Origin of the sequence: Streptomyces sp. NPDC048185 (assembly GCF_043202495.1) — a bacterium.
GTDB lineage: Bacteria > Actinomycetota > Actinomycetes > Streptomycetales > Streptomycetaceae > Streptomyces.
The window spans coordinates 224,826-280,510 of record NZ_JBIDAN010000005.1; the positions used below are offsets into that span (position 1 = coordinate 224,826).

Annotated in this window: 53 protein-coding genes (2 of these 53 cut by a window edge); 24 read left to right on the forward strand and 29 right to left on the reverse strand. The window is 73.4% G+C overall.

What is annotated here, in order from left to right:
* On the reverse strand, positions 1–697 hold the 5' portion of the coding sequence (locus ACGF3H_RS17095) for an SAM-dependent methyltransferase (protein ID WP_362498046.1). 116 nt of this gene lie to the left of the window's left edge; 697 of the gene's 813 nt are visible here — the first part of the coding sequence; its start codon is at positions 695–697; its stop codon lies off the left edge, out of view.
* 220 nt (positions 698–917) lie between these two features.
* Between ACGF3H_RS17095 and ACGF3H_RS17100 the strand changes: the two genes are divergently transcribed.
* Genes ACGF3H_RS17100 through ACGF3H_RS17110 form a run of 3 tightly spaced genes read left to right on the forward strand, consistent with a single transcriptional unit; the run spans position 918 to position 2,745 of the window.
* On the forward strand, positions 918–1,499 hold the full coding sequence (locus ACGF3H_RS17100; RefSeq protein WP_362498049.1) for a sugar O-acetyltransferase: 582 nt from the start codon (positions 918–920) through the stop codon (positions 1,497–1,499).
* A gap of 12 nt (positions 1,500–1,511) precedes the next feature.
* Positions 1,512–2,087 carry a TetR family transcriptional regulator gene (locus ACGF3H_RS17105; RefSeq protein ID WP_362498052.1) on the forward strand — a complete coding sequence of 192 codons (576 nt, stop codon included), beginning with the start codon at positions 1,512–1,514 and terminating at the stop codon, positions 2,085–2,087.
* Between the two features lie 52 nt (positions 2,088–2,139).
* Positions 2,140–2,745 carry a DUF998 domain-containing protein gene (locus ACGF3H_RS17110; RefSeq protein WP_362498055.1) on the forward strand — a complete coding sequence of 202 codons (606 nt, stop codon included), beginning with the start codon at positions 2,140–2,142 and terminating at the stop codon, positions 2,743–2,745.
* Here the strand turns inward: ACGF3H_RS17110 and ACGF3H_RS17115 are convergent.
* Positions 2,733–3,410 carry a CBS domain-containing protein gene (locus ACGF3H_RS17115; RefSeq protein ID WP_362498057.1) on the reverse strand — a complete coding sequence of 226 codons (678 nt, stop codon included), beginning with the start codon at positions 3,408–3,410 and terminating at the stop codon, positions 2,733–2,735. The two genes, ACGF3H_RS17110 and ACGF3H_RS17115, sit on opposite strands and share 13 nt — an antisense overlap.
* 178 nt (positions 3,411–3,588) lie before the next feature.
* On the opposite strand from ACGF3H_RS17115, the gene ACGF3H_RS17120 reads away from it, so the two are divergent.
* Positions 3,589–4,251 carry a glyoxalase gene (locus ACGF3H_RS17120; protein ID WP_362498059.1) on the forward strand — a complete coding sequence of 221 codons (663 nt, stop codon included), beginning with the start codon at positions 3,589–3,591 and terminating at the stop codon, positions 4,249–4,251.
* Between the two features lie 78 nt (positions 4,252–4,329).
* Here ACGF3H_RS17120 and ACGF3H_RS17125 read toward each other — a convergent pair whose 3' ends face one another.
* Complete coding sequence (locus tag ACGF3H_RS17125) at positions 4,330–5,541, reverse strand: helix-turn-helix domain-containing protein (RefSeq protein WP_362498062.1); 1,212 nt, start codon at positions 5,539–5,541, stop codon at positions 4,330–4,332.
* 124 nt (positions 5,542–5,665) lie between these two features.
* Here ACGF3H_RS17125 and ACGF3H_RS17130 point away from each other — a divergent pair, with 124 nt between their 5' ends.
* The 6 genes from ACGF3H_RS17130 to ACGF3H_RS17155 are packed head-to-tail and all read left to right on the forward strand — an operon-like array spanning position 5,666 to position 14,102.
* Positions 5,666–6,262 carry an urease subunit gamma gene (locus ACGF3H_RS17130; RefSeq protein WP_362498065.1) on the forward strand — a complete coding sequence of 199 codons (597 nt, stop codon included), beginning with the start codon at positions 5,666–5,668 and terminating at the stop codon, positions 6,260–6,262.
* Complete coding sequence (locus tag ACGF3H_RS17135) at positions 6,259–7,944, forward strand: urease subunit alpha (protein ID WP_362498068.1); 1,686 nt, start codon at positions 6,259–6,261, stop codon at positions 7,942–7,944. The genes ACGF3H_RS17130 and ACGF3H_RS17135 overlap by 4 nt, the downstream gene beginning before the upstream one ends.
* A 15-nt stretch (positions 7,945–7,959) precedes the next feature.
* Positions 7,960–9,678 (forward strand): amidohydrolase, encoded by a 1,719-nt coding sequence (locus ACGF3H_RS17140; RefSeq protein WP_362498070.1) that lies wholly within the window; start codon positions 7,960–7,962, stop codon positions 9,676–9,678.
* A complete protein-coding gene (locus tag ACGF3H_RS17145) occupies positions 9,675–11,006 on the forward strand; it encodes an MFS transporter (protein WP_362498073.1) in 1,332 nt (443 codons plus the stop codon). Before ACGF3H_RS17140 ends, ACGF3H_RS17145 begins: the two co-directional genes overlap by 4 nt.
* Positions 11,003–12,679, forward strand: a complete 1,677-nt coding sequence (locus ACGF3H_RS17150; RefSeq protein ID WP_362498076.1) for a thiamine pyrophosphate-dependent enzyme — start codon at positions 11,003–11,005, stop codon at positions 12,677–12,679. The genes ACGF3H_RS17145 and ACGF3H_RS17150 overlap by 4 nt, the downstream gene beginning before the upstream one ends.
* Positions 12,672–14,102 (forward strand): aminobutyraldehyde dehydrogenase, encoded by a 1,431-nt coding sequence (locus tag ACGF3H_RS17155; protein WP_362498078.1) that lies wholly within the window; start codon positions 12,672–12,674, stop codon positions 14,100–14,102. Before ACGF3H_RS17150 ends, ACGF3H_RS17155 begins: the two co-directional genes overlap by 8 nt.
* A 45-nt stretch (positions 14,103–14,147) precedes the next feature.
* Here the strand turns inward: ACGF3H_RS17155 and ACGF3H_RS17160 are convergent, their stop codons facing one another.
* Positions 14,148–16,229 (reverse strand): SpoIIE family protein phosphatase, encoded by a 2,082-nt coding sequence (locus ACGF3H_RS17160; protein ID WP_362498080.1) that lies wholly within the window; start codon positions 16,227–16,229, stop codon positions 14,148–14,150.
* Between the two features lie 210 nt (positions 16,230–16,439).
* On the reverse strand, positions 16,440–16,940 hold the full coding sequence (locus ACGF3H_RS17165) for an SLC13 family permease (RefSeq protein ID WP_362498083.1): 501 nt from the start codon (positions 16,938–16,940) through the stop codon (positions 16,440–16,442).
* Between the two features lie 90 nt (positions 16,941–17,030).
* Here ACGF3H_RS17165 and ACGF3H_RS17170 point away from each other — a divergent pair, with 90 nt between their 5' ends.
* The 5 genes from ACGF3H_RS17170 to ACGF3H_RS17190 all read left to right on the forward strand — a co-directional run bounded on the left by ACGF3H_RS17170 (position 17,031) and on the right by ACGF3H_RS17190 (position 22,546).
* Positions 17,031–17,225, forward strand: coding sequence for a hypothetical protein (locus ACGF3H_RS17170; protein WP_362498085.1), 195 nt, complete (start codon positions 17,031–17,033; stop codon positions 17,223–17,225).
* 232 nt (positions 17,226–17,457) lie between these two features.
* Positions 17,458–18,666, forward strand: coding sequence for a Cmx/CmrA family chloramphenicol efflux MFS transporter (locus tag ACGF3H_RS17175; RefSeq protein WP_362498200.1), 1,209 nt, complete (start codon positions 17,458–17,460; stop codon positions 18,664–18,666).
* Between the two features lie 432 nt (positions 18,667–19,098).
* A complete protein-coding gene (locus tag ACGF3H_RS17180) occupies positions 19,099–20,427 on the forward strand; it encodes a solute carrier family 23 protein (protein ID WP_362498203.1) in 1,329 nt (442 codons plus the stop codon).
* Entirely contained in the window at positions 20,424–21,839 is a 1,416-nt protein-coding gene (locus ACGF3H_RS17185) for an amidohydrolase family protein (RefSeq protein WP_362498087.1), read from the forward strand. The genes ACGF3H_RS17180 and ACGF3H_RS17185 overlap by 4 nt, the downstream gene beginning before the upstream one ends.
* A complete protein-coding gene (locus tag ACGF3H_RS17190) occupies positions 21,836–22,546 on the forward strand; it encodes a sulfite exporter TauE/SafE family protein (protein ID WP_362498090.1) in 711 nt (236 codons plus the stop codon). The genes ACGF3H_RS17185 and ACGF3H_RS17190 overlap by 4 nt, the downstream gene beginning before the upstream one ends.
* 330 nt (positions 22,547–22,876) lie before the next feature.
* Here ACGF3H_RS17190 and ACGF3H_RS17195 read toward each other — a convergent pair whose 3' ends face one another.
* From ACGF3H_RS17195 to ACGF3H_RS17215, 5 genes are all read right to left on the reverse strand, one after another.
* On the reverse strand, positions 22,877–23,917 hold the full coding sequence (locus tag ACGF3H_RS17195; RefSeq protein WP_362498093.1) for a substrate-binding domain-containing protein: 1,041 nt from the start codon (positions 23,915–23,917) through the stop codon (positions 22,877–22,879).
* Positions 23,918–24,013: 96 nt separating this feature from the next.
* A complete protein-coding gene (locus tag ACGF3H_RS17200; protein ID WP_362498096.1) occupies positions 24,014–25,222 on the reverse strand; it encodes a bifunctional class I SAM-dependent methyltransferase/NUDIX hydrolase in 1,209 nt (402 codons plus the stop codon).
* A 38-nt stretch (positions 25,223–25,260) separates the two neighbouring features.
* A complete protein-coding gene (locus ACGF3H_RS17205; RefSeq protein WP_362498098.1) occupies positions 25,261–25,731 on the reverse strand; it encodes a class I SAM-dependent methyltransferase in 471 nt (156 codons plus the stop codon).
* 291 nt (positions 25,732–26,022) lie between these two features.
* Positions 26,023–27,216, reverse strand: coding sequence for a GDSL-type esterase/lipase family protein (locus ACGF3H_RS17210; protein ID WP_362498101.1), 1,194 nt, complete (start codon positions 27,214–27,216; stop codon positions 26,023–26,025).
* Positions 27,213–27,785 carry a TetR/AcrR family transcriptional regulator gene (locus ACGF3H_RS17215; RefSeq protein ID WP_362498102.1) on the reverse strand — a complete coding sequence of 191 codons (573 nt, stop codon included), beginning with the start codon at positions 27,783–27,785 and terminating at the stop codon, positions 27,213–27,215. The genes ACGF3H_RS17210 and ACGF3H_RS17215 overlap by 4 nt, the downstream gene beginning before the upstream one ends.
* A gap of 186 nt (positions 27,786–27,971) precedes the next feature.
* On the opposite strand from ACGF3H_RS17215, the gene ACGF3H_RS17220 reads away from it, so the two are divergent.
* Both ACGF3H_RS17220 and ACGF3H_RS17225 read left to right on the forward strand, forming a co-directional pair.
* Positions 27,972–28,625 carry a TetR/AcrR family transcriptional regulator gene (locus ACGF3H_RS17220; protein WP_362498105.1) on the forward strand — a complete coding sequence of 218 codons (654 nt, stop codon included), beginning with the start codon at positions 27,972–27,974 and terminating at the stop codon, positions 28,623–28,625.
* An 89-nt stretch (positions 28,626–28,714) separates the two neighbouring features.
* Positions 28,715–29,272 (forward strand): pyridoxamine 5'-phosphate oxidase family protein, encoded by a 558-nt coding sequence (locus ACGF3H_RS17225; protein ID WP_362498107.1) that lies wholly within the window; start codon positions 28,715–28,717, stop codon positions 29,270–29,272.
* Between the two features lie 24 nt (positions 29,273–29,296).
* Here the strand turns inward: ACGF3H_RS17225 and ACGF3H_RS17230 are convergent, their stop codons facing one another.
* The 8 genes from ACGF3H_RS17230 to ACGF3H_RS17265 form a co-directional block, all read right to left on the reverse strand.
* Complete coding sequence (locus ACGF3H_RS17230) at positions 29,297–29,701, reverse strand: PGPGW domain-containing protein (protein WP_362498109.1); 405 nt, start codon at positions 29,699–29,701, stop codon at positions 29,297–29,299.
* A 363-nt stretch (positions 29,702–30,064) separates the two neighbouring features.
* Entirely contained in the window at positions 30,065–30,826 is a 762-nt protein-coding gene (locus tag ACGF3H_RS17235; RefSeq protein WP_362498112.1) for a ZIP family zinc transporter, read from the reverse strand.
* A 75-nt stretch (positions 30,827–30,901) separates the two neighbouring features.
* Positions 30,902–31,693 carry an alpha/beta hydrolase gene (locus ACGF3H_RS17240; RefSeq protein ID WP_362498114.1) on the reverse strand — a complete coding sequence of 264 codons (792 nt, stop codon included), beginning with the start codon at positions 31,691–31,693 and terminating at the stop codon, positions 30,902–30,904.
* A gap of 91 nt (positions 31,694–31,784) precedes the next feature.
* Positions 31,785–32,177, reverse strand: a complete 393-nt coding sequence (locus ACGF3H_RS17245) for a VOC family protein (RefSeq protein ID WP_362498117.1) — start codon at positions 32,175–32,177, stop codon at positions 31,785–31,787.
* Positions 32,178–32,323: 146 nt separating this feature from the next.
* Positions 32,324–33,634, reverse strand: coding sequence for a VWA-like domain-containing protein (locus tag ACGF3H_RS17250; protein ID WP_362498119.1), 1,311 nt, complete (start codon positions 33,632–33,634; stop codon positions 32,324–32,326).
* 65 nt (positions 33,635–33,699) lie between these two features.
* Positions 33,700–34,968 carry a MoxR family ATPase gene (locus ACGF3H_RS17255; RefSeq protein ID WP_362498121.1) on the reverse strand — a complete coding sequence of 423 codons (1,269 nt, stop codon included), beginning with the start codon at positions 34,966–34,968 and terminating at the stop codon, positions 33,700–33,702.
* 118 nt (positions 34,969–35,086) lie between these two features.
* Positions 35,087–36,529, reverse strand: a complete 1,443-nt coding sequence (locus ACGF3H_RS17260; RefSeq protein ID WP_362498123.1) for a hypothetical protein — start codon at positions 36,527–36,529, stop codon at positions 35,087–35,089.
* A 116-nt stretch (positions 36,530–36,645) separates the two neighbouring features.
* A complete protein-coding gene (locus ACGF3H_RS17265; RefSeq protein ID WP_362498126.1) occupies positions 36,646–37,035 on the reverse strand; it encodes a VOC family protein in 390 nt (129 codons plus the stop codon).
* Between the two features lie 150 nt (positions 37,036–37,185).
* On the opposite strand from ACGF3H_RS17265, the gene ACGF3H_RS17270 reads away from it, so the two are divergent.
* The gene (locus tag ACGF3H_RS17270) at positions 37,186–38,073 is read left to right on the forward strand and encodes a LysR family transcriptional regulator (RefSeq protein WP_362498128.1); all 888 of its coding nucleotides are present in this window, start codon (positions 37,186–37,188) and stop codon (positions 38,071–38,073) included.
* Between the two features lie 25 nt (positions 38,074–38,098).
* On the opposite strand, the gene ACGF3H_RS17275 is transcribed toward ACGF3H_RS17270, so the two are convergent.
* From ACGF3H_RS17275 to ACGF3H_RS17295, 5 genes are all read right to left on the reverse strand, one after another.
* Positions 38,099–38,647, reverse strand: a complete 549-nt coding sequence (locus ACGF3H_RS17275; protein ID WP_362498131.1) for a YciI family protein — start codon at positions 38,645–38,647, stop codon at positions 38,099–38,101.
* 69 nt (positions 38,648–38,716) lie between these two features.
* Entirely contained in the window at positions 38,717–39,676 is a 960-nt protein-coding gene (locus tag ACGF3H_RS17280) for a C45 family peptidase (RefSeq protein WP_362498134.1), read from the reverse strand.
* Positions 39,677–39,775: 99 nt separating this feature from the next.
* Positions 39,776–40,213, reverse strand: a complete 438-nt coding sequence (locus ACGF3H_RS17285; protein WP_362498136.1) for a hypothetical protein — start codon at positions 40,211–40,213, stop codon at positions 39,776–39,778.
* 155 nt (positions 40,214–40,368) lie between these two features.
* On the reverse strand, positions 40,369–41,589 hold the full coding sequence (locus tag ACGF3H_RS17290; protein ID WP_362498139.1) for an amidohydrolase: 1,221 nt from the start codon (positions 41,587–41,589) through the stop codon (positions 40,369–40,371).
* Positions 41,586–43,004, reverse strand: a complete 1,419-nt coding sequence (locus tag ACGF3H_RS17295; protein ID WP_362498141.1) for an MFS transporter — start codon at positions 43,002–43,004, stop codon at positions 41,586–41,588. Before ACGF3H_RS17295 ends, ACGF3H_RS17290 begins: the two co-directional genes overlap by 4 nt.
* 106 nt (positions 43,005–43,110) lie before the next feature.
* Here ACGF3H_RS17295 and ACGF3H_RS17300 point away from each other — a divergent pair, with 106 nt between their 5' ends.
* Positions 43,111–44,133 (forward strand): Lrp/AsnC family transcriptional regulator, encoded by a 1,023-nt coding sequence (locus tag ACGF3H_RS17300; protein ID WP_362498144.1) that lies wholly within the window; start codon positions 43,111–43,113, stop codon positions 44,131–44,133.
* 268 nt (positions 44,134–44,401) lie between these two features.
* Here the strand turns inward: ACGF3H_RS17300 and ACGF3H_RS17305 are convergent, their stop codons facing one another.
* The gene (locus ACGF3H_RS17305; protein ID WP_362498146.1) at positions 44,402–45,067 is read right to left on the reverse strand and encodes a hypothetical protein; all 666 of its coding nucleotides are present in this window, start codon (positions 45,065–45,067) and stop codon (positions 44,402–44,404) included.
* Positions 45,068–45,520: 453 nt separating this feature from the next.
* Here ACGF3H_RS17305 and ACGF3H_RS17310 point away from each other — a divergent pair, with 453 nt between their 5' ends.
* A complete protein-coding gene (locus tag ACGF3H_RS17310; protein WP_362498148.1) occupies positions 45,521–45,802 on the forward strand; it encodes a hypothetical protein in 282 nt (93 codons plus the stop codon).
* A 127-nt stretch (positions 45,803–45,929) separates the two neighbouring features.
* Here ACGF3H_RS17310 and ACGF3H_RS17315 read toward each other — a convergent pair whose 3' ends face one another.
* Positions 45,930–46,961: an MBL fold metallo-hydrolase gene (locus tag ACGF3H_RS17315; RefSeq protein ID WP_362498151.1), complete on the reverse strand. Its 1,032-nt coding sequence runs from the start codon at positions 46,959–46,961 to the stop codon at positions 45,930–45,932.
* Between the two features lie 275 nt (positions 46,962–47,236).
* A complete protein-coding gene (locus tag ACGF3H_RS17320) occupies positions 47,237–47,524 on the reverse strand; it encodes a hypothetical protein (protein WP_362498153.1) in 288 nt (95 codons plus the stop codon).
* A gap of 139 nt (positions 47,525–47,663) precedes the next feature.
* On the opposite strand from ACGF3H_RS17320, the gene ACGF3H_RS17325 reads away from it, so the two are divergent.
* From ACGF3H_RS17325 to ACGF3H_RS17340, 4 genes are read left to right on the forward strand one after another with little or no spacing between them, the layout of a single operon-like run.
* Positions 47,664–48,929, forward strand: a complete 1,266-nt coding sequence (locus ACGF3H_RS17325; RefSeq protein WP_362498156.1) for a nitrate/nitrite transporter — start codon at positions 47,664–47,666, stop codon at positions 48,927–48,929.
* Positions 48,926–51,010, forward strand: a complete 2,085-nt coding sequence (locus tag ACGF3H_RS17330; protein ID WP_362498159.1) for a molybdopterin oxidoreductase family protein — start codon at positions 48,926–48,928, stop codon at positions 51,008–51,010. The genes ACGF3H_RS17325 and ACGF3H_RS17330 overlap by 4 nt, the downstream gene beginning before the upstream one ends.
* A 2-nt stretch (positions 51,011–51,012) precedes the next feature.
* Positions 51,013–52,482 carry an FAD-dependent oxidoreductase gene (locus ACGF3H_RS17335; RefSeq protein ID WP_362498161.1) on the forward strand — a complete coding sequence of 490 codons (1,470 nt, stop codon included), beginning with the start codon at positions 51,013–51,015 and terminating at the stop codon, positions 52,480–52,482.
* Complete coding sequence (locus tag ACGF3H_RS17340) at positions 52,479–53,687, forward strand: FAD-dependent oxidoreductase (protein WP_362498164.1); 1,209 nt, start codon at positions 52,479–52,481, stop codon at positions 53,685–53,687. The genes ACGF3H_RS17335 and ACGF3H_RS17340 overlap by 4 nt, the downstream gene beginning before the upstream one ends.
* Before the next feature lie 53 nt (positions 53,688–53,740).
* Here the strand turns inward: ACGF3H_RS17340 and ACGF3H_RS17345 are convergent, their stop codons facing one another.
* The 3 genes in view from ACGF3H_RS17345 to ACGF3H_RS17355 are tightly spaced (at most 56 nt apart) and all read right to left on the reverse strand, a layout consistent with a single transcriptional unit that may run on beyond the window.
* Positions 53,741–54,352, reverse strand: a complete 612-nt coding sequence (locus ACGF3H_RS17345) for a GNAT family N-acetyltransferase (RefSeq protein ID WP_362498166.1) — start codon at positions 54,350–54,352, stop codon at positions 53,741–53,743.
* The gene (locus ACGF3H_RS17350) at positions 54,349–55,611 is read right to left on the reverse strand and encodes an ATP-grasp domain-containing protein (protein WP_362498169.1); all 1,263 of its coding nucleotides are present in this window, start codon (positions 55,609–55,611) and stop codon (positions 54,349–54,351) included. Before ACGF3H_RS17350 ends, ACGF3H_RS17345 begins: the two co-directional genes overlap by 4 nt.
* Before the next feature lie 56 nt (positions 55,612–55,667).
* On the reverse strand, positions 55,668–55,685 hold the 3' end of the coding sequence (locus tag ACGF3H_RS17355) for a hypothetical protein (RefSeq protein WP_362498171.1). 1,317 nt of this gene lie beyond the right edge of the window; the window shows 18 of its 1,335 coding nt (coding positions 1,318–1,335); its start codon lies beyond the right edge, outside the window; the stop codon is at positions 55,668–55,670.

Consider the following 55,685-nt stretch of genomic DNA (forward strand, 5'->3'; position numbering starts at 1 on the left):
CGAAGAACGCCGTGATCTCCTCCACGGTGCGCAGCACGTACGGTGCGGCCCCGCTCTCGTTGTAGGCGTCCTGTGCCTGCTCGAAGTCCGGGTCGACGCCCCGCGAACCGTCGTTGACGGACAGGTAGCTGCCCGGCGGCAGTGCGTCCATCAGCCGCCGGACGACGGAGCGCGCGACGGCGTGGTCGGGGACGTGGCCCAGGATGTTGCTCAGGACGAGTGCGACGGGACGGTCGAGGTCGAGCGTGCCGGCGGCCGCCGACACGATGCGGTCCGGGTCGAGCACGTCCGCGTCGATGTAGGACGTCGCGCCCTCGGGGGTGGAGGTGAGCAGCGCGCGGGCGTGCGCCAGGACCATCGGGTCGTTGTCCACGTAGACGATGCGGGTCTCCGGGGCGATCCGCTGTGCGACCTCGTGGGTGTTGTCCGCGGTGGGAAGGCCGGTACCGACGTCCAGGAACTGGCGGATGCCGGCCTCGGCGACCAGGTGGGTGATGCTGCGGCGCAGGAAGGCGCGGCTGCTGCGGGCGATGGTGACGATGCCGGGGAAGACGGCGGTGTAGGCGTCGCCGGCCTGCTCGTCGACGGGGTAGTTGTCCTTGCCGCCGAGCCAGTAGTTCCATATCCGGGCCGAATGCGGCACCGAGGCGTCGGTCCTCTGGTGCGCGGGTCCGGGCGTCGTCACAGGGTCGCTCATGAGGAAGGTCCGTCTCTCGGCCGAGGCGTGCACTGTCCCGCCTCAACCTATGTCCTGACGTGCCTTCTCCGCGCGGGAGTTCACGCATCGCACCGCGGTGGGACCGGCCGGGGGCTCCGGACGGTCTCGCCTTTCCGCCGTCCCCCGCCGCGTCGACCGTGCTCCTCACCCCCCGGCGAGGTGCCGGACGCCCGCGGGGGCGAGGTGTACGATCGTACGCATGCCGACGGACCACTTCGCCCAGGACCCCCGCACCAACCTCGAACGCATGCTGGCGGGCGACCTCTACATCGCCGACGACCCCGAGATCGCGCGCCGGCAGCAACGGGCCGTGCGGCTGGCCGCCCGCTACCAGGCCGCCTACGCCGAGGACGTCGACGCCGCCCGGACGGTCCTCGCCGAACTGCTCGGTTCCGTGGGCGAGGAGGCGCACGTCAGGCCGCCGCTGTACGTCGACTACGGAAGCAACATCACCATCGGGGCCCGTACCTTCGTCAACTACAACCTGACCGCGCTCGACGTCGCGGCGATCACCATCGGCGAGGACTGCCAGATCGGCCCCGGCGTACAACTGCTCACGCCGACCCACCCGCTGGAGCCTCAGCCCCGGCGCGACAAGCTGGAGGCCGCCCGTCCCATCACCATCGGGGACAACGTCTGGCTCGGTGGCGGCGCCGTCGTCCTGCCCGGCGTCACCATCGGTGACAACTCCGTCATCGGCGCCGGCGCGGTCGTCACCAAGGACGTCCCCGCCGGTGTCGTCGCCGTCGGCAACCCCGCGCGTCCGGTCCGCGACCTCTGAGCGCCCTCAGCCATGGCCACCGGACACCCCGACCCCCGGCGCCGCGAACGCATTCTCGACGCGGCCCTGGACCTCATCGCCGAGGAGGGCCTCGCCCAGGTCTCCCACCGGAAGATCGCCACGCGCGCCGGCGTCCCCCTGGGGTCGATGACCTACCACTTCAGCGGCATGGACCAGGTGCTCCGCGAAGCGTTCGCCCGCTTCACCGACCACATCGTCGCGGTGTTCGACGCCCACCTCGCCGTGCCGGCCGACCGCGACCAGGCCCGGCGGGCGGTGACCGACCTGGTGCACGCCCTCTCCGAGGGAAGCCCCCGCGACCTCGTGCTCACACAGGAGCTCTACACCCTCGCGGCGCGCCGGCCCGCCTACCGGGAACTCACCCAGGAATGGATGCGGCGCAGCCGCACCCACCTGGAGAAGCACTTCGACCCGGCAACGGCCCGCCAGCTCGACGCCCTGATCGAGGGCCTGACGCTCCATCGCGCCCTGGCCCGCGAACCGCACGACCGCGCCCTGACCCTCGAAGCGGTCACCCGCATCACCACCACCGGCCGGCCCGCCGACGGCGCCGCACGGCCGGACTGACCCGCGACCGGGGTGCGAAGGCGCCGGGAAGTGACCGCTTTATGGTGTTCCGATGCGAACCGTTCCCAGGTGGGTGTTGTTCACGTCGGGGTGCGCGCCCGTCCTGCTGATCGGAGGGTGGGCGATCGCGGCGCTGCTGACCGGGCCCGCCTACGACCCCTTCACCCAGACGATCAGCGTTCTGGGATCCTACGGAGCCTCGGGGTTCTGGGTGATGAACGGGGCCTTCCTCGCGCTCGGACTCTGCCATCTGCTGACCGCGTGGGGACTGCGCGCCGCCTCGGCCGCCGGAAGGGTGGCGCTCGGCGGGGGAGGACTGGCCGCGTTCGCGGTGGTGCTGCTGCCCGCGCCGAGCAGCGGGGGCTCCCTGCGCCACGGCGCGGTGGCCGTGGTCGGATTCACGCTGCTCGCCCTGTGGCCGGTCCTGGCCATCGACGGCGACGGTGGCGCCCCCTGGGCCCTCAGGCCCGCGCCGTCGTGCGCGGCGACCGTCCTGATGGCCGTCGGCGGCGCGTGGTTCCTGTTCGAGATGACGCGGCACGGCGCGGCCGGCGTCGCCGAACGGGTGGTGACGTTCGCGCAGTCCCTGTGGCCCTTCGTGGTGGTCAGGTCCTGTCTGGCGCACTCCGGGGCAGGCGGGGCCGGTCAGGTTCCGTGACCCGCCGGCGGAGCGCCTTCGCCGTCGGCCTCTCCCGTCATCCGGAACTCCACGGCGACGACGCCGTCGACACGCCGGCAGAGTTCCTCCAGGGCCGAGACGGGCACGTGCCCGGGGAGCCGGCCGCTGAGGACGACGTGCCCGTGCGTGACGTCCACCTGCACGGAGGACGGCGGCAGACGCAGGGTCTGCACCAGCGCCTCCTCGATGATCTCGGTCCGGATCGCCCGGTCCTTGCGCAGGAAGACCCGCAGCAGGTCGCTCCTGCTGACCACCCCGATCAGCCGCCCGCCCTCGTCGACCACCAGGAGCCGCTTGATGCCCTGCCGCGCCATCACGCGGGCGGCCTCGACGACGCTCCAGTCCTCGCGCGCGCAGACGGCGGGCGACGTCATCAGCCCCGCCGCGTCGGTGGCGGAGGCCTTCCCCCGGCCGGGTGCGCTCTCCGTCCCGCGCCCGGCGGAGCCGTCCGGCTCCCCGCCCCACATCTTCTGCAGGAGGTCCGCCTCCGACACCACGCCCACGGGCCGGTCCGCCGCGTCCACCACGGGCACCGCGGTGATGTCGTAGTCCTGCAGCAGGTGGGCGATCTCCTTGAACGGCGTCCCGCGCTGCACACGGACCACGGCGTCGCTCATCACATCGCCCACCCTCTGGTGCTTCATCGCACGACTTCCTCTCCGCTGCCGGGCCTCGGTCGACCGGCATCCGACCTTCTCACCACCTGAAACGTCCCGCGAGCCGCGAGCGTGCCCCTGTCCGCCGACAGCGCACCCGGGCGCCGGCCGGGCCGGTCAGTTTTCGAGAAGCGCGCAGGACCCCGCCGCCCCTACCGTCGAAGACATGACCTCCATCGATTCCGTCACCCTCGAAGTGGCCGACACCGCGGCCGCCGCCCGCTTCTACGACGCCGCCTTCGGCCTGGACCCGTCACAGGTGCGGCTGCGCGCATCCGAAGCCCCCACGACCGGCTTCCGCGGCTTCACCCTGTCGCTCGTGGTGTCCCAGCCGGGCAACGTCGACGCGCTCCTCGCCGCCGCGCGCGACGCCGGCGCCACCGTCCTCAAGCCCGCCGCGAAGTCGCTGTGGGGCTACGGCGGTGTCGTCCAGGCGCCGGACGGCACCATCTGGCAGCTCGCGACATCGGCGAAGAAGGACACCGGCCCGGTCACCCGGGACGTCGACGAGATCGTGCTCCTGCTGGGTGTCGAGGACGTGAAGGCCTGCAAGCAGTTCTACGCCGGTCAGGGCTTCGCCGTGGGCAAGAGCTTCGGAGGCAAGTACGTCGAGTTCTCCACCGGGCCGGGCACCGTGAAGCTGTCCCTTTACAAGCGCCGCGCGCTGGCCAAGGTCGCGGGCGTCCCCGCCGACGGCACGGGATCGCACCGGCTCGTGCTCTCCTGCGCCACCGGCCCGTTCACCGACCCGGACGGCTTCGTCTGGGAGGCCACCGCACCGCTGACCACCACCGGCCCGGCGGCCTCGGACGGCCCCGCGGCGGGCTGACGGCGGGCCCCGGCCGGTCCCGGGGTCACCCCTTCCCCGACGGGAGCCCCCGCCGGGCGCCGGCCCCGGCCCCCGCCCTCAGGGACGCGCCTCCGTCTGCGTGTGCCGCCGGGCCGCGCGCAGCGCCACCGCCACCAGTGCGGCGTCGTCCGGTCTGCGCACGTCGCGGCCGGTCAGTTCGTGGAAACGGGCGAAGCGGTGCTGGACCGTGTTGCGGTGGCAGAAGAGCGCCTCCGCCGTCTCCGCGACGGAGCCGCTGCCCGACAGATGCGTGCGCACCGTCTCCAGCAGGCGGTCCGCCTCCGCGCGCGAGACACCGGGACGGTCCAGCCCGCCCAGGACGTCGGTCGCCAGGTCCCCGGCGAAGTCGCCGGCCCGGTGCGCCAGGACGTCCAGCCAGCTGTCCTCCAGCAGATGCGGCGCCGCGGCGTCCCGCGGCAGCACCTGTGCCGTCGCCACCGCGAGGACCACGGCGCGCGGCACCGAGGCGAGGCCGGCCGCCGGCGGCGCGACACCGCACGGCGAGTCCCCGAGCTGGTCGAGCACGTGCCCGCGGGTGATCCGGCTGCCCAGCTGCACCACCAGGACGGCATCCTTCCCCACCGTCTGCTGCTGCACCGCCGTACCCTGCGCCCGCAGCGTCACCGCCGTCCGGCGCAGCCCGGGCACCGCGGCCGCGGACGACGCCGCGCACAGGAAGCGGCCGTCCTCCGCGAAATCCAGGGCGAGCCCCGCGTCCCGCACCACGGTCGGATTGCGGCCCTCGCTCTCCACCAGCCGCGCGAACCACATGCGCCGCTCGTCCTCCTCACGCCGGCCCATCTCCAGGACCGTGCGCTGGTACGCCGTCATGATCCCGGTGACATGACCCTCGACCGCCTCCCACACGTGGTACGCGGAGCCCACCAGCTCGGCCGTGTCCGCCGCGTCCGCCCGGCGCACGAGCGCCGACCAGACCACCCGGAAGTCCAGGCGCGCCGCGTCCAGCAGGGAGTCCAGCGGCACACCCTGCCGGGCCCGCTCCTCGCCCACCCGCTGGGAGACGCCCGCGATGTGCGGCGGCACCGGAAGCTGCGCCACCGTCCGCAGCAGCAGCTCGAACGCCTGCCACGCCGAGTCACGGAACTGGGCGTCCGGGACCCGGTCCGCGTACGTCGTGCGCACGGGACGGACCATCTCCAGCCAGTCGCCGATGAGGCCGTCGATGTTGTCCAGGCACTGCCCGGCGAGCTCGGCGATCCGGGGAGAGGGCGGCGGCAGCTCCGGGTCCAGCCCCAAGGTGGTGTGCATATGACCAATCCTGGCCGCCGTACAGGCGATATTTCAACGTTGGTTCTGTGCTCCGTGCCCCGGAAGCTGGGGCGGTCCCAGGGCGAACCGCCCGGGTCCCGCCGACCAGGAGGGCCACTCGACCGTGCACCTGACCCCTCGCGAACAGGAACGGCTCCAGCTGTTCACCGTGGCCGAACTCGCGCGCCGCCGCCGCGCCCGGGGCCGCCGCCTCAACGCCCCCGAGGCGATCGCGCTGATCTGCGACGAGATCCTGGAGGCCGCCTGGGACGGGCTGGCCCTGGACGAGGTGATCGACGCGGCGGGCCGGGTGCTCACCGCGGACGACGTCATGGACGGGGTGGCCGACATGGTCACGACCGTGCAGGTCGAGGCGCTGTTCCCGAGCGGCACGTCCCTGGTCGCGGTCGACCGGCCGATCGGCGCGGGCGGCGCGGAGCCGCCGGGGGCCGTGCGGACGGCCGACGCCCCCGTCGAGATCAACGTGGGCCGTCCCCGCACCACGCTCACCGTCCGCAACACCGGCGACCGGGTCGTCTACGTCTCCTCGCACTACCCGCTGCACGAGGTCAACCAGGCCCTGGAACTCGACCGGGAGGCCGCCCGGGGCCTGCGGCTCGACATCGCCGCCGGCACCGCCCTCGCCTTCGCGCCCGGCGACGAACGCGAGGTCGTCCTCGTTCCCGCCCGCCACCCCCGTACCTCCGAGGAGCGCGCATGACCAGCGTCGACCGCCGTACCTACCAAGCGCTGTACGGGCCCACGACCGGCGACCGCATCCGGCTCGGCGACACCTGCCTGTGGGTCGAGGTCGAGACCGACGACGGCACGCCCGGCGACGAACTCCTCGGCGGCTGCGGCAAGACCGTGCGCGACGGACTGCTCGCCTCACCGCGCTCCGACCGCGACTCGGCCCTGGACATGGTCGTCGCCGGAGTGGTGCTCATGGACCCGGTGCTCGGCGTGCGCAAGACCGACATCGGCATCAAGGACGGCCGGATCGTCGCCGTCGGCGGGGTCGGCAACCCGGACGTCATGGACGTCGAGTACGCCATCGACTCGCACACCTCCGTCGTACCGGGGGAGGGTCTCATCGCCACTCCCGGCGTCGTCGACAGCCATGTCCACCTCTCCTCGCCCGAGGTCGCGCCCGCCGCACTGTCCGCGGGCGTCACCACGCTCGTCGGCATGGGCCTCGGCGGCGTCTGGGAGATCGGCTGCAACCCGGCGCACAACCTGCACACCCTGATGAGCGCCTGGCAGGGCACGCCCCTCAACATCGCCTTCCTCGCCCGGGGTTCCTCCAGCTCACGCGCCCTCCTGGACGAGATCACCCTTGCCGGTGCCGGCGGGTTCAAGATCCACGAGGACTTCGGGGCGACGCCGCGCATCATCGACAACTGCCTCGACACCGCCGACCAGGCCGACCTGCCGGTCGCGCTGCACACCGACTCCATGAACGAGTCCGGCTACCTGCGCGACACCCTCGGCGCGACGCGCGGCCGCACCGTGCACGCCTACCACGTGGAAGGCGGCGGCGGTCACCCCGATCTCCTGGAGATCCTCTCGGAGCCCAACATCCTGCCGTCCTCGACGACGCCCACCATCCCCTACACCCCCAACACGGTCGGCGAACTCTTCCCGATGACCATGACCGTGCACCGGCAGAACCACCACTCCGAGAGCGACGTGGCCATCTCCCGCGGCCGGATCCGCGAGCACGCCATCGCCGCCGAGAACGCCCTGCACGACCTCGGCGCCATCTCCATCGTCAACTCCGACTCCATGGGTATGGGCCGCATCGCCGAGACGGTGCGCAGGACCTGGCAGCTCGCCCACCTCCAGGCACTCGCCAACGGCGGCGGGGGAGTGGCACACCCGGAGAACGCCCGGGTACTGCGCTACCTCGCGAAGATCACGCTCAACCCGGCGATCGCGCACGGCCTCGCCCACGAGGTCGGCACCGTGCGGGCCGGACGGATGGCCGACCTCGTGCTGTGGGACCCCAAGTGGTTCGGCAGCAAGCCCGAACTGGTCATCAAGGCCGGCTTCGTGGCGTGGGGCAACACCGGTTCGGGGTCCGGGTCGACGCGGCTCACCCAGCCGCGTGTCTACCGGCCCTACTTCGGCGCGCTCGGCGCGGCCCCCGCCCGGCTCGCCAAGGTCTTCGTCGCCGAGGCCGCCCTCACCGACCGTGCCGCGCGCGCCGCCCTGCCCACCGGCCTCACCTACGCCCCGATCCGCGGCAGCCGCGGTCTGACCCGCGCCGACATGCTGCACAACACGGCCACGCCGCGCGTGATCGTCCCCCGCGAACCCGCGCCGGTCCTCGTCGACGGCGTACCCACGGGCACCGCGGCCGCCACCGAAGTGCCGCTCGCGCAGCTGCACCACCTCGCCTGAGAGGCGCACCCGCCCATGCGACTGGACCTCCTCGTCCGCAACGCCCACATCCGCACGCTCGACCCCGAGCGGCCCACCGCCCGCCTGCTCGGGGTGCTGCACGGCACCGTCGTCGGTCTCGACGAGGACGTGGCGGACCTGCCCGCCCGGCGCGTCCTCGACGCCGGCGGCGCCACCGTCCTGCCCGGCTTCAACGACGCCCACTGCCACACCGCCTGGTTCGGGCTCACCCTCACCCAGCTCGACGTCTCCACGGCCCGCTCCGTGGACGAGGTGTACGCCGCCGTGGCCGCCTGTGCCGGCACGCTCGCCCCGGACGCCTGGGTGATCGGCGCCGGACTCGACCACCACCGGCTCGGCGGCCGGTACCCCCACCGCGACGCCCTCGACCGTGCCGCGGGCGGCCGGCCGGTCTGGCTCAAGCACACCTCCGGGCACGCCTGTGTCGTCAACACCCCCGTGCTGCGCGCGGCCGGCGCGCTAGACGCCGCCTTCCGCGACCCGGACGGCGGGGTCGTCTCCCGCGACGCCGACGGCCGCCCCGACGGCCTGCTGGAGGAGACCGCGCAGCGCCTCGTCCAGCGCCAGGTGCTGCCCTACCCGGTGGAGACCGTCGCCGACGCCGTCGACGCGGCCACCCGGCACTATCTGACCGAGGGCGTCACCAGCTTCACCGAGGCCGGCATCGGCGGCGGCTGGATCGGTCACACCCCGGTCGAACTCGCCGCGTACCAGCTGGCCCGCGACACCGGACGGCTGCACACCCGCGCCCAGCTCATGACCGCCTCCGACGTGCTGCACCCGCTGACCGCGCACGCCGACGACCACATCACGGTCGGCCTCGACCTCGGCATGCGCACCGGCTTCGGTGACGACCGGCTCTCCCTCGGCCCCGTCAAGATCTTCCTCGACGGGTCGCTGCTCGGGCGTACGGCCGCCGTCACCGAGCCCTTCTGCGGATGCCCCCACAACGAGGAGCGGCCCACCGGCTACTTCCAGGGCGACGCCGGCGCCATGACCGACCTGGTCGTCGCCGCCCACCGCTCCGGCTGGTCCGTGGCCGCGCACGCCATCGGCGACCGGGCCGTCGACCTGGCGCTCGACGCGTTCGCCCGTGCCCACCGGGAGCGCCCCCGTCGCGGCGTGCGCCACCGGATCGAGCACGCCGGGGTGGTCCGCCCCGACCAGCTCGCCCGGTTCGCCGAGCTGGGCGTCATACCCGTGCCGCAGCACAACTTCCTGCACACTTTCGGCGACGCCATGGCCGCCGCACTCGGCCCCGAGCGCACCGCCTGGTCCTACCGCATGCGCTCCTTCACCGACCTCGGACTGCCCGTGCCCGGAAGCTCCGACCGGCCCGTGGCACCCGGCGCACCGCTGCCCGCGATCCAGTCGATGGTCACCCGGCTGACCGAGACAGGCATGCCGTATGGTCCGGAGGAACGCGTTCCGGTCCGGGCCGCGCTGCGTGCCTGGACCGAGGGCTCGGCCCGGGCCACCGGCTCCGGCGGACGCAAGGGACGGCTCGTCCCGGGGCAGCTCGCCGACCTCACCGTCCTGGACGGCGACCCCGTCCGCACGGACGCCGACCGCATCGGCGCGATCGGCGTCCTCGCCACCGTCGTCGGCGGCGACCCCGCCCACGACCCGCACCACCTCGCCCGCACCCCCGCACGCTCCGGTCCCCCGTCCCCTCCGGCCGCCGAGGCCGCCGCTCCCCAGGAGAACGCGTGAGCACACCGCCCGAGCCCGACCTGAAGGACATCAGAAGACTGCTCACCGCCGCGTTCAGCGGTACCGCCCTGGAGTGGTACGACTACTTCCTCTACGGCACCGCCGCCGCGCTCGTCTTCAACAAGCTCTTCTTCCCCGAGCTCGACCCGACGGTCGGCACCCTGGCCTCCTTCGTCACCTTCGCCGTCGGCTTCGTCGCCCGGCCCATCGGCGCCGCCGTCTTCGGGCACATCGGCGACCGCTACGGACGCAAGGTCTCCCTGATCATCACCGTCGTGATGATGGGCGCCACCACCGGCTGCATCGGCCTGCTCCCGACCTACGACACCATCGGCGTCTGGGCACCGGCTCTGCTGTCCCTCCTCCGCTTCCTGCAGGGCATATCCGTCGGCGGCGAGTGGTCCGGGGCGATGCTGCTCACCCTGGAGCACACCCCGAAGGAGAAGCACGGCAGCTACTCGTCCATCCCGCAGCTCGGCTCACCCGTCGGCACGCTGCTCTCCAGCGGCGCCTTCGCCCTCGTGGGCCTGCTGCCCGACGACGCCTTCTACTCCTGGGGCTGGCGTCTGCCGTTCCTCGTCGCCTTCCCCCTCCTCGGCTTCGCCCTCTACCTGCGCATGCACATCGAGGAGTCCCCCGCCTTCCGCGCCATGCTGGCGGACGCCGAGCGCAACGGACCCAAGCCGGCACCGGTCGTCGAGGCGTTCCGCCGCACCTGGGGCCGCATGATCGTCGGTGTCGGCGCCGCGTTCCTCGGCGTCGGCGGCTTCTTCCTGATGAGCACCTTCATCATCTCCTACGGCACCGACGAGCTGGGCATCGACAAACAGACGATGCTCAACGCCACCGTCATCGGCTCCGTCGTCGAGATCGTCGTGCTCGTCCTCGCCGGACGCCTCGCCGACCGCATCGGCGCCTGGCGGGTCTGCACCCTCGGCGCCGCCGTCACCATGGCCGTCGCGTTCCCCGCCTTCCGGCTCGTCGACACCGGCCAGACCGGCCTGGTCCACCTCGGCGTCTCCCTCGGCATCGGGGCGCTCTCCATCCCGTACGCGCCCATCGGCGCCGTCGTCTCCGGGATGTTCCCCGAGGAGTTCCGCTACAGCGCCGTCGCCATGTCGTACAACCTCGCGGGCGTCCTGTCCGGCTTCGTGCCGCTCATGGCCACCTCCCTCACCGGCGCCGCCGACGGCGCGTCCTGGGGCGCCGCCCTGCTGCTCGTCGCCATCGCCGCCTGCACCGTCGCCGGCTCCCTCGCCGCCGGCACACTCCTGCGCCGCAACGCCGTCCTCTCCCACCCCGCCCAGAACGCCGAGGTCCCCGCATGACAGCGCACCACCCTACCCGCACCGGCGGACAGGTCCTGATCGACCAGCTCGCCGTCCACGGCACCGACACCGCGTACGGAGTGCCCGGCGAGAGCTACCTGGCCGCGCTGGACGCCCTGCACGACGCATCCGTCCGCATGGTGGTGTGCCGGCACGAGGGCGGTGCCGCCTACATGGCGGAGGCGCACGGCAAGCTGACCGGGCGCCCCGGGATCTGCTTCACGACCCGCGGGCCCGGCGCCACCAACGCACTGGTCGCCCTGCACACCGCCCACCAGGACGCCACCCCGCTGATCCTCTTCATCGGCCTGGTGCCCCGTGGCCACACCGACCGCGCCGCCTTCCAGGAGCTGGACCTGCGCGGCACCTTCGGGGCCAGCGCCAAGCTCGTCGAGACCATCGACGACGCGGCCAGGATCCCCGAGTACGTCGCCCGCGCCTACGCCGTCGCGAGCAGCGGCCGCCCCGGGCCCGTCGTCCTCGGCCTGCCCGAGGACATGCTCACCGACACCGTCCACGTCGCCGACGCCACCCCGCTGCCGATACCCGGCGGCGGCGTGGCCCCCGCCGAGCTGTCCCGGTTCCGGGACCTGCTGGCCGCCGCCGAGCGGCCCCTGGTCCTCCTCGGCGGCAGCCGCTGGACACCGCGGGCGCGCACCGCCGTACGCGCATGGGCCGAGGCCTGGTCGCTGCCCGTCGCCGTCGACTTCCGCTGCCAGGACCTGATGGACAACGAGGCGGAGAGCTACGCCGGGCACCTCGGCTATGGCCGCAACGACGCGCTGGCCGAGCGGGTCCGCACGGCGGACCTGCTGATCGGCATCGGCACGGCGCCCGGCGACGTGGCGACCGACGGCTACACCCTGCTGCCGCACGACGGCTCGGGCCCGCGCCTGGTCCAGGTGCTGCCCGAGCCCGTGCCGCCGGGCGTCCTCTACCCGGCCGCCCTGACCCTGCTCGCCGCCCCGGAGGCCTTCGGGGAGGCGGTGCGCGCCCTGCGGCCCGCCGCGCCGGTGCCGTGGGCGGTCCTCACCAAGCAGGACCGCGCCGCACACCTGGCCTTCCGCGCACCCGTCCGGGACGACGACCCCCTGGACCTCGGCGCCGTGTTCGCCGCCCTCGACGCCCGCCTGCCCGCGGACACCGTCGTCACCTTCGGCGCCGGCAACCACGCCATCTGGGCCCAGCGCTTCCTGACCCACCGCGAGGGCGGCCGCCAACTCGCCCCGCGCAACGGCTCCATGGGCTACGGCATTCCGGCGGCCGTCGCCGCCGCCATTGTGCACCCCGGCCGCCGCGTCGTCTCCGTCGCGGGCGACGGCTGCTTCCTGATGAACGGTCAGGAACTGGCCACCGCCGTCACCGAGGGCGCCGCGCCGCTGATCCTCGTGCTGAACAACTCCGTCTACGGCACCATCCGCCAGCACCAGGAGCAGACCTACCCCGGCCGGGTCAGCGGGACCGCCCTCGGCAACCCGGACTTCGCCGCGTACGCCCGCGCCTTCGGGGCGCACGGCGAGACCGTCACGGTCACCGACGAGTTCGGCCCCGCCCTGGAACGCGCCCTGGCCTGCGGCAGAGCCGCCCTGATCGAGCTGAAGGTGTCCGAGGGCCGGCTCGCCCCCGGGGTCACCGTCGACTCCCTGCGCAAGGAGAGCGCTCTCCATGTCTGACCTGACCCTCCACAACGTCGTCGACGGCCGCGGAGCCGGCACGGCGCACCGCATGGAGCTGACCGACCCGGCCACCGAGGAGGTCTACGGCACCGCACCCCGCTCGTCGGCCGCCGACGTGGACGCGGCCGTGGCCGCCGCCCGCCGCGCCCTGCCCGCCTGGCGCCGCAGCATCCCGGCCCGGCGTCAGGCGGCCCTCCTCCACCTCGCCGACCTCGTGGTCCGGCACGCCGACCGGCTGCTGGAGGCGGAGGTGCGCTCCACCGGCAAACCGCGCGGGACCACGCGCACCCTCGAAATCCTGCGCGGAGCCGACCAGTTGCGCTTCTTCGCGGGCGCGGCGCGCGTCCTCGAAGGCATCGCCGCGGGGGAGTACGCCGAAGGCCACACCTCCTACGTCCGCCGCGAGCCGGTCGGCGTCGTCGCCCAGGTCACCCCCTGGAACTATCCGTTCATGATGGCCGTGTGGAAGCTGGGCCCCGCCCTCGCCGCCGGGAACACCGTCGTCCTCAAGCCGTCGGACACCACACCGTGGTCGACGGTCCTGCTCGGCGAACTGGCCCAGGAGGCCTTCCCGCCCGGCGTCGTCAACATCGTCTGCGGCGACCGCGACACCGGCCGCGCCCTCGTCGCCCACCCGGACGTCGACATGGTCGCCATCACCGGCAGTACCCGGGCCGGTTCCGAGGTCATGGCGGAGGCCGCCCGCGCGGTGAAGAACGTCCATCTGGAACTGGGCGGCAAGGCACCGGCCCTGGTCTTTGCCGATGTCGACCCCGTCCGCACGGCCCGCGCGCTCGCCGACGCGGCGTTCTTCAACGCGGGTCAGGACTGCACCGCCGTGACCCGCGTACTGGTGCAGCGCGAGGCCCACGACCCCCTGCTGGTCGCGCTCGTGGAGGCGGCCCGGTCCACCCGGGCCGGGGCACCCGACGAGGACGGCGTCTTCCACGGCCCGCTCAACAGCGCGGCGCACGCCGAACGCGTCGCCTCCGTCATGGCGGGCCTGCCGGCACACGCCCGGATCGAGACCGGCGGCACCCGTCTCGACCGCCCCGGATACTTCTTCCCGGCCACCGTCGTCTCCGGCGTCCGGCAGGACGACGACGCCGTCCAGGGCGAGATCTTCGGGCCCGTCGTGACCGTCCAGCCCTTCGACACCGAGGACGAGGCGGTCGCGCTCGCGGGCGGCGTCGACCTCGGCCTCGCCTCCAGCGTCTGGACCGCCGACCTGGGCCGCGCCATGCGGGTGAGCGCCGCACTCGACTTCGGCTGCGTGTGGCTCAACTGCCACCAGGTCATCCCCGCGGAGACCCCGCACGGCGGCTACAAGCAGTCGGGCATCGGCCGCGACCTCAGCCGCTACGGGCTCGACGACTACACGCGGGTCAAGCACGTCATGGCCGCCCACGCCACGCCCTGACCCCGGGCCGCCGCCCGCGCCGGGACCGGCCCACCGGGGCCCCGGTCAGGGCGGCGGCAGGGTCACCTCGCACCACACCGTCTTGCCGTTGCCCCGCGACTCCACCCCCCAGGCGGCGGCCAGTTCCTCGATCAGCATCATCCCGCGGCCGGACGTCGAACCTTCGGTCGCGGCCCGGCGCCGAGGCGAGACCGGCGACGTGTCGGCGACGGCCAGCCGCACCGCGGGGCCGTGGCCGGTCACCGGCGACACCGTGAGGGTCGCGTCACCGCGGGCGTGCACCAGGGCGTTGGTGGCCAGTTCGCAGGCGAGCAGCTCCGCGGTCTCCGAGAGGGGGCCCAGCGACCAGTCGGCCAGCGCCGTGCGCAGGGCCAGCCGGGCCGCGTGCAGGGAGTCGGGGTCGAAGGACCTGATGGCGACCTCCAGCCGCTCGCTGGCCCGGGACGCCCGGCGGTCGCGGCGCATGATCAGCAGCGCCACGTCGTCGTCCTCCCCCGTGTGGGCGCCCATGGAGCTCAGCACGTGGTCGGCGAGGTCGTCCGGCTCCACGGGGCCGGCGGCGACGGCATCGAGCAGTCTGTCGCAGCCCTCGCCGATGTCGGCGGTGCGCGACTCGACCAGCCCGTCCGTGCACAGCAGGAGCGTGGAACCGGCGCCCAGCACCGTCTCGGACGCGGGGTGGCCGGGCCGCGACCCCGGGGACGTCAGACCGAGCGGCAGGCCCCCGGGGGTGTCCAGCCAGGTGCAGGAGCCGTCCGGACGCCGCAGCACGGGACCCAGATGACCGGCACGGACGATCACGGTACGTCCGGTGCGCGGATCGATCTGCACGAGGAGGCAGGTGGCGAAACGGTCGGTGTCCAGCTCGGTGAGGAACGCGGAGGCGCGCGACACGACCGTCGTCGGAGGGTGCCCCTCGGCCGCGTAGGCCCTCAGGGCGATGCGGAGTTGGCCCATCACGGCGGCGGCCGTCACGTCGTGACCCTGCACGTCGCCGACGACGGCGACGACCCGGCCGTCCGGAAGGGTGAGCGCGTCGTACCAGTCGCCCCCGATCCCGCCGCGGGCGCTCGCCGGGCGGTAACGGGTGGCGGAGACCAGGCCGGGCGTCGGCGGCATGTGGCCCGGAAGCATCGCGGTCTGCAGTCCGGCGGCCAGCTCGTGCTCCCTGTCGTACAGCAGGGCCCGCTGCAACGACTGCGCGACCACCTTGCCCAGGGCGTTCAGGACCGTCCGCTCGTCGTGCGTGAACGACCCCTTGCCGTCGAAGGTGAGGCCGAGGGCGCCGATCGGTGTGTCGTGAGCGATCAAGGGCTGGTACACGGCGGCCGTCGCCCGGGAGAACATCCTCAGGTACGGCACCAGCGCCGGGTAGCGCGCGGCCAGCTCCTCGCGGTCGGTGATGAACACGGGCTCGCGGGTGCGCACCGCCTCGGTGAGCGGCAGCTGCTGGTCGAGCCGGGACAGATGGAAGTCGCGGACGAGCTCCTGGCTCAGACCGTTCGAACCGATCAGCTCCATCCGCCCGTTGTCGACCAGCCCGAGGACGATGCTCGAGGCGCCCAGCCGTTCGAGCAGCCGGGTCGAGGTGAGAGCCTCCGCCAGGTCGTCCACGGTGACGGTCGGCATGAGCGCGTCACTGAGGTGAGCGACGATGTCGGCCTGCCTGCGCCGGTCCCGCCTGGCCTGGTGCAGCCGTTCGGTCTGGTCGATGGCCCGCAGCTCCTGGCTGGCGTCCCGCACGATGCCGATCACCTGCAGAGGGCGCCGCTGGGCGTCGCACACCACGTGCCCCTGGGTGTGCGTCCAGCGCAGCCAGCCACCGGGATGGCGGACGCGGAAGTACAGACTGAACCCGGACCGGTCCTCCAGGGCCCGGTCCACGCGCGCCCGGACCGCGGGCACTTCAGCGGGGACCATCCGCTCGCCGAGCGTGCTCAGCCGGCCGTCGAACTCGCCCGGGCGGAAGCCCATCACGTCCAGGGCGGCATCGTCGTAGTGCACGACCCCACCGGGCACGTCCCAGGTGAAACTGCCCATGCCGTTGACGGCGAGAGCCACATGCGCGGCGGCCCGTCCCTCACCTCGCGCGGAGGAGTCGCCGCGTCGGCCCCCGGAGTGCTCCATCACTGCCTCCCGGCAGGTCGCGTCGCATCGGTGCGCCCCGTCCCGAGGCGGCCGGACGCCACCGAGCCGGCATGTCCTCCTCCCATCATGCGCGCGAGCGGTCCACGGCGCGCGCCCGCGGCGGCGGCCCGCCGCACCCCCCACCGTCCGCGGAGCATCCGCGCGGGCACCGGCGTGCCCGTGCCCGCGCGGATGCTCCGACCGGCCGGATCAGGACCGGGGAAGGACGAGGGCTCCCCACGCCACGACCGGACCGATCGCGACGATTCCGCCGGTGCAGCCCATCACCTGTCGGTAGAAGCGACGGGTGTCCACACCGCGCACATTGCCGAGGACCAGCGCGCCGTTGGTGGAGAAGGGGGAGGTGTCGACGATCGTGGTGGACACCGCGAGGGCTGCGATCAGTCCGGGCGCGCTGAGGTGGCTGGAGAGCAGCAGGGGCACGGCGAGGGGGATAATCGCGGTCAGGATGGCCGTGGAGGAGGCGAAGGCCGAGGTGATCGCCACGGTGAAGCAGAGCACCAGGGCGACGACGAGCGGGGCGCCGAGATCAGCGGCGTGCTCGGAGAGCTTCTCGATGATGCCGGCCTTCTCCAGCATGGCGATGTACGTCATCATGCCCGCCACCAGCAACAGGGTGGACCGGCTGATGCCGTCCACGGCCTTCTCCTGCCGCTTCATGTCCACCAGCGCCAGCGGCGCGCCGGCCATGCTCCACCGGGCGTTTCGGACGGGGACGGGGAGTCACCCGTGCGGTCGGCAGATGTTCTCGGTTCGTGAGCGGCGCAAGGAGGAGAGCCGATGTCGAACCCGCAAGAGCCGGAGCTGCGGCGCAGTGACAAGGGAGCGGGCACACCGCAGGACAGCGAGGCCCGCAAGGCGGCACAGCCCGCCCGGGGGAGCGGTGGCCGTGCACATGGCACGGACCGCGGCGACAAGGGCGGAGGAGAAGGGGGCGGCACGCCTCCCGAGCAGCAGCCGGATCACCCGGCCTGAGCCGTCTCGTGCTCGTCGCTCGGCGGGCACACCGGGGAGGGCGACGCCGCACGGCCTCGCCCTCCGCGCCTTTCACGCAGCCGCTCCTCGAGCCACGCCACCGCGATCCGCGCCGGTGTGCAGGGCGGTCCGACCGCATCCTGAGACCACGGACCGCGCGGGAATGACAGGACGAAGAGCGTCGTTGGCACCTGTCATGCCCGACTCCACCAAGCGGCCCGCGGTGCCCCGCATGCCACTCGCCGTCTACATCCTCGGCCTCTCCGTATTCGCCCTCGGCACCAGTGAGTTCATGCTCTCCGGGTTGTTGCCGCCCATCGCCGACGACATGAACGTGTCCATCCCCCAGGCCGGACTGCTGATATCGGCGTTCGCGATCGGCATGGTGATCGGCGCCCCCCTGCTCGCCGTCGCGACGCTGCGGCTGCCGCGGAAGACCACCCTGGTCGCCCTGATCTCGGTCTTCGGCCTCGGCCAGGTCGCGGGTGCGCTGGCACCGACGTACGAGGTCCTCTTCGTCTCACGCGTCGTCAGCGCACTGGCGTGCGCGGGGTTCTGGGCCGTGGGGGCGGCCGTCGCGATCGCGATGGTGCCCCAGACGTCGCGGGCCCGGGCGATGGCGGTGATGATCGGCGGACTGTCGATCGCGAACGTCCTCGGCGTCCCGGCGGGCGCGTTCCTCGGTGAGCACCTGGGGTGGCGCTCCGCGTTCTGGGCCGTGGGCGCGGCGTCCGCGATCGCCCTCGTCGGTGTGGTGACGAAGATCCCCCGTATCCCGGTGCCCGAGCAGCGGCCGAGGCTCAAGGGCGAACTGGCCATCTATCGCGACCGTCAGGTGTGGCTCTCCATCGTGGTGACCGCCCTCGCGGCGGGCGGCGTGTTCTGCGCCTTCTCCTACCTCGCCCCGCTGCTCACCGATGTGGCCGGCCTGGCGGACGGCTGGGTGCCGACCGTGCTGGCCCTGTTCGGCATCGGCGCGCTGGTCGGCACGACGATCGGCGGACGCGTCGCCGACGCCCATCTGTTCGGCGTGCTGCTCTCCGGCATCACCGCGTCGACCGTGCTGCTGGCGGCTCTGGCACTGTTCGCCTCCAGCCCCGCCGTCGCGATCACCCTGTCGTTCCTGCTGGGCGTCTCCGCCTTCTACACCGCCCCGGCCCTCAACGCCCGCATGTTCAACGTGGCCGGTGCCGCGCCCACGCTCGCCGGCGCCACCACGACCGCCGCGTTCAACCTCGGCAACACCGGCGGCCCCTGGCTCGGCGGCACGGTGATCGACGCGGGTCTCGGCTACGCCTCCACGGCCTGGGCCGGCGCGGCGATGACGGCGGTCGCGATCGGCCTCGTCGCCGTCTCGCTGCGCCTGCACAGCCGGTCCCGCATCGTGGCGGGAGCCCTCGCGACGGAACCCGTCGGCGCGAACCACGCGCAGCGGGTGTGACAGCGGGACACCCGAGCCGACACGTCCGCCGCGCGCCGTACTCCACGGTGCGCGGCGGTCCTGTGTTCCGGGAGCGCCCCGCCGGACGGCCGGGGCACCGTCACCTTGACGGCCGGTCCGAGGGGACACATACTGACGGCCAAATCGATTTGGCCAAATCGATTTGGCTCTCCGTCCAGGGCCGGATCGCGGCTGAAATCCGAGCGTGCCCGTATGCCCGAACGGAGCCCGAACGTGTCCAGTCCCCGCCAGACCCGGCCCCCGGCCGGAGCCTCACCGACCCCCGGCCGCGAAGCGGCCGCCCAGCCGTCAGCCGGCCCCGCCGTCGCCTCCGCCGGGACGGCCGGCCACCACTCCGAGGCCGAGAAGGCCGTCCGCCCCGACCGCACGCAGGGTGAGCCCGACCGCGCCGAGGTTCCCGCCCGGCCCGCCGTGCACCCCGTGGACGAGGCGCGCCCCCTGGGCCGGATCCTGCTCTTCGGCATCCAGCACGTCCTCGTCATGGCCGCCACCCCCATCTCGGCGATCTTCCTCATGAGCGCCACCCTCCGGCTCGACGCCGGTCTCACCGTCGATCTGCTCTCCGCCGCCTTCGTGCTCTCCGGCGTGGGCTCCCTCATCCAGTCGCTCGGCGTCTGGAAGTTCGGACCGCGGCTGCCGTTCGTGATGCTGCCGGGCGGGGCACCGCTCATCCTGTTCCTCGCGATCGCCGAACAGCACGGCCTGCGCACCGCCACCGGCGCGGTGGTCCTCACGGCGGCGTTCACCTTCGTCGTCCTGCCGGTCTTCTCCCGGCTGCTCAGGTACTTCCCCGCCCTCGTGATCGGCACCATGATCGTCATCGTCGGCGTCAACCTGGTGAAGGTCGGCGCGGTCCTCGTCACCGGACAGCCCGGCTCGCCGGGCTTCGCCGACCCCGCCGACCTCGGGCTCGGCATGGCGACGATCGGGTTCACCGTCGCCTTCTACCTGTTTTTCAGCGGCGTCGTGCGCCAACTCGCCGTGATGCTCGGCCTGCTCGCCGGCACCGCGCTCGCCGCCGCGACCGGCGCGCTCGACGGGAGCGGCCTGGCAGGCGGCAGCCTGGTGAACCTGCCGCACCTGATGCCCTTCGGCTCACCCCAGTTCAACCTCGTCGCCGCACTGCCCCTGATGCTCTACAGCCTGGCCTCCATGGCCGAGGCGACCGGCCAGACCGTCATCAACGCCGAGGCCGTCGGCAAGGAGATCGACAAGCGGACCGACGTGCCGAAGACCGTCCGCGGGGACGCGCTCACCTCGCTCTTCGGCGGGTTCTTCGGCCTGCCGCTCATGGTCACCAGCGGGGAGAACATCGGGATCGTCCGCGTCACCGGAGTCCGCAGCCGGTTCGTCACCGCCGCGGCCGGCGTCGTGCTCATCGTCATCGGTTTCCTCGCCCCCGTCACCCGCGCGATCAGCGTGATCCCGACCGCCGTCGTCGGCGGCACCGCCATGATCGTCTTCGGCGTCATCACCGTGCTCGGCATCCAGATGCTCGGACGCTCCGACCTGGACCGGCACACCAGCACCTTCGTCTGCGCCGTCGCCCTCGCCCTGGGACTGCTGCCCATCCTCGTCCCCGGCGTGTACGGCGGCTTCCCGGCCAACGTCCGCATCCTCCTCGAGAGCGGCGTCGCCGTCGGCACGTTCGCCGCCGCCGTCCTCAACATCCTTTTCCACCACGTCAGGCCCGGCGTCACCGCCCGCCTGACCTCCGCACGCACAGGAAGCGACCGATGAACCCACCCGACCGTGACGCCCTCGCCCACCCCGGCCCGCTGCTCCTCCTGCCCGGCGCGGTCCTGCTGCCGGAAGGCCCCGCCGACGGCTGGGCGGTCCTGGTCGACGACGGCCGCTTCGAGGCCGTCGGACCGGCTGCCGAGCTGGAGCGCGCGTACCCGCTGCCGCGGACCGTACGGCTGCCCGGCCACCTGCTGATGCCCGGTTTCGTCGACGCCCACCACCACCTCACCCAGAGCTTCGGCTCGGCCCTCGCCTTCGGGGAGCCCTCCGAGATCTTCCGCCGGGTCTGGGTGCCGCTGGAGGGCGCGCTGGACGAGGAGTCCGCCTACACGGCGGCCAAACTGGCGGCACTCGAAGCGCTGCGCGGCGGGTTCACCACCGTCGCCGACGCCGGCACCCGCGCCGACGTCGACGTCGACGTGATCGCGTCGGCCGCACGCGACGCCGGCATCCGCTGCGTCCTCGGGCTGATCTGCAACGACGCGGACGAGCCGGACGGCACCGGCCCGGCCGTCCTCGAGAACGCCGAGAAGCACCTGGCCCGCTACACCGGTGACGCCCTGATCCACCCCTCGCTGGCCGTCTCGATCCCCGAGGCCGCCACCGAAGACACCCTGCGCGCCACCGCCCGGCTGGCCGCCGAGGCCGGGACCGTCGTGCAGATCCACGTCAACGAACACCTCGCCGGAGTGGAACGCTCCCTGGTACGGCACGGACTGCGCCCCCTCGAACACCTGCACAGCATCGGCGCGCTCGGCCCCCAGCTGCTCGCCGCCCACGCCACCCTTCTCACCCCGCACGAACTGACCCTGCTCGCCGACACGGGAACCGCCGTCAGCTACAACCCCGTGGCCAGCGCGTGGAAGGGCAACGCCGTGGCCCCCGCGACGGCCATGGCCGAACGCGGCATCCGCTTCGGGCTCGGTACCGACGGCACCCGCGGCGACGGCTTCCGGCTCGCGGACGCCGCCGAGTTCGCCCAGCGGCTGGCCTACGGGCTGGCGACCGGCGACTCGTCGTGCGGCGCCGGCTGGACGTGGCTGGACCGTGCCACCCGCGGGGGCGCGGACGCCGTCGGTCTAGGCAGGCGTACCGGCACCGTCGCGCCGGGCGTGGCGGCCGACTTCCTCCTCGTCGACGCCGACACACCGGAGACGGCGCTCTCCTGGGACCTGCCCTGGGAACTCGTCCGACGCGGCAACCGGGACCAGATCACCGCCGTCTTCGTCGCCGGCCGGCTGCGCATGTGGCACGGCAGTCCGGTCGGCTGGGACGGGCCCGCACTGGTGAGACGGGCCGCCGAACTGTCCCGCACCACCATGGCCCGGGCCGACGTCACCCGGGTGCACCCCACGTCCACGGCGTCACGGGCGCTGGGCATGTCTCAGGGGCGGAGCACGGCACAGTGAGTACGGAAGTGCTGGCGGTCCTCGGCGTGACAGTGGCCGTCGCCGCCTTCGTCCAGGGCAGCAGCGGGCTGGGCTTCGCGCTGATCGTCGCGCCCGTGGCCGGAATCGTCGACCCCGGACTGGTCCCGGTCTTCGTCCTGGCATCGATGATCCCGCTCAACCTGTACGTCGCCTGGCGCGAACGCGCGTCGCTCGACCTGCGCGGCGCCGGCTGGATCACCGGGGCGCGGCTCGCCGCCACCCCGGCCGGGCTGGCGCTGCTGTGGCTGATCCCGGAACGCAGTCTCGGTCTCTTCGTCGGCGTGGCCACCGTGCTCGCGGCCGTCGTCAGCCTGACCGCGCCCGCGTTCGCGCCCGGGCGGGTCGCGTACGTCGGCGCGGGCGCCGTCACCGGGCTCACGGAGACCGCGACCGGCGTCGGCGGTCCGCCGCTCGCGCTGGTCTACCAGCACCGGCCGCCCGCCGAGCTGCGCTCCACCGTCGCCGCGTGCTTCCTGGTGGGGGAAGTCGCCTCCCTGGTACTGCTGTTCGCGACGGGCAAGGCGCAGGCCGCGGAGCTGGGCCAGGCGACCCTGCTGCTGCCGGCGATCGCCGTGGGCGCCTGGCTGAGCCGACTGGTGCACCATCGTCTGGACGCGCGCAAGATGCGCCTGTTCGTGCTGGTCTTCGCGCTGGTCTCCGGACTGGTCCTGATGCTCGGGGTCTGACGGACCCCCACGGGCCGGCCCCCGGACGGACTCCGGACGGCTTGTACCGGGCCGGCTGTGGACGGCCCGCACTTGACCGGCTCGGGACGACCTGTGCCGGTCCGGCTCCGGCCGGCCTGTGCCGGACCGCTCCGTATGCCGCACACCGGAGCCGGCTCCGGACGGGTCTGTGCCGGGCCGGCTGTGGATGGCCGGTACCGGACCCGCTCGGAACGGCCCGTACCGGACCAGCTCGGGAGGCCTCGTACCCGGACCAGCTCGGGAGGCCTCGTATCGGACGGGCTGGGGAAGCCTCGTACCGGACCGGCTCGGGGCGGACCGTACCGGACTTCAGGTGCGGGCAGCCCGTGCCGACGAGGCCCGCTCGATCACCCGCGGCCGCGGGGACACTGTCACCGACGGGGTGGCGGTGTCCCCGCGCAGTCGTGCCAGCAGCAGCTCCACCGCGTCGGACGCCGCCCGGTCCAGGTGCAGGTCGACCGCTGTCAGGGGCGGCTCGCAGGTACGGGCCCGCAGACCGTCGTAGCGGGTGACGACCATGACGTCGTCCGGCACCCTGCGCCCGCTGTCCCGGATCGCCCGGACCGCGCCCACCGCGAAGGCGTCGACCAGCGCGCAGACGGCGTCGACGTCCGGGTGCTCGGCGAGCAGGGCGGCGCACCGCTCGTAGCCCGCCTCTTCGCCGCCCGACTCGGGCACCCTCGCCACGACCGGCGTCCAGCCGTGCCGCTCGGCGATCCGCTCGTAGGCGGCGAGCGCGTCGACGGACGAGTGCCGCGTACCGGAGCCGACGATCAGCGCCGGCCGCACGGCACCCCGCTCGTGCAGGTGCGCGAGCAGCAGTTCCGCCACCAGATCGCCGTGCAGGTCCACGTACGGGGCGTCCTCGTCCGGCGACACCGGCCTGCCGAGCGCCACATACGGCAGCCCGCGTTCGCGCAGCTGGGCGGCCGCGGCGTCGTCCACCTCGGGCTCGACCACGATGGCCCCGTCGATGTCGACGGAGTACAGCGCGGAACCGGACTGGACGGGCGGCACGAGGACGAGCGCGTAGTCGTGCAGGAGGGCGCTCTCCGCGGCCGCCGCCGCGACCTCCATGTAGAACCCGAGGCGGGACGGCCCGCCCGCCACCGCGAACGGCATGGAGGAGGCCAGTGCGATGGCCTTCGCCTGTCCGCGCCGCAGCCGCTGCGCCCGGAGGTTGGGGCGGTAGCCGAGGTCCGCCGCGGCCTTCCTGACGCGCTCCCGTGTCCGGGGGTCGACCTTGCCGAGCCCGTTCAGGGCGTGCGACACGGTCGTGCGCGACACACCGGCGACGCGTGCGACGTCGGCGATGGTCGGCGGCTTCGGGCCGGGGGCGGAAGTAGCCATCTGCGCGAAGACTCCTCGCTGGCGTGGACGGTTGACGCTGACCATCTTCGCCGACGCGCCGTCCGGCCGGACGGGGTCCCCGGGCCGGGGTTCGGGTCAGCCCGTCCCGGCGGGCCGCGCGGGGAGCGAGGACGGGTCCGCGAACGGCGTGAAATGGGCGGGCGGGTGATCGATGGGAGGCAGGTCGGTGCGCCAGGAGGTCAGGATCTGGGCACTGCACTCGAACAGCCCTTGCGGCAGCGCGTCCAGCGGCCACCAGCGCCACTCGCCCACGCTCTCGCCCGGCTGGTCGCGGGGATCGCCCTGCCAGGCCGCGACGACGGCGCCCACGGTGACGCGCACCACGTCACCGACGTGGTCGACGAGCGTGCCCAGCAGCGTCACGTTCTCGGGGCGGGCGAGCAGTCCGGTCTCCTCGGCCAGCTCCCGCACGACCGTCTCCCGCAGGTCCTCCCCGGCCTCGACGGTGCCGCCGGGCAGCTCCCATGTGCCGTGCCGGTGCCGGCCCAGCAGAAGGCCGCGCGGTCCGAGCACGAGGGCGCCGACGCCGATCGCGGCGTGGGGCGCGGGCGGCCGGTCGGTCCGCGGCCGGCTGGACAGGGTGGTGCCGGGGACCTTGCGGTGACGCCGGGCCCGGATCAGCTGCAGAGCGACGGGGTTGTCCCGGTCCGGGGCGCGGAGGAGTTCGCACCCCTCCACCTCGAAGCCGTGATCGCCCAGCAGTTCCTCCCACAGCCGGGGCGTGAGCACCCACATCATGGTGGGGATGGGCGCCTCCTGCCGCAGCCGGATGAGCTCCCGGCGGGACACCACCTCGTCGGAGGGGCCCAGTCCGTCGGAATCGGTGTGCAGCGCCGAGAAGACGAGGGGTGCGCCGTCGACCAGTCCGTCCCGCAGCGCCGGCAGCAGGTGACGGGGGTCGATGCAGGCGAACGTGCGCAGCCCGTACGCGGCGTCGTACGGCCGTTCCCGCCGCAGGTGCTCGGCGACGTCCGCGCACACGAAGCGGACACCGGGCTCCGAGCCGTGGTCGTCGAGCGCGCGCCGGTGCTGGGTGGGGGACAGGTCGACGCCGTCCACGAGGGCGCCGTACGCGCGGGCCAGGTGGACGGCGTGGTGGCCGGGCCCCGACCCCACGTCGAGGACCCGCTTGCCCCGGATGTCGCCGAGCACCTCCGCTCCCGGGCCCACGCCGGGCCAGAAGCCCCAGTCGATGCGGTCGGGCACGGGAGGCGACCATCCGTGGTCCAGCTGCCGCTGACCGTAGACGGTCCAGCACTGTTCGTGGGCGGGGTCCGTCGTCACGGGCGGCTCTCCTTCATCGGGGGTGGGGCACGGCGCGGTCAGGGCCGCAGGGCGTAGCAGCGGAAGGACGGATCGAGTTCGCTGACACGCACCCTCGACCACCGGGCGGTGAGAAGTTCCACGTCGGCCGCACAGGCGTCCCAGGCCCTGGGCGGCCCCTGCCCGGCGGCGTGCACGGAGGTGACCACCCAGAACACACCGCCGGGCGCGAGGAGCCGGCGCACTCGGGACAGGAAGGCGGGTTTGTCGGCGGCCCAGCGGTAGACGAGCCGGCAGGCGACGACGGCGAAGGCGGAGTGAGGCGGCAGGGCGGGGCCGGCGACGTCGAAGTCCATGACGCGCAGGTCGAGTCCCGGGTTCCGTGCGTGGGCGGCGGCCACGGCGGTGGGGGAGCAGTCGATGCCGGTGGCCCGGTAGCCGAGCCGGTCCAGGTGCGCCGTGAGCTCTCCGTCGCCGCAGCCGATGTCGAGGGCCGGCCGGCCGCGGCCGGCACCGAGATGCCGGCGCATCGCCTCGGCCTCCGCGGCTCGACCGGCCGGTAACGCCGGCCCCGCTGCCAGACGGGCTCCCAGTAGGAGGCGGCGTCGCACGCCGGGTACGGCGTGTCGGTGGACGTCATGACGTCCGGCCCCTCCGCGGCCGGCCGGCGCACGTGCGGATGTGACGGCGGCGGTGGGGCGGTCGCGCGCCCGGTGAGGAACACATCGCCCTGAACCGTCCCCACTTCGGGGCACCGGCACACGTCGCGAGGCCGACGGTCCACGAGTGGCTCCGAGCGGGGCCGGCGACGCGTGACGCGGTCAGCCCGCCGTGGCGGCGAAGGGAGCGCCGTGCCCGAACGCGATCCGCGCGAAGTTCTCGCCGATGCGGCGGTGCCCGGCGGGGTCGGGGTGGACCTCGTCGGGCAGCGGGAACTCGGCGTAGTCCTTCTCGCCGTACAGCTCACGGCCGTCGAGGTAGTGCAGTTGCGGGTCGTCGGACCGCTGCTCGACGATCCGGGCGAGGGTGTCGCGGACGACGTTGAGCGTCAGGCGTCCCGCGGCGCGTTCGGCGGGATCGCCCGTGGCCTTGAACCGCACCGTCCCGCCTTCGAAGTCGGGGGCGAGGGGGCCGGGGGTGTCCTCGTGGACCGGGCACAGGATGGGCGACACGACCAGCAGCGGCGTGGCCGGATGCCCCTCGCGGACGGTGTCCAGGAAGCCGTGCACCGCGGGGACGAAGGCGCGCAGGCGCATCGCGTCGGCGTTGACGATGTTGATCCCGACCTTGAGGCTGATCAGGTCCGCTGGGGTGTCCCGCATGGCGCGGGCGGTGAACGGGTCCAGCAGCGCGCCGCCGCCGAACCCCAGGTTGACCAGCTCCACTTCGCCCCGGCTCGCGGCCAGCGCCGGCCAAGTGGCGGTGGGGTGGGCGGCGTTGGAGCCGTGGCTGATGGAACTGCCGTGGTGCAGCCACACCCGGCGACCGCGGTCCGGCGCCGCCTCGACCGGGGCGTCGGTGCGCAGCGAGATCAGCTCGGTGACCTCCGTGTGCGGGAGCCAGATCTCGACGTCCTTGTCCCGTGCGGGCAGACCGGTGAACCGGGCGGCTCCGGGCGGTCCTTCGCGCAGTTCGGCGCGCTGGGTGGCCATGTCGACGACCGTGCGGACGTTGCCGCCGGCGACGGTGGCCCGGGCGGCGAGGCGGCCGTCGACCAGCAGGTCGTAGACGCCGTCCGCCGGGGCGGGAAGGCCCTGGTAGGCACGCTTGGTGGGCAGGGTGAGCAGTTCGACGACGGTCGCCCGGGTACGGAAGACCAGCCGCACCCCGGAAGGCTGGGCCTCCGCCACGGCCAGTTGGTCGTCGGGGATCTGCCGGCGGGCACTGGCGGGCAGCCGGTGCGGCAGCAGACCTCGCGCGGTCCGTTCGACGTCGAGGTGACCGCGCAGCAGGCCGGCGGTCACGGGTGTGGTGACCCAGTCGTGGTCGGTGTCGGTGGCGCGGTCAGTGCTCATCGCTCATTGCCTTGGCTCCGTAGTAGGGCGTCGAGTGAGTCCAGCATCCAGGCCCAGGACTCCTGCGGGTCGACGGCGGTGTGGCTGAAGCCTCCGGCCGCCTCCAGACTGACGTAGCCGTGGAAGACGCTGCCCAGCATCCGGACCGCGTGCGTCTGGCCCGGTTCCGTCAGGTCGTAGCCGCGCAGGATGGCCCGGGTCATCTGCGCGTGCCGGACGCCGGCGCTGGCGGCCGCCGTCTCGGGGTCGAGCCGGAGCCGGGCGGCGGCGTAGCGGCCGGGGTGTTCCCGGGCGTAGTCGCGGTAGGCGTCCGCGAAGGCCGTCAGGGCGTCCCTGCCGGCCCGCCCGGCCAGCGCGGCGGCGACCCGGTCGGCGAGTTCCTCCAGGGCGAACAGGGCGATCCTCGTCTTGAGCTCGTGAGAGCTCTTCAGGTGCGAATAGAGACTCGCGACCTTCACGTCGAAGCGTCGGGCGAGCGCCGAGACGGTGACCTGGTCGAAGCCGACCTCGTCGGCCAGTTCCGCTCCCGCCCGGGTCAGTCGTTCCGGCGTCAGTCCTGCTCGAACCATGGCGTGCCTTCCCCTCAGCCGAAGGCCATTATGCATCTACCTAATCCTTTTAGGCAATTGCCTGCGACCTTAGGTAGGTGTTGTCCTGGCTGTCGGGGGGACGGCGTCGGAAGGGCCGGCCGCGGCGGTGATAGCTTCTAACGGAACTTTCAGCGTGTACGCAGCTCGACGGGAAGGGCGCGAGCCATGGAGAAGCCGCGGGCGAAGACTCCGCGCGAGCGCTACCGCGCCGAGGTGCGGGCGGAGATCAAGGAACGCGCCTGGGAGCAGATCGCCACGGCGGGAGCGTCCGCACTGTCCCTCAACGCCATCGCCAAGCAGATCGGCATGAGCGGACCCGCGCTCTACCGCTACTACGCGGGACGCGACGACCTGATCACCGAGCTCGTCAAGGACGCGTACCGTGGCCTCGCCGACGCCCTGGGCGAGGCGTCCCGCGCCGGTGCCGGCCCGGAGGGTCTGGCGCACGCCCTGCGCGGCTGGGCCCTCAAGCACCCCCAGCGCTACTTCCTCATCTACGGCACCCCCGTCCCCGGTTATCACGCGCCCGAGGAGACGGTCGCCGTCGCCTCGGAGATGATGGCGATGCTGCTCGACGCCTTCGCGGCTCTGCCGGGGGACAGCCCGTCGAGACCGTTCGACACCCACCTGGCGGACCACCGTTCCTGGGACGGCGGCCATCCCGCCGGTGCCGCGGTCCTCCACGAGGCCCTGGCCTTCTGGACCCGTCTGCACGGGGTGCTCTCCCTGGAACTCGCGGGCCACTTCGACGCCATGGGCTTCGACCCCGCCCGGCTCTTCCAGGCGGAACTGGACGACCTGCTGGCCCGCCGGGCCTGACGTCGTCCGCGGCGCGAAAGCCGCGGACCGCGGCGATGATTCCGGCGTGCGGAACCGGTCCATACGGGGGAGAGGAAAGGAGTTCCGCCATGCCGACACGAACCCACCCCGAGCGGCCCACGACCGAGCTCGACGCCCGTTACAGCTCGGCGCTCCATCCCCGCCCGGGTGCCACGGACGTCACCGCGACCGAGTGGGCTGAGGCCCAGCGGCACCTGGAGGCCGCCGAGATCTTCTGGGTGTCCACGGTGCGGCCCGACGGGCGGCTGCACGTCACCCCCGTGATCGCCGCCTGGCACCGGGGAGTGCTGTACTTCTCCACCGGCGCGGGGGAACAGAAGGCGAGGAACCTCGCCCATGACGGCCACTGCGCGCTGACCACCGGGGGGAACTCGCTCACCCGGGGGCTCGACCTCGTCGTCGAGGGCAGAGCGGAACCGGTTGCCGACCCGGCGGTGCTCGAGGAAGTGATCGCGGCGTACGAGGCGAAGTACGGGCGGCACATCACCTCACCCGAGGGCACCTTCCACGGGATCGGGGACGCGTGCCGCAGGGGGGACGTGACGGTGTTCGCGGTGGCGCCGGACACGGCGTACGGCTTCGGGCGGGACGACGGGGTGTACAGCCACACGCGGTGGGCGTTCTGAGGGCTGCCGCCGCCTTTGGGGGAGTCATCGACGGCCGGCGCGGACGCGGCGGTAGCTCCAGACGAGGAGGGTGAAAAGGACGAGGCCCGAGAGGATCAGGCTCGCGCCCGTGCCCCATCCGGCGAACGGAACCTCGGGGACCAGGCCCCACACCAGGCCCGCGCCGATGAGGCACAGTCCCGCCAGGACGGAGCCGGCGATACGCCACGGCGAGGAGACGCTCTCCTCGACCGCGCGCATCGCCTGCTCGCGGACGGGGGCGACGAACCGGTCCAGCGCCGGTACGGCACGGGACAGCAGCACCACTCCGGCGAACACGAGCAGCAGTCCGGGCCCGGGCAGCACCAGCAGGGCCACACCGACCACCACCAGCACCGCACCGAGAACACCCAGCGCCACTCGCCGGACCGATTCGACGCTTCGCGCCATGTCGTCCCACTCTCCTGAGCTAGCACGGAGGGCCGCACACGGGGGACACGCGTCCCCGCGCGGGCGATGCCACCGCGCCTCTGTTCCCGGTACGGCGGTAAACCATGCCCCTCCGCCGCCGACAGCCGGGTCTGCCGTCGGCCCCGCACGGTGTCCGGCGCGGCCGGCTCGACGCCGCCTGCAGCCCCACCCGGAGACCCCGGCGTGCGACGACCCGTGGCTGCCGGTCACCCGATCGCCACGAAAGCCACCCGCACCGCGGAGCGACATCCGGGCGACGGGTGCCGCGGTGACCGGCCGAGACGCCCCTGCCGCCCGCCGCACGGAGCAGGCCGGCCGCAGGAAGCCGCTCCTCGTCCCGGCTCAGGCGTGGGACAGGGCGAAGGAGACGAGGAAGCCGCTCACCGTGACCAGCCCGATGGCCAGGTGGGCGTCCTCGAAGGCCTCCGGGATCATCGTGTCGGCGACCATGGCGAGGATCGCCCCGGCCGCCACCGCGGTGACGGCGGCGATCACCGCCGGGGAGAAGGTTCCGACGACGGTGTAACCGAGGACGGCGGACACGGTACTGGCGGCGGCGATCGCGCCCCACACCCCGAAGACGTACCCCTTGCTCCGGCCGGACTTCCTCATCCCCGCGGAACTCGACAGGCCTTCCGGCACATTGCTGATGAACACGGCCGCCACGGTCACCAGACTGACCGTGCCGCCGTCCAGCAGGCTCACCCCGATCACGGCCGACTCCGGGACTCCGTCCAGGAGTGCCCCGAGCGCCAGGGCGAGCCCCGAGCCGCCCTGCTGGGCTTCGGACGGCTGCGTGTGCGCCGTGTGGTGGCCGGAGCGCTTGCGGTGCCGGGCGCCGCGGCGGGCGAGCCACAGGTTGCCGGCGGTGTAGGCCACCGCGCCGAGGATGGTCCCGATCGCGGCCGGAGCCAGCCCGGCCTGGTCGTAGGCCTCACCGATGAGCTCGAAGGAGACCGCTGAGATCAGCACGCCCGCACCGAACGCCATCACCGTGGCGATCACCTTCTGCGGCACCCGCACCCCGAAGCCGACCGCCGCCCCCAGCAGCAGTGCCGAGCCGGCCAGCAAACCCCACAGTCCCGCCTCAACAACCTCGATCATTCCCTGCCGGTACCCGGCCGCGCCGCGACGACTCCGTCGCCCCGATGAAACCGAGTGCGCCGCGGGGGACGTGCGTCAGGGAGCCGGGGCCGGGGCGCGGCGGATGGGCATCATCGTCTGGACCGGGTCCTGCGTCAGATGGTCGAGGATCAGCCGGTTGACGAGTGCGGGCTTCTCCAGCGGGACCAGGTGGGAGGCCCCGGGGACGACGGCCAGCTGCGACTCGGGGACCGCGCGGTAGAGGGCGGTGGTGTGCTCCAGCGTCATCATGTCGTCGTCGCCGACGAGGACGAGCGTGGGTGCCTGGACGCGGGCCAGGTCCTCGGTGGTGAGCGCCGGCTGGGTGCGCCACATGTCGGTCAGCTTCCCGGCGACCGCCGGCCAGTGCTCCGCGCCGTCCGGTGAGACGGCCACGTACAGCTCACGGAAGAACGCGAGCTCGGCGCTGTCCGGCGTCATCGCGTCGAGCATCCCCGGCTCGGCGAAACACTCGGGGCCGGGACGGAAGTTGGCCCCGATCAGCACGACCTTGCGCACCAGGTCGGGCCGTGCGGCGGCGACGAGCAGGGCGACGACGCCCCCGTCGCTCCAGCCGACCAGATGGGCAGCACCCCGCACGACCGCCTCGAGGAAGTCCACCGTGTCGTCGGCCATGTCCTGGTAGGTGAGCGGTCCCTCGACGTCGGGGGTGTGCCCGTGCGCCCGCCGCTCGGGAAGGAAGAGGCGGTACGCGGCGGCCAGGTCGGCGCGCTGCGCTCCCCACGTGTCGTTGGTGCAGAAGCCGCCGTGCAGCAGGACCAGCGGATCGCCGGTCCCCTCGGTCTCGTACCACGTCCTGACCCCAGGAAGGTCCGCGTAGTCGCCCATCGTGTCCCGGCCCTCTCCGGCTGCTGTCCTCGCGGATCCAGTCTCAGCCGCGGCCCGGACGCCCGCAACAGCGTGCCCGGGGCCGGGCCGCCTACTGCGCCTGCGTCACGATCTGGATCAGGTTCCCGCAGGTGTCGTCGAAGACGGCGGTGGTGACCGGGCCCATCTCCAGCGGCTCCTGGGTGAAGCGGACGCCGAGGCCGCGCAGGCGCTCGTACTCGGCCCGTACGTCGGCGACGGCGAACTGGGCGAGCGGAATGCCGTCCCGGACGAGCGCGTCGCGGTAGGGCGCGACGGCGGGGTGGCCGGCGGGCTCCAGGAGCAGTTCGGTGCCCTCCGGCTCGTCGGGCGAGACCACGGTCAGCCACCGGTCCTGCTCGCCGACCGGTACGTCGTGCCTCTTCACGAAGCCGAGGATCTCCGTGTAGAAACGCAGGGCCTTCGTCTGGTCGTCGACGAAAACACTGGTCAGGCGGATCTTCATGGGGTGCTTCCCTCCGGTTCGGATGTGTCGGGCACGGCCGCCGCTCGGTGACCCGCCGCGGCGGCGCCGTGTCCGGGCCTGGCCCCTTTCCGCCCTGCCCAGGCGGGCCCGAAGGCCACGGCGAGCATCATGCCCGTCCGGACCCGTCAGCCCAAGGTGACGACACGCGCCCAGGGCGGAGGTGCGTCCGGGACGTAGCCGGGATCGTCCTCGTCGAGGCCGTCGGCCGGTCGGGGGAACAGACCCACCACCGTGCGGCAGGGAGGCTGCGCGGACGGCCATGGCGTCTGGCCGTCCGTCAGCGCGACGATCACGTCCGGGCGGGGCCGGGACCGCAGCGCCCGCGCGAAACCGGAACGCAGGTCCGTTCCGCCGCCGCCGAGCAGCTCGATGTTCTCGGCGCGGCAGAGCGGAACGGCGACGCCCGCAGCGGCGTCGCAGGAGATCACCGAGACCAGGTCGCGCCGCCCGCCCACCGCCTGTGCGATCGCCGCCACTTCCAGCAGCGCGCTGCCCAGCTCCGCGTCGCTCACCGACCCGGAGGTGTCGATCACGACGCAGACCCGCGGCGGCGTCCGGCGAAGGCTCGGCAGCAGCACCCCGGGCAGGCTCGCCGAGCGCCGGGACGGACGCCGGTAACTGTGATTCTCACCCACCCCCGGTCCGCCGGCCGCCGAACGGACCGCCGACCCGAGCAACTCCCGCCACGGCTGCGGCGGATGGAACGCCTCGTCCGCCCAGCGGCGCCACCCCTCCGGCGCGTCACCGGGACGTCCCTTGATCCCTTCGGCGACCCGGAAGCGGACGGCGTCCCGCTGCTGCCTGCTCAGCCCGTGTGCGCCGTCGGGTCCCAGCTCCCAGGGCCGCTCCTGCCCGTCGGCGCCGCCGCCGCAGTCCAGCCAGGCCAGGTCCGAGGCGAGCCCGGACATCGACGCGGTCCGCAGGTACTCCTCCATCAGCAGGCCGGAGGGCAGCCGCAGCAGCGACGGCAGCACCGCGCCCCGGGGCCTGGGCAGGCCGTCTCCGTAGATGTCGTCGTTGATCTCGAAGTCGGCGGCGATGTTCCGCCGCAGCCGCTCGCCCGGCCCGTGCTCCTCGTGCCGGCGCGCGTACCGCTCGCCCCGCCCGTGGTGGTCCCGGAGCAGGTGGGAGACCTCGTGGACCCAGACGCCCGCCAGTTCCGCCACGGGCATGCGGGCCACGAAGGCCGGCGAGACGTAGCAGCGCCAGTGCGCGTCCACCGCCATCGTCGGCACCGACGGGTCCTCCACCACGTGCAGCGCGAAGAGCGCGTCGGCCAGGTAGGGGCGGACCTTCACCGCGTGCAGGCGGGCGGCCAGCAGCTTCTCCGTGTCCAGCCGGAGTCCCGGCCGGCCGGTCGCCTCCCCGGTACCGGTCCGGGGCCAGGACTCCGGCAGCGTGGCCCGGACCGGACGCGGTGGCGCGATCGGTGGCATCGGGTACGGAACCGGCCGGTTCCGCCGGGCCGCCGGACGGGGCAGCGGCCGCCGCACCGGCCCGGTCATCGCCGAGCCCCCGCCGCCCGTGCGGTGCCGGCCGCCTCCGCGGCCCGCTGCACCGACCGGTCCGCCCGTCGGGCCAGGCCGACCACCCCGGCCAGCCGTTCTACCGCGTCCGGCACCTCCCAGTCGTCGCGCCGCAGCGCGGCCAGCGCCGTCGCCGGGGCGACGAGCAGATCCGGTGCGCCGGTCTCCAGCGCCCGCACGAGCACCGCCCAGCCGGCCTCCCACCGCTCCCGCTGCGGCCGCGCCCCGACGGCGGCGACCACCGCCTCCAGCGTGGCCTGGCGAAGGTCGCCCCGTTCCGGCAGCTCGGCGGCGGCCGGGTCGGCGAGCAGCGACTCCGGATCGGGCAGGTCCATCCGGTCAAGATGCGCGAGGAGTTCCAGGCCCGGTCCGTCACCCACCGCGCCCCGCACGAGGAGCGCCAGCACGTCCCGCGAGACGGCTGCCGCCGTGCCGAAGGCGAGCAGTGTCAACGCGGCCTCCCAGCTGCGGGGCGAGGGCCAGGCGCCGCCGCGTCGTGCTTCGCTGCCGGGCAGCCGATGGATCAGTGTCGGACGGGCCTTCAGGAAGCCGCAGACCGCCCGCCGGGCGAACGCCACCGCGTCCGGCAACCGCTCCGCCTCCAGCCGGGGCAGCTCCGCCCGGGGCCAGACCCCACCCAGTCCGCGCACCACCACCTCACGGTCGTGCGCCCAGTACAGGTGCACGAACCGGTTGGCGAGCGGCGGGCTCAGCTCCCATCCGTCCGCCGCGGAGGCCCGTGGATTGGCGGCGGCCACGATCCGCACCCCCGGCGGCAGTTGCAGCGAGCCGACCCTCCGCTCCAGGACGACCCGGAGCAGTGCGGCCTGGACGGCCGGGGTGGCGGTGGAAAGCTCGTCCAGGAAGAGGAGTCCGCGACCGGCCCGCACCAGTTCCACGGCCCACTGCGGCGGAGCCATCGGCACGCCCTGCGCGGCCGGATCGTCACCCACGATGGGCAGCCCGGAGAAGTCGGACGGCTCGTGGACACTGGCGATCACGGTGGTCAGCGGCAGGTCGAGGGAGTCGGCGAGCTGGGTCAGTGCAGCGGTCTTGCCGATGCCCGGCTCGCCCCAGAGCAGGACGGGCAGGTCGGCGGCGACGGCCAGGGTGAGCGCCTCGAGGTTCTCGTCGGGACGCGGCTCCGTGGTGGTCGTGCGCAGCAGGGACAGCAGAGCCTCGGCAACGACGAGTTCGGAGCCGGTGGTCGCGGCGGACCCGGGCAGGAAGGTGCTGGAAGTCATGGGCATCACCTGGGTGTGTGAGTGGGAAGGAAGGGAGCCCCTGCCCGAGGTCGTTCGCGGGGACACGCGGCACGGGCTGCGGCACGGCGCGGGAGACGGGCTCGAGGGCGGCGGCCGGTCAGGAGGTGAGGGCGGTACGGGGCCGGACCCGGCTGCCCTGCTTGCGGCGCATGGCGAGCGGCATGTTCCGGTCGACTCGGGGACGGCGTGCGGCTGTCGCGTGCGCCGCACCGGCAGCCGGGTGCACGGCGACCAGCCCCGAGCGGAAGATCCCGTGGTCGATGCGGCGGGCCGCGGCCGACTCCAGTGCGTCCCGGAGCGGCCCGTCGCGCAGGATCGCCCCCGGGCCGAGCAGCGCCTCGACCACGGCCAGCGCCCCGGCGACGTCACCGTGAGCGAGCCGTTCCCGGACCGCGGGCAGGGCCTCGGGACTGCGGTGCACCGCGTCAATGGCGCGCAGACACGGCAGCGGTGGTCCACCGAGCGCCACCAGCAGGCTCTCCCGGCGCAGCTGCCCGGCGTCGTGGTCGACCGCTGTCAGCACCCCGTCCCGCAGGGCGATCCGGTGGATCTCGCCCCGGCATTCCACGCGGTGCGGGTCACCGGACGCGCGTACGAGACCGGCCCTCGTACCGGCCGGAGCTACGGACGGTGTGCCGTGCCCGGTCAGTGCCACGGCGACGAGCGGGTGGAGCTGTCCGGTGGTGACGAGGCCCGCCCGCAGCAGTTCCAGATCCGGCAGGATCCGGGCCGCCGCCTCCGGCAGCACCGGAAGCGCCGCGGCATCCCGCTGCGGCCTCGCCCCGGACAGGGGGCGCAACGTCGGGGCATGACCGTCGTCGGGGGCGACGAGCCGGAACACCGCGTGGTTGCGCGGCCCGAGCCGTACGGTGAAGGCGCCACGCGGGCGCCCCTCCGCCCGCAACAAGTGCTCCCCTTCGGCGGCCCAACGACTCACTTCCCAGGGGCCGTCGGGGAGATCACGGAGGATACGGTCCCCAGGCTCACATGGCTCTCCGAACGCGCCGCACCGCCGGGCCAGTTCGCCGCTCCGTCCGGTGTCCCAGAGGTGCCGGTGCAGGTCGAGCCGGAAACGCCGGTCGGGGTGCGGGTGCGGATGGTGCCCGGGGGTGCCACCGCCGGGCCCGTCCCACAGGGACAGGGACATGCGCTGTCCGGCGTCCGCCCGGGCGGGCGGCGTCCGCACCACGAGATGCGGCGCCCCGCTCCCGGCGTCGCCGTAACGGGCGAGGGAGAGGGTGAGCCCGGGACGCAGGCGCCCGTCGGGGGCGATCCGGGGCATGTGCCAGCGCAGCAGATCCGGCGCCAGCCGGCGCAGGTCCGCCCGAAGGCAGTGGGCGAGGTCGGTGCCGTGCCGGTCGCGCACGGCGCGCAGATCGAGGTCGACGTCGATCCGGGCGGCGGCACAGGCCCCCGCCCAGTCACCGGCCGCACGCCGTGCGGTCGAGGTCTCGATCATGGACGGTGGCACGGCGTACTCGCGCACGCGCTGCCACATCAACAGGTGGGCCGGAATGTCGTTCGCGAGGTGATGTGCCATCAGCACTCACCCGAGGCGAACGATTCCCCCAATCCGTACGAGGAGAAGTTCATCATCGCGGGCATGCTAACCGCCTCGGTGATGACCTGTCACCCGCCTTTCTCCGGTGCCGGTCCTCAGACGTGCTGCGGGTACCAGCGCAGTTCCACGGTGTTGCCGTCGGGGTCCTCGACGTAGAGCGAGACGGCGGTGCCCCGGGCCCCGAAGCGCTCGCCGGGACCGTCGAGCACCGTGAACACGCCGGAGTCGACGACCTGCTGCCAGTCCAGGGGCTCGACCACCAGACAGATGTGGTCGACGTTCGAGCCCCGCGCGCCGCCGGCGGACGCCTTGACGAGGTCGATGATGGTGGTGGGGCTCACCCGCACGGAGGGGAAGGGCGCCTTGCCGGCCCGCCACTCCTCGACCCGTACGGGCTCCAGGCCCAGGGGACCGGTGTAGAAGGTGAGCGAACGCTCGACGTCGGCGACGTTCAGGACGAGGTGGTCGAAGGCGATCACGCGCATGGGTGTCTCCACAGGTGAAGGCGCCGGGGCGCCGAGGGCCAGGAGGGACCGGGCCGCTGTCGTCCGGCCCGGCTCTCAGCATGGCCGGGCCGGCGTCCAGCGGTCCAACGCATGTTTGTCATCCCATCCATCGTGCTTCACGATCCACGCATGGATCTCCAGCAGATGCGCTACGTCCTCGCGGTCGCGGAGACCGCCAGCTTCACCCGTGCCGCCGAACGGTGTCACATCGTCCAGTCCGCGCTCAGCCACCAGGTCGCCCGGCTGGAGAAGGAACTGGGCGCGCGACTGTTCGAGCGGACCAGCCGCCGGGTGCGGCTGACCGCCGCCGGAGAGGCGTTCCTGCCGGCCGCCCGCCAGGCCCTGGAAGCGGCGGAGCGGGCCAGGGCGGAGGTGGCGGCGGCCACCGGCGAGATACGGGGCGGACTCACCGTCGGATCGATCCCCACGGTCGCCGCCGTCGATCTCCCCGCGGTGCTCCGCGACTACCGCCGCCGCCACCCCCAGGTGAGGATCAGTCTCCGCACGGGCGCCAGCGAGCGCCTCGTCGAGCAGGTGCGCGACGGCACGCTCGACGCGGCCTTCCTCGGCGTGCGGCCGGGCTTCCGGCTGGAGGGCGTCCACGACGAGGAACTCGCCCACGACCGGCACGTGGCCGTGGTCGCCCCGGACCACCCGCTGGCCGCGCGGGACGAGGTGGACCTTCGTCTGCTCGCCGGCGAGGTGTTCGTGGACTTCGCCGAGGGCAGCGCCGCGCGCGCCCAGTCGGACCAGGCGTTCGCGGCGGCCGGCCTGCGCCGCGAGGTCACCTTCGAGGTGTCCGGGGTCGAGCTGATGGTCCGGATGGTCCGCCACGGCCTGGGCGTCGCCCTGCTGCCCGCGGCGTTCACCACCGAACTGCACGGGCTGCGCCGCGTTGCCGTCGCCGACGGGCCGGTACGGGTGGAACGCCTCGTCTGGGGACGGGCCACCCCGTCACCCGCGGCCTCCGCGTTCCTCTCCCTGCTCGGCGTGCGCCCCGGCCACCAGCCGTCGTAGCGGGCCGCGGCTGGGCCCGCGACCGTCAGGAGCGCCCGCCGAACTGCCAGTCGTGCACCTCGATGCCGGCGTACCGGTCCGCGGACAGGACGGCGCGCGCCGTCTCCGGGTCCGGCGCGCGGAGCAGCACCGCCGTGCCCAGCCATGTGCCCCCGTCGTCGGACAGCAGCGGCCCGTAGGCGATCAGCTCGTCCCGTCCGGGCGGCACCTCGAGGTCGGCGGCCTGTCCCGTGCCGAGGCCGAGCACCAACCAGCGGTTTCCCCCGGTCCGGCCGCCGGGGAAGTCCCACATGGTGCGCCCCAGTGTGTTGCGCCACAGGCGCAGCAGCACGTCCCGGTAGACGCCGGCCTGGTAGTTCGGCTCGTCGAAGGCGAACGCGCGGGCGGCGGCCGGGTCGGGCAGGTCGACGATGTGCAGGCTTCCCGTAGGGGTGTCGCCGTCGCCGGCGAAGGTCGGGCCCCGGGCGATCATCTCCTTCGCGTACCGGTCCATGGAGGACCAGTGCTCTTCCGTCAACTCGTCGCGCAGCGCCGCCGAGCCGGGCCGGTCGCGGTGGTAGCAGAGGAACTCCATGCCCGAATTCTCCTGGAGAAGGTGACCGGGTCGAGCCGGTTTCACCGTGAGGGCCGGCGGGCGGCCGTCTCAGTAGTCGCCGTCCGCGTCGGGCAGTCCCAGGGCGACGGTGCGGGAGCCCGGTGCGAAACCGGCCAGGGAGAGCTCCCAGTCCTCACCGGGCCAGTAGTACGTCACGCGGCCCTCGGCAGGACGGTAGTGGGCCGTGTACACGGTGCCCAGCCACTCGTCGTACGCGTGCTGGTACAGCGGCGGTCGCAGCATCGCCGCGACGTCGACTCCCGCCGCCTTGACGGCGGCCAGCCGTTCCTGTGTCCGGCTGAACCGCTCCTGCTCGTCCGGCACCGGCAGGTGCTGATGGTTGGCGGCGCACGGGTCCGGTGTGCCGGTGAGCGGGATGTCGGGCCCCACGTGGACCGTCACCGTGCGGTCCGGATCGACGAGCGTGACGTTCTGCGGGATCGCTACGGGTATGACGCGCAGTCTCTCCACCGCATCGTCGACGGTGCGGCACGTCTCCAACAGGTAGCGCAGCACGATGGGAAGGGCGAATCCGGGCCCGTGGACGAACCGGCCGCCGAAGGTGAGTGACACCGCGAGCCCGGCGTCGTTCATGCCGTCCAGCAGCCCCCAGCCCGCTTCCTGCATGCCCAGCACCGGACGCAGGAAGCCGGAGCGGACGATGGTGCCCTCGCAGGCGTCGGGGGCGAAGTCGTAGTTCCTGAGCAGAGTGCCCCCGCCCGCGATCTGGGTGCAGCCGGAGAAGAACGGCCGCACCGCCGCGAGGGTGAGGAACGCCCTGGCCCGGGGAAAGTCGAGCTGGCCCGCGAGCCGGTCGAGTGCCGGGACCAGCTCGGGCATGTGTGTCTCGAACAGCCGCTGGGCGCGGGCGGCACCCTCCGGGGTACGGCCCTCCTCGGTCAGCCAGTCCTCCGCGGCGGCCATGGCCGGCCGGACGTGCCCGGCCCAGGTCCCGTCACTGCCGTCGCCGATGTCGACGGCGCGGAACGTCTTCACGTGGTCACTCATGACGTCGGACTCAAGCCTCTTCCGAGCCGTCATGTCAACAAACGCAGGCGACTTGGACGCCGTCACCTACCGCGGACGCGCCGCCGTCGTGACCGCCGGTCAGGACGACGCGTCCGACTGGCGGTCGACCGCCGACGTGCCAGCGCCCTGCGGGCAGGCCGCGTCGTGCAGGTCGCCGAGCGAGGTCCACCAGCGCTCGCAGCAGTCGTGGACGGCAAAGCGGGGGACCGGCGCGGACCGGGCGCACTCCGGCCCGTGCGCGAACGCGCCCGGCGTCCGCCAGAACGCGCAGCACGGGGACGGCGCGGTGAGCGGTCCTCCCGGGCGGGGCCGGGCGAGCCGCTCGTCCCGCTGTGCCCGGGCGGTCCGCCGCTGGTGCTCCGCACGGGCATCGGCGGCACAGCACACGAAGAGGGCCACGCCCAACAGGCCCGGCAGGGACATCAACGGGTGGTAGGTCGCCGCGTAACCGGCGCACCCGAGAAGCAGGACGGCGACTGCGCTGCACGCGCGGGCGGTGTGCAGGGCCGGCGACACGAGGCCTCCCACTGGTCGGTGACGTTCTGGGCTCGGGATCCCGTGTGCCCCGTGGTCACCGCCGTACGTCTCCGAGTTGCCGCGAGAGCGGACGAGCGCGGGAGCCGTGGTCGTGCTTCCGCGCCGTCCGGCCTGCTGTCAGCCGGGTGCCCGGGTCACCCCGCCGGGGCCGCGGCCCGGCGCCGGGCCACGTGCTGCAGGAAGCTGTCCCGCTGCACGGGGTCGGTGGCCAGATCCACTCCGACCCGGGCCAGGGCGGTCGCGCCGTCCAGTACGGCGTGGTCGGCGCCCGCGCCGGTCCCGTAGCGGGCGAAGTCCTCGGTGTGCTGGAGGGCGCCCCCGGTGTCGTAGCCGATGCAGGGGTGGATCGACGGCACGAGGTGGGACACGTTGCCCATGTCGGTGGAGGCCATGGGCTCACCGTGGCGGGCCACCGGGTTCCGGCCGAGCGCCCGGGCCGCCTCCACGTACGCCGAGGTGAGGAACGGATCCTGTCGCAGGTCGGCGAAGTCGTGGCCGTGCGGCACGAGCTCCAGCTCCGCTCCGGTGGCCAGCGCGCCCGCTTCCAGGCAGGCCCGCACACGGCGCCGGGCGTCCGCGAGCTCCCCGGTGGTGCGCGCCCTCACCTCGTAACGCGCGCGGGCGAGCTCCGGGATGACGTTGACCGTGTGCCCGGCCTCCAGGACCACGTCGTGGACCAGCGTCCCCGGCGGCAGCTGCTGGCGCAGCATGCCGACCGCCGTGTGGGCCAGCGTGACCGCGTCGAGGGCGTTCACACCCTGCCAGGGCGCGACGGCGGCGTGGGCCGGCGCCCCGCGGTAGGTGACGTCCCACGCGCCGACGGCGAGAGACGACGCACCGACCGAGTCCTCCGGGGCGGCGTGCACCATCATCGCCGCGGCGGCGTCGTCGAACACGCCTGCCTCCAGCAGCGTCACCTTCCCGCCGATGTCCTCCTCGGCCGGCGTGCCCACCAGCTTGACCGTGATCCCGACGCGGTCGGCGACCGCCGCCAGACCGAGGGCGGCTCCCACGGCCGCGGCACCGTTGACGTTGTGCCCGCAGGCGTGCCCGATGCCCGGCAGCGCGTCGTACTCGGCGCACAGGCACACCACGAGGTCGCCGGTGCCGTAGGTGGCGACGAGGGCGGTCGGCAGCCCGGCCGCTCCCCGCGCCACCCGGAAGCCCGCGTCCGTGAGGAGGTCCGCGATCTTGGCGGCCGACCTGTGCTCCCGCAGTGCCGTTTCGGGCTCCGCGTGCAGACTGTGGCTCAGCCCCACCAGGGCCTCGCCCCAGGAGCGGACGGCGTCCGTGGCCGCCGAGAGGGCGCTCTCGCGTGCGGCCGTCCGGGACCGTTCCGATCGAGCGTGCGTCATGCCGTCTCCTCCTTGTGCGTGAGGCGCGGGACCCGGGGGAGTGCGGAGGGCGCGGACCCGCCGCGGAACAGCAGGCCGAGCAGCGCGCCACCCAGGGCGACCGCCGCGCACGTCCCCCAGGCCCAGAGGTATCCCGCCCCCGCGACACCGCCGCCGGACGCGGGATGCCCGGCGAACAGCGCTCCGATGAGCGCGGCCCCGATCGCCGCGCCCAGGGAGAGCGCCAGCTCGTTGATGCCGACGGACAGGGCCGTCTCGGACTCGTCGACGACCTCGACCGACAGGGTGCGCGTGACGGCCTCGAACATCCCCGTCGCCACGCCCACCAGAAGCGCCCCGACGAGGTACTGCGGCAAGGAGCCGTGGAACAGCAGCAGGCAGACGAAGCCCGCCGCGCCCGTCCCGCCCCCGGCGACGAGGGTCGCCCGGTCGCCGACGAGCCGGGCCAGCCGGGGAGACGCCGTGGAGCCGACGAAGCCCGCGACGACCATCGCCAGGGACACCAGCGAGATGGCCCGCGACCCCAGCCCCATCCCGTAGCCGTCGTCCGGTTCCGAGCCCAGGAAGACCGCGTTGGCGCCGAGGAAGCCGATGGCGCCGAACGCGGCGCAGAACGTGAGGGCGCTGACCACGGCCAGTCGCGGGTTGCGCAGCAGCGCCAGGTCGACCAGCGGATGGTCCGTCGTGTGCTCGACGCGGATCCACAGTGCCAGGAGGACCACGGCGGCGGCCCCGGTGAGCAGCGAGGACGCCGACGCCCACCCCCAGGAACCGCCCTCCGTCAGCACCAGGACCAGGGTGCCAAGGCCGAGGGTCAGCAGCACCGCGGCCGGGGCGTTGAACCGGCCGGCGCGCGGAGCGGTGCCGGCGGGCAGGACGAACGCCGCGACCAGCGCCATGGCCCCGAACGGCACGGCGGTCCACAGGCCCGCCACCGCGTGCTCCTCGCTCAGCGAGCCGGCGACGAAGCCGCCGGTGCCGATGGACAGCAGCAGCGCGCCGACGAGCACGGACATCCCGGAACGGCCGTGCTCCGGGGCCCGTGAGCGCAGGATCCCGGCCAGCAGCGGGAAGAAGCCGACGACGGCGCTCTGCAACGTCATGCCGAGCGCGAGCGTGGCGGTCGTCGGCCTCAGGGCGATCAGCAGGGAACCCGCGGCCACCATGACGACGGCGATCCGCAGCAGCCGTCGGTGGCCCCAGATGTCGCCCCAGCGCGACAGCAGCGGCGTCAGCACCGCGAACGCGAGCTGCGACAGCAGATAGAGGTTGCTCTGCCCCACGCCGCCCAGCCCGACGTGGCGGCCCACGACGGGCAGCAGAGGCGTCAAGTAGCCCTGGACGACGCCGCTGCAGACCACGATCACCGTCATGGTCGCGAGCAGGCCCCGGTTGCGACCGATGGCACCCGGCACTGTGTCACCCTCTTTCCTTGGCTGGAACACGACATGGTGACTACAGTGCGAGCGCTGAAGGAATCGGCCGCCGATCGGCGGAAAGCGTGCGGGAGGCCCGGCCGGGATGAAGGAAACGGGCACAGCCACCGAACTGGACCTCACACTCGTGCACGCGCTCCAGATCCGCCCCCGTGCCACATGGGCCGATCTCGCACCCTCGCTGGGCGTCGCGGCGGTGACGCTGGCCCGTCGCTGGGAGCGGCTCGCCGAGCGGGGGCTCGCCTGGCTGTCCGCCGTGCCCGGCCCGGCCTTCTCCCGAACCCGGTGCACGGCGTTCGTCCTCGTCGGCTGCCGCCCCGCGGCACGGGAGCGGCTGGCCGACCGGATCGCCGGGCTGAGCGAGGCGGTGACCGTCGAACTCACCACGCCGGGCGGTGCCGACCTGCTGCTGGACGTGCTGGCCCCGGACCTGGCCGGCCTGCACCGCTTCGTGGACGAGCGGCTGGCCCGGCTGCCCGGGGTGACCGGCGTGGAGTGCCTGTTCGCCACGTCGCTCTACACGGAGGGCAGCAGGTGGCGGCTCGGCTCACTGGACTCCGCCCAGCTCTCCGAGCTCGGCCGGCCGGTGGCCGCGGAACGGGGCGCCGTGCCGCCCGTCGCCGCGCTCGACGACATCGACCGCGAACTGCTCGGTCTCCTGGCCTTCGACGGGCGCCTGGCGCTGGCCGAGCTGGCCCAGCGCGTCGGAACGAGCGCCGCGACCGTCCGGCGGCGGATCGGCCGGCTCACCCGGTCCGGGGTGGCCGCCTTCCGCTGCGACGTGGCTCCGCCCCTCGTCGGGCTGCCGGTCCCGGTGACCTTCCGCTGCCGGGCACCGGCCAAGGACGTCACCGCACTGCACCGCACCCTGGCCACCCTCCCCGGATGCCGGCTCGTCGCCGCCGTCACCGGGACCACCAACGTCCTGGCCACCTACTGGCTGCCGGACATCGGGGCCGTCCAGCAGCGCGAGACCGCGATGTGCGAACGCCTGCCCTCCCTGGAGATCACCGATCGGATCATCGGTGTCCGTACCGTCAAACGCATGGGGCACCTGCTGGACGCCGACGGCCGCCGCACGGGAACACGGCCGATCCAGGTCTGGTAGGCCCCTGGACGGACACGCCGGTGCCTTGCCCGGGGCGGGGCGGGGCAGTGGAAACGGGTGCCGCGACTACCTCCGGTGCCTGCCGTGCCGCAACCCGTCCGGCGGGGTCCGGCCGCCACCTCCCGTGCGAGTCGCCGGGCCGGCACCAGCAACGCCGAACGCACCAAGCTCGGTTCCACCTGGTTACACCGCACCGTCCTCGGCCTCGCCGCTCCGGCACCGTCCGGTCCGCCCCCGAGTCACCGGTACTCGCATCCGACCGGAAGGCTCACGGACCGACGTCCTCCAGCGCGGCCGCCTGTCGGACGCGTGCCGTCTGGAGCTCGGCAAGATCGGCGTAGGGCACGGTCTGCGGAAGATCCTCGCTCGTGACCCGAACCAGCGTGGCGCCGAGGCGGGTGACGATCATTGTCTTCGGGCCCGTGAACGCATCGGTCTCGTCCGTGTCCAGGTGTACGTCCAAGGGACGGGCCCGGCTGCCGGCCTTGCTGCGCTCCCCGGCCGCCAGGCCCTTCATCGCCGCCTCGGCGTCACCCGGCGTGCCGAAGGCGTAGATGCGGAAGACGACTTGGCCGCCTGAGACCGTTTGGCGGATGAAAGACGATCCCAGTGCGACGAATCCGTCGCACTGGGTGCCCGTGTCCTCCCGGCAGGTCCTGAGGGACTCGTCCGGTACGTCGATCTCGGCGCCGAATCCTTCCCACCCGTCCGGGGCGCTCTCCGTGTCGACCAGCGCTCTGCGCACCTGGTCCTGGGTCAGGACGACCGGTGCCTGCGCTTCCCGGTCTCCACCGGGGGCTCGCTCGTCCGTCCGGCCCGCGTCAGCGGACGCCGTGCTGTCACCGCGAGCCGCGGATTCCCCGCCACCACCGCAAGCGGTGAGCCCCGCCAGCATCACCGCACCGACCGCGAACGTCCGAACCGTCCGAAACATCTGCAACTCCCCCTGTCGAGTCCCACCCGCGCCCACCGGCCGTCCCGCACCTTTGGGTACCGGCTGCGGCTGCGAAAACCCTACTGAAGGGACGGCCGGGCAGCCGACCGGCCCCGGGTCCGCCGGGGTGGCCGGTCTCGTCAACAGAGAAAGGGCTTGTCGCCAGGTCCATGATTCGGAGACCGAACGCAAGCCGTCGGCCGAGGTCGCGACCTGGCGTGCGGCCCAGAATGTCTCGGGGCCTGCGGCACCCAGCGCGCAGCCGACACCGCGGGTTCGGACGTCACGCCGACGGTACGCTGGGATGACGCGGCGCCGATCCGCGTCACCGCCGCACGTCTGGCCGAGGACGGGCGCACGCTGAGTGTCGATGCCGACGTGCCGGACGGCCCGCGCCCGTGCGTACGCGGTCTTGGCGCGAGGGTCACTGATACCTCGTCCAGCACGGTGTGGGTGCAGGTCACCTACAAGTCCCCGGCTCAGGACCGCAGTTACGGCTGCACTCGCACGGCTCTGGTCACCGCGAAGGTACGGTTGGCGCAGCCGCTCGGCCGGCGCGATGTCAGCGTCAACAGCTTCACCGCCTTCACCCGACGGCGCGACAGCCCCTGCCACGCCACCCCGGCAGGCTGGGATCCGATCGCCCGCAGCACCGGGGCCGGCTGCACCGGCGTGCACCGTACCGAGCCCGCCTTCCCCACCGCTCTGTGCGCCGACCTGCCGGCCCTGACATGACCCGGGCTGTGCCGCCCTGTGCGGCAGCGGTGGGCCCATCATTGCTGCCGCAGCTGCGGATACGCGTGCCCCACCAGGTCACCGGCCCGCTGCGTCCTTGCCTGGGCGCGGCGCACTCCCACCACCTTCACGGTTGCCGGTACGGCCCGGCTGGTCGCATGGCGCTGTCGTACACGGTGCGGTAGTCCGGGATGACGACCCGCGTCGCGGGGGCGGCTCTGGTCACCGCAGCCTGAAAGGCGTCCAGGTCCATGGCCGGGTCGGGCACGGGTGTACCGGTGAGGGGCCGTTCGAAGTCGTCCCAGTGCACGGGCACGACGATGCCGGGGGAGTCAAGGGCGTTGATGACCCGGGGTACGTAGGCCCGGGTGGCGGTGGACGAGGGTACGGCGATCATGGCGAGGTCGGGGTGCAGGCCCTGTACAGCCCGCTCGTCGAAGTCGCTGGCTCCCGTGAAGAACGTTGACGGGTCGCCGCGACTGGTGGTGACCTGAAAGGCGAGGGTGTCCCCTTCCGGGAGGTCGGCGATCGTGTGCGGGGCCTTGCGCGGTGGGGCGTGCAGGGTGCCGGGGGCGAAGTAGGAGTGGTTCTTGTCGCGGCTGTGCAAGGCGGGCACGACTTCGACGATGATCCCGTCGAAGTCCAGGACCTCGCCTCCCTTGACCACGCTGATCTGCTTCGGCGCGACACCGAGGGCGACGAGCAGGTGATACGTCGTCTCGGTCCCGACGACCCGCGCGCCGGTGGTCTTGGCGACGTGGGGCACATCGTTGAGGTGGTCCCAGTGAGAGTGGGTGACCAGGACGAGCTCGGGGCGGCCGATGTGCCCGTCCACGACCTCCGGGCGGGTGCGCAGCCGGGTGCGGGGATCGAAGCGGCCCCGGTAGAGACCGGTGGGGAAGCGGGTGAGGTAGGGGTCGACGAGGACGGTGCGTTGGCCTGCGTCGATGCGCCAGCCCGCGGCGCCGAGCCAGCGCAACAGCGTGCTGTTTCCGGGTAAGCCGCTGCGTGCGTGCCGGTCAGCTGCGGTGGCGGTCGGTGCGGCCGGGATCAGTGGCGCGGCCGCACCGAGTGCGGCACCGCGCAGGACCGTTCGCCGGGCCGGTCGGCGCCCGGAGGAGTCGGCCGCTTGCCGTCCGGCAGGTGTTTCAGGCGTCATGGCGTCAGAAGAACATCATGCCGACTCCCGTGTCCAAGACGGGAGTTCGCCGCCGACGATACGGGAATCAGTATGGTCCCTGGTCGACTGCTCGTCGGTCGTCGACGAGATCGAGCTGGGCGGCAGAGGCGTCCCACGGCTCGCCGAGATGACCGCCACCGTCCCGGCCCCCCCGGGATCGGCATCGAAGGCGCGCGGTACGGCCTCGGCCTCGCCGAACTTCCGCTCCCCGGCGGCGGCAGCTTCCACTCCCACTTCGGCGAACTGCTCGGCTATCACGCCTGGGCCGGCGTCACGGCGGGCGGCTCGCGGACGGCGGTCACGTACGTCACCGGGGATGTCACCGGGGCGACCATGGGCGCGATGTCCGTGCTGATCGAGGGGGCGGCGTCGGCGGCACACGCTGAGCCGGACACGGCCTGAGGCGGGTGCGGCGGCTGCTCGGGCAGCGCGGTCACCGGTGTAGTGGTCCATTCGGCAGGCCGGCAAGTGGACCATTCCATCTCCTCGAGCTCACTTATGGTGATCTTGACGTCACGCGATGCCTGGAGACGGATGGCCATGTCCAGCAGCCGAACAGCGCCCGTTCACGGGCCCCGCCCCCACCCAGCGTTTCCCACATGGGCACCCCGCCTGCGCCGACGCCGGCTGACCGGCTGGGACCCGGAGGACACAGTCGCCTGGGAGGCCGACGGGAAACGGGTGGCACGCCGCAACCTCGTCGTGTCTGTCCTGTGCGAGCACGTGAGCTTCTCCCTGTGGAGCATGTGGTCGGTCCTGGTCCTGTTCATGTCCCCGCGGATCGGCCATGACTTCGATGCCGGCGAGAAGTTCCTGCTCGTGGTCGTCCCGACGCTGGTCGGTGCTGTGCTGCGGCTGCCGTACAGCCATGCCGTGACCCGGTTCGGAGGTCGTGACTGGACCGTATTCGCCACGGCCGTGCTACTGGTGCCCACGACCCTGGCCCTGTACTTCGTGCATCGCCCTGGTACCCCCCTGTGGGTGTTCCTGCTGATCGGCGCGACCGCGGGCGTCGGAGGAGGGAACTTCGCCTCCTCCATGACCAACATCACCGCCTTCTACCCGCAACGCCACCAGGGCTGGGCGCTCGGGCTCAACGCCGGCGGCGGCAACCTCGGCGTCGCAGTGATCCAGCTCGTCGGCCTGCTCATCATCTCCACCGCAGGCGATACCCACCCCTCGTACGTGGCCGCCGCGTACCTGCCGCTGATCATCCTGTGCACCGTGCTGTCCGCGCTGTTCATGGACAACATCGACGCCGTACCGACCCATCCCGGCGCACTGCGGGAGGCCGCCCGGGACCGCGACACCTGGTGGATGTCCCTCCTCTACATCGGCACCTTCGGCTCGTTCATCGGCTACGGCTTCGCCTTCGGCATCGTCCTGCAGAGCCAGTTCGGCGCCACCCCGTTGGAAGCGGCACAACTCACCTTCCTCGGACCGCTCCTCGGCTCACTGAGCCGGCCTCTCGGCGGATGGCTGGCCGACCGATGGGGCGGTGCGCGGGTCACCCTTGCCAGTTACCTCGGCCTTGCCGCGGGCACGGCCCTGCTGCTCGTCGCCTCCGCGCGCCACTCCCTCGGGCTGTTCCTGGCCTGCTTCACCGTCTTGTTCGTCCTCAGCGGACTCGGGAACGGCTCCACATACAAGATGATCCCCGCCGTCTTCGCCCGGAAGGCGGAACGGGACGTCACCCAGGGAGCCGACGCGGCACAGGCGTTCGCCCAAGCCCGTCGGCTTTCCGGCGCCGCCATCGCCGTCACCGGCGCGATCGGCGCCCTCGGTGGCGCCGGCATCAACATGACCCTCCGGTATTCGTACCTGACCTTCGGAACCGGAGACGCCGCCTTCTGGACCTTCCTCGGCTTCTACGCGCTGTGCGTCGGAGTCGTCCAGACCGCCTATCTGCGCTCCGATCGCACCGGCAGGGAGGTGACCCCGTCATGACCGCGCACCAGGTCAACACGCACTGCCCGTACTGCGCCCTGCAGTGCGGCACCCGCCTCAGCCAGCGGGACGGCGCTGTGCGCGTCGAGCCGTCCGACTTCCCGGTCAACCGCGGCGGACTGTGCCTCAAGGGCTGGACGGCACCCGCCGTTCTCGACACCGCGGACCGGCTGCGCCGCCCGCTCGTCCGAGACCGTACCGGAGAGCACACCCCGGTCGCCTGGGACATCGCCCTCGACCTGGCGGCGGACCGGCTCCGCCGGCTCCGGGAGGCGCACGGCCCCGACGCGGTCGGCGTGTTCGGCGCTGGCGGACTGACCAACGAAAAAGCTTACCTTCTTGGCAAGTTCGCCCGGCTCGCGCTCGGCACCAGCCAGATCGACTACAACGGACGCTTCTGCATGTCGTCGGCAGCCGTCGCGGCGAACCACGCCTTCGGCATGGACCGGGGCCTGCCCTTTCCGGTCACCGACCTGGCGCAGGCGGACACCGTGCTGCTCGCCGGCGCCAACGTCGCCGAGACGATGCCCCCGCTGCTGCGCCACCTGGAGCGGGCCTGCCTGATCGTCATCGACCCACGCCGGACCAGAACCGCAGAGCTGGCAGCACTGCATCTGCAGCCGGCCCCCGGCACCGACCTCGCGCTCGCTCAAGGACTGCTGCACATCGCCGTCACCGAGGGCTGGTGCGACCGGCGCTACCTGGCCGAGCGCACCAGCGGCTTCGACGACGCGTGGCAGCGGGCCCTGACCTGGTGGCCGGAGCGGGTCGAACGAGTCACCGGCGTCCCCGCCGAGGACCAGCGGGCGGCCGTCCGCATGCTCGCCGAGGCACGCGGCGCCTACCTCCTCACCGGCCGCGGAGTCGAGCAGCACAGCAGGGGCACCGACACCGCCGCCGCGTTCATCAACCTCGCCCTCGCCCTGGGCCTGCCCGGCCTTGCCGGCAGCGGCTACGGCTGTCTCACCGGCCAGGGCAACGGGCAGGGCGGCCGTGAACACGGGCAGAAGGCCGACCAGTTGCCCGGCTACCGGTCCATCACCGACCCCGCCGCGCGCGAGGACGTCGCCCGCGTCTGGGGAGTGGCACCTGAAGACCTCCCCGGCCCGGGACGCAGCGCCTACCGGCTGCTCGATGCGCTCGGTCGCCCCGGCGGGCCCAAGGCCCTGCTGGTCTTCGGCTCCAACCCCGTCGTCTCCGCCCCCGACGCGGGCCGGATCCGGGAGCGCCTGGCCGCACTCGACCTGCTGCTGGTCGCCGACTTCGTGCCGTCCGAGACCGCCCGGCTCGCCGATGTGGTCCTGCCGGTGACCCAGTGGGCGGAGGAGGAGGGCACCCTCACCAATCTGGAAGGCCGGATAGTGCGCCGCCGGCGCCTGCTGGACCCGCCCGCCGGAGTCCGCTCGGACCTGGAGGTCATCCAGGGTCTGGCGACCCGACTCGGACAGCCCGCCGAGCGGTTCCCGGCCGCGCCGCGCAAGGTGTTCGACGAACTGCGGCACGCCTCCCGGGGGGGTCGTGCCGACTACTCCGGTATCAGCTACGACCGGCTGGACGCGGGCGAGGCCCTGTACTGGCCGTGCCCCCAACGCCCCGCCGACCAGGAGCCGCACCCCGGCACCGAGCGCATGTTCCTGGACCGCTTCGCCCACCCCGACGGACGCGCCAGATTCGCCGCCGTGGACCACCGGGACGTCGCGGAGGCGACCTGCGCGCAGTACCCGCTGACCGCCACCACCGGGCGCGTCCTCGCCCACTACCAGTCCGGGGCCCAGACACGGCGGGTGGCCGAACTCAACGCGGCGGAAGCGGAGATGTACGTCGAGATGCATCCGGACACAGCCGCCGCCGCGGGGCTGACGGACGGGACGGCCGCCGCCGTGGACTCGCGGCGCGGCCGGGTGATCGCCCGGGTCAGAGTGGTGCCCACCATGCGCACGGACACGGTGTTCCTTCCGTTCCACTTTCCCGGCACCGGCCGGGCCAACCTGATCACCAACCCCGCTCTGGACCCCCGCAGCGAGATGCCGGAATTCAAGGTCTGCGCGGTCCGGATCGGACCCGCGGACCCGGAGGGGTGAGCATGGACATCGTCATCGTGGGCCACGGGTCGGCCGCGCACCGGCTGGTCTCGGAGCTGCGCCGGCACGGACACACCGGCCGCCTCACCGTGCTGGGCGCCGAGCGGCACCCCGCCTACCACCGCCCTCTGCTGGGCTCGGTCCTCGCGCTCCGGCTGCCGCCCGAGGCCCTCACGCTGCCCGCCGTGGACGCCGAAGTCCACACCGGGGTCAGCGTCACCGCGATCGACCGCCAACGCCGGCTGGTGCACACCGACGACGGCACGACGTACCCCTACGACGCCCTGGTGCTGGCCACCGGCGCCCGGCCCCGCCGGCCGGCGTGGAGCGGCCCGTCGGCCGGCGGGGCACCGGGCGGCGTCTGCGCGCTGCGCACGCTGGACGACTGCCGGGAACTCCTCGCGGTACTCAGCGCACCCGCCGCGCCCCCACGCTCTGTCGCCGTGGTCGGCGCCGGACCGCTCGGCGTCGAGACCACCGTCGCCCTGCGCGAGAGCGGACACCATGTCACCCTGGTGGACCCGGCGCCGTACCCGCTCGCGCCGCGCGTGGACGAGACCGCCGGGACACTGCTCACCGAGCGGCTGGAACGGCTCGGTGTCCGCCTGCTGCCCGGCCGGACCGCGACCGGACACGAACCGGGCCTGCTGCTGCTCGACGACGACGAGCGGGTGCCCGTGGACCACGTGATTCTTTGCGCCGGCGTGGTCCCCGGCACCGGGCTTGCCCGGCGGGCCGGGCTCACCGTCCGCACCGGCGTCGTCGTGGACGAGCGGCTGCGCACCAGCGACCCGCGCATCCATGCGATCGGGGACTGCGCGGAGCAGGAAGGAGTGCTGCCTGGCACCGTGACGACGGCATGGGAGCAGGCCGGCACCCTGGCCAGGCTGCTCACCGGCTTACGCCCGGGCGCCCCCGCGCGGCCGGCCCGTACGGTCCTGCGGCTGCGCACCCGCGCCGTCGAACTGGCGGTCTTCGGGCCTCCGGAGGAAACCGCCGGCGGCGGCCGGGACACCGGGACCGTGACCTTCCACGACCCCTCCGGCGGACGGTACGCGCGGCTCGTACTGGACGACGCGGAACGCGTGTGCTCGGCCGTCCTGCTGGGGCTGCCGCGGGCCGCCGCCGCCGTGGCCCAGTTTTACGAGCGGGACGCCCCGCTGCCCAGCGACCGGCTCTCGTTTCTGCTCGGTGCCCCGCCCGTGACCGGCGACATCGCCGCCCTGCCGGACGACGCCCCGGTCTGTGACTGCAACAACGTCAGCCGGGCCGCGCTGCGCAAGGCGTGGCAGAACGGGGCCCGCGACCTGTACGCGCTGGTGGCGGCCACCCGGGCCACCACGGGCTGCGGTGGCTGCGCCGACGACGTCCGGGCCTGGTGCGTCCAGGCCGGCGCCGCGTCCCCGCCCCGGCCAGGGCCGACGGAATTGTGCGCGTCCGCCGTTCGACTCAGCTCTGGAGGAGCCACGTGAACCGCACTCTCGTCGTCGTAGGACACGGCATGGTCGCCCATCGGCTGGTGGAACGGCTGCTGGCCGGTGACACGCACCGCCGGTGGCGGGTCGTCGTCTTCGGAGAGGAACCGTGGCCCGCGTACGACCGGATCCGGCTGTCCGGCTGCCTGGAGGGCACCGGCGCCGCCGAACTCCTGCTGACGACCCCCGCCCTGCTCGCCGACAGCCGCGTGGAGATGTGGACCGGCACACGCGTGGCGGAAGTGGACCGCGAGCACCGCATGGTGCGGACCGAGCACGGCGAACGACACCTGTACGACGCCCTGGTCCTGGCCACCGGCTCGCGGGCGTTCGTCCCCCCGGTACCCGGCGGCGACGCGCCGGGCTGTTTCACCTACCGCACGCTCGATGACGTCGAGACCATCCGGGCCTCCGCCACGCCCGGCGACGGCGCGGTCGTCGTCGGCGGTGGCCTGCTCGGACTGGAGGCCGCCAACGGACTGCGCACGCTGGGTCTGCGCACCCACGTGGTGGAGCTGGCCCCGCGGCTGATGCCCGTTCAGCTCGACGGGCCCGGGGGGTCCCTGCTGGCCGACATCGTCCGCGGGCGCGGCATGGACGTGCGGTGCGGGGTGGCTCTGGAGCGGGTCGACAGGGGGGCGGACGGACGGGTCGTCTCGGTGACGCTGACGGACGGTACGGTGCTGGACGCGTCCATGGTCGTGTTCGCCGCCGGTGTCCGGCCCCGTGACGAACTCGCGGCCGGCGCGGGCCTCCCGGTCGGCCCGCGCGGCGGATTCCTGGTGGACGAACTGTGCCGCACCACCGACCCGCGCGTCTGGGCCGTCGGCGAGTGCGCGGCCGTTGCCGGACGGTGCCACGGGCTGGTCGCGCCGGGATACCGCATGGCCGAGTCCGTGGCCGCGCAACTGCTGCGCGAGACCCCGGCACCGTTTCGCGACCCGGACCTGTCGACACGGCTGAAGCTGCTCGGCGTCCAGGTGGCCAGCTTCGGCGACGCGCAGGCGGACACCGAGGGGGCGCTGGAGTATGCCGTCGAGGAACCGCCCGCCGGACGCTACGCCAAGCTGGTGCTGAGCGGCGACGGACGCGTCCTGCTGGGCGGCGTGCTGGTGGGCGACACCGAGCCGTTCCCGCGCCTGCGGGCCTTGGTCGGCCACCGGCTGCCCGCGTCCGCCGACGCCCTGCTGCGCCGCGGCTGAACAACCGCGGCGGGACGCCCACACCGGGCGTGCCGCGGCCGGCCGGGCGGCCGTCACACCGCCATGATCCGGACGCCCCGCGGCCCCGCGGCCAGTCGCCGTTCCAGGGCAGGCCACTCCCAGGCCAGGATGCTGTGACAGACGGTGTCGCGGCGGCGGCCGTCCGGCATCGGTTCGAAGCTGCGGAGCACCCCCTCCTCCCTGGCACCGATGTTCCGCAGGGCACGACGGGCCCGCCGGTTCAGGGCGTCCGTCCTGAACTCGACGCGCTGGGCCCGCAAACGCGTGAACACATGCTCCAGCAGGAGGTACACGGACCAGTGGTCGATCCCGGTGCCACGTAAGTCGGCGCCGAGCCAGGACCAGCCGATCTCGACCCGCCCGTCGGCCTCCGCCAGACCGCCGAGGCTGATGCTGCCGGCGGTGCGGCCGGAGACCTTGTCGGTGATGTGGAACACCACGCGCCGTCCGGCCCGCTGATCGGCGAGCGTCGCCGCGAAGAACCTGTCGAAGTCCTCCGCCGTCTCCATCACCACTCCCCAGTACCGCCAGATGTCCGGATCGGAGGCGATCCGGCGCAGGCTCTCCCGGTCACCGTCAGTGAGAGGCCGCAGACGTACCCGGTCGTTCTCCAGCACGGCCGGGGCGAGGACCGCCCAGTTCACGGCCGGACCGCCTTCCCGGAGTGCGGTTCGAGGGAGGTCTCGACGCGCAGTTCGGCCAGGGCCTCGCGGGCGCGGGCGTGGGCCTGCCGGCCGGTGGGCCCGACGGCGATGGCGTGGGCGTGCCGGGCGGTGTTGTTGAGCTGCGGCCGGCTGTGGTCGCCCGCGTTCACATACAGGCTGACGTCGGTGACGCCCTCGACCAGGCGGGCGCGGTCGGCACCGCGGACGGCCCGGACCTCCCCGGGACCGGCCGGCAGAAAGGCGATCGCGGCGGCCGACCGGGTGGTGATCGCGGGCGGAGTCCACGGTTCGACATGCATGCGGACGAGTTCCTCGCAGAGATTCACCCCCGTGGCCAGGGCGACGAGATACGTGATGCGGTCTCCCGCGGGACGGCAGTTGATCTCGATAAGCCGTGGGCCGTCGGTGGCCAGCCGCAGTTCGACATGTGCCACGCCCATGTCGAATCCCACGGCGCGCAGCGAGTCGGTGGCCACGCGGGCACAGCGCTCGGCCGACTCGGGGTCCAGGTCGGCCGGCACATGATGACCCGTCTCGAAGAAATAGGGCGGGCTGGACAGTTCCTTCCAGGTCAGCGCCACGACGGTGGGCGTGCCGTCGTACACCAGGATCTCGACGCTCACCTCGGGACCGTCGATGTACTCCTCCACCAGGGCGGCGGGGATCTTGCGCTGGCCGCGCTCGTTGTGAGTGTCGGCGAGGATCGTGCGCACGTGCGCCGCCGACTCCTCGTGTGTCGCGCACAGGCGCACGCCGTTGCTGCCTGCGTCGTCGAGGGGCTTGACGACGCAGGGGTGGGGCAAGCCCGTCCGGTGCGCCTCCTGCGGGGTCGTGACGCGGACGAAGCGGGGGACCGGCACGCCGGCCTCGGCGCACAGCTGCCGGGTGCGGGACTTGTCGCGGGCCGCCCGCACCCCGTCCGGGGAGGGCCCGGGCAGGCCCAGGGCCCGACCGGCCTCGGCGGCGCAGATCATGTGCCATTCACCGACGGCCAGCAGGGCGTCGGCCGGCCGGTCGAGGTTCTTGACCGTGGCGACGACGCTGTCGGGGTCATTGGTGTCGCAGGTCACGACGTTGTCCAGCCAGGCCGGGTCGAGCTTCTCGTGGCCCGGTGCCGTGTAGAGGCCCACGTCCCGCGTGAGAAAGGTGACATGGTGACCTGCGGCGCGGGCTGCGGCCATCGCCTCGTACCCGCTGCCGGTCAGGTTGCTCTCCAGGAAGACGATGTGCTTCTGCATTTCTTCGTGCTCAGCCTGTCGGTCGGAAGGTCGGTGAAGCGTGGGAGTGTGTGGGGTCAGCCGAAGGTCCAGCC

Bases quoted from the DNA above. Each gene is read 5' to 3' on its own strand.
- ACGF3H_RS17100 (WP_362498049.1), top strand. From the start codon at position 918: ATGCCGACGGACCACTTCGCCCAGGACCCCCGCACCAACCTCGAACGC.
- ACGF3H_RS17105 (WP_362498052.1), top strand. From the start codon at position 1,512: ATGGCCACCGGACACCCCGACCCCCGGCGCCGCGAACGCATTCTCGAC.
- ACGF3H_RS17110 (WP_362498055.1), top strand. From the start codon at position 2,140: ATGCGAACCGTTCCCAGGTGGGTGTTGTTCACGTCGGGGTGCGCGCCC.
- ACGF3H_RS17115 (WP_362498057.1), bottom strand. From the start codon at position 3,410: ATGAAGCACCAGAGGGTGGGCGATGTGATGAGCGACGCCGTGGTCCGT.
- ACGF3H_RS17120 (WP_362498059.1), top strand. From the start codon at position 3,589: ATGACCTCCATCGATTCCGTCACCCTCGAAGTGGCCGACACCGCGGCC.
- ACGF3H_RS17125 (WP_362498062.1), bottom strand. From the start codon at position 5,541: ATGCACACCACCTTGGGGCTGGACCCGGAGCTGCCGCCGCCCTCTCCC.
- ACGF3H_RS17135 (WP_362498068.1), top strand. From the start codon at position 6,259: ATGACCAGCGTCGACCGCCGTACCTACCAAGCGCTGTACGGGCCCACG.
- ACGF3H_RS17140 (WP_362498070.1), top strand. From the start codon at position 7,960: ATGCGACTGGACCTCCTCGTCCGCAACGCCCACATCCGCACGCTCGAC.
- ACGF3H_RS17150 (WP_362498076.1), top strand. From the start codon at position 11,003: ATGACAGCGCACCACCCTACCCGCACCGGCGGACAGGTCCTGATCGAC.
- ACGF3H_RS17155 (WP_362498078.1), top strand. From the start codon at position 12,672: ATGTCTGACCTGACCCTCCACAACGTCGTCGACGGCCGCGGAGCCGGC.
- ACGF3H_RS17160 (WP_362498080.1), bottom strand. From the start codon at position 16,229: ATGGAGCACTCCGGGGGCCGACGCGGCGACTCCTCCGCGCGAGGTGAG.
- ACGF3H_RS17165 (WP_362498083.1), bottom strand. From the start codon at position 16,940: ATGGCCGGCGCGCCGCTGGCGCTGGTGGACATGAAGCGGCAGGAGAAG.
- ACGF3H_RS17170 (WP_362498085.1), top strand. From the start codon at position 17,031: ATGTCGAACCCGCAAGAGCCGGAGCTGCGGCGCAGTGACAAGGGAGCG.
- ACGF3H_RS17175 (WP_362498200.1), top strand. From the start codon at position 17,458: ATGCCACTCGCCGTCTACATCCTCGGCCTCTCCGTATTCGCCCTCGGC.
- ACGF3H_RS17185 (WP_362498087.1), top strand. From the start codon at position 20,424: ATGAACCCACCCGACCGTGACGCCCTCGCCCACCCCGGCCCGCTGCTC.
- ACGF3H_RS17195 (WP_362498093.1), bottom strand. From the start codon at position 23,917: ATGGCTACTTCCGCCCCCGGCCCGAAGCCGCCGACCATCGCCGACGTC.
- ACGF3H_RS17205 (WP_362498098.1), bottom strand. From the start codon at position 25,731: ATGCGCCGGCATCTCGGTGCCGGCCGCGGCCGGCCGGCCCTCGACATC.
- ACGF3H_RS17210 (WP_362498101.1), bottom strand. From the start codon at position 27,216: ATGAGCACTGACCGCGCCACCGACACCGACCACGACTGGGTCACCACA.
- ACGF3H_RS17215 (WP_362498102.1), bottom strand. From the start codon at position 27,785: ATGGTTCGAGCAGGACTGACGCCGGAACGACTGACCCGGGCGGGAGCG.
- ACGF3H_RS17220 (WP_362498105.1), top strand. From the start codon at position 27,972: ATGGAGAAGCCGCGGGCGAAGACTCCGCGCGAGCGCTACCGCGCCGAG.
- ACGF3H_RS17225 (WP_362498107.1), top strand. From the start codon at position 28,715: ATGCCGACACGAACCCACCCCGAGCGGCCCACGACCGAGCTCGACGCC.
- ACGF3H_RS17230 (WP_362498109.1), bottom strand. From the start codon at position 29,701: ATGGCGCGAAGCGTCGAATCGGTCCGGCGAGTGGCGCTGGGTGTTCTC.
- ACGF3H_RS17235 (WP_362498112.1), bottom strand. From the start codon at position 30,826: ATGATCGAGGTTGTTGAGGCGGGACTGTGGGGTTTGCTGGCCGGCTCG.
- ACGF3H_RS17240 (WP_362498114.1), bottom strand. From the start codon at position 31,693: ATGGGCGACTACGCGGACCTTCCTGGGGTCAGGACGTGGTACGAGACC.
- ACGF3H_RS17245 (WP_362498117.1), bottom strand. From the start codon at position 32,177: ATGAAGATCCGCCTGACCAGTGTTTTCGTCGACGACCAGACGAAGGCC.
- ACGF3H_RS17250 (WP_362498119.1), bottom strand. From the start codon at position 33,634: ATGCCACCGATCGCGCCACCGCGTCCGGTCCGGGCCACGCTGCCGGAG.
- ACGF3H_RS17255 (WP_362498121.1), bottom strand. From the start codon at position 34,968: ATGACTTCCAGCACCTTCCTGCCCGGGTCCGCCGCGACCACCGGCTCC.
- ACGF3H_RS17260 (WP_362498123.1), bottom strand. From the start codon at position 36,529: ATGGCACATCACCTCGCGAACGACATTCCGGCCCACCTGTTGATGTGG.
- ACGF3H_RS17265 (WP_362498126.1), bottom strand. From the start codon at position 37,035: ATGCGCGTGATCGCCTTCGACCACCTCGTCCTGAACGTCGCCGACGTC.
- ACGF3H_RS17270 (WP_362498128.1), top strand. From the start codon at position 37,186: ATGGATCTCCAGCAGATGCGCTACGTCCTCGCGGTCGCGGAGACCGCC.
- ACGF3H_RS17275 (WP_362498131.1), bottom strand. From the start codon at position 38,647: ATGGAGTTCCTCTGCTACCACCGCGACCGGCCCGGCTCGGCGGCGCTG.
- ACGF3H_RS17280 (WP_362498134.1), bottom strand. From the start codon at position 39,676: ATGAGTGACCACGTGAAGACGTTCCGCGCCGTCGACATCGGCGACGGC.
- ACGF3H_RS17290 (WP_362498139.1), bottom strand. From the start codon at position 41,589: ATGACGCACGCTCGATCGGAACGGTCCCGGACGGCCGCACGCGAGAGC.
- ACGF3H_RS17300 (WP_362498144.1), top strand. From the start codon at position 43,111: ATGAAGGAAACGGGCACAGCCACCGAACTGGACCTCACACTCGTGCAC.
- ACGF3H_RS17305 (WP_362498146.1), bottom strand. From the start codon at position 45,067: ATGTTTCGGACGGTTCGGACGTTCGCGGTCGGTGCGGTGATGCTGGCG.
- ACGF3H_RS17315 (WP_362498151.1), bottom strand. From the start codon at position 46,961: ATGACGCCTGAAACACCTGCCGGACGGCAAGCGGCCGACTCCTCCGGG.
- ACGF3H_RS17320 (WP_362498153.1), bottom strand. From the start codon at position 47,524: ATGGCCATCCGTCTCCAGGCATCGCGTGACGTCAAGATCACCATAAGT.
- ACGF3H_RS17330 (WP_362498159.1), top strand. From the start codon at position 48,926: ATGACCGCGCACCAGGTCAACACGCACTGCCCGTACTGCGCCCTGCAG.
- ACGF3H_RS17335 (WP_362498161.1), top strand. From the start codon at position 51,013: ATGGACATCGTCATCGTGGGCCACGGGTCGGCCGCGCACCGGCTGGTC.
- ACGF3H_RS17350 (WP_362498169.1), bottom strand. From the start codon at position 55,611: ATGCAGAAGCACATCGTCTTCCTGGAGAGCAACCTGACCGGCAGCGGG.